We start from the raw sequence: 57,671 nt of genomic DNA on the forward strand, positions 1-57,671 counted from the left end.
TTTTGAGGCTACACCTGCCCCGTAAGCTCGGTTCTCTGAACCGGGCACTCAGACAGCTCTGGACACCGGCGCAATCACGACGCTCCCCCAAAACAAAGTTTTGAAGCGACACCTGCCCGGCTGCTAGCGCTCGTTCCAACCCTTACAGGAAAACACTTTGGGCATGCACTTCTCAATCCGTGCAGCCTTTGTCTTCGACTGCTTTGCAGATGTAAAATAGAGCAGATAACCGCGCTGCCGACCTGGCGTGAGCGCGGCAAAGGCAGCCTTAAAGTCGGCATTTTGCTCAAACGCCTCAATCAGTTCTTGCGGATACGTAGGCTGCCCAAGCTTCGGATCGCTGACCGCTTTACCAGACTTTTCGATCTCAATGGCTTGCGCGACATAGCCCAGCAAAGCCTCTTCAAGCGACGCCACAGTTTCCGTATTTTTAAACCGGATACAACGTGCAAAACGTGTATTCTCTCCAGGCAAGTCCAAGATCGCTGAAGTATCCTTCATTTCCGAACCCCGAAAAAAAAGAAAGCACCACTGACTCCTTCAGCGCCCCCAGCATCAGCACATTTTTACCTGCATAGGTATAACAAGGCGCCCCCCATTTGATCACTTCCACCAACTCAGTCTGTAAAACAATTGCGCGCAACGAGCGAAGCACCTCCGCCCAAGGATGCACTTTACAGTCCGGCGTACCTCCGAGCGCACAACGTCCACAGCCGTCCTTTAGGTATTCATCAACATTGGTGGGCTTCGGGGGCATGAGTAGATGCTAACAGCTTTGCAGTGCCCGTCGAGCCTTTGAGCGCAGTGTTTGTTTGCATTTTTACACCACCCCCAAAGGCGCGAACCGCGACAATCCTCTCAGTCTAAAAGGATGTGTCGAACCTGAGCCTTGTGCCAGACTTAGAAACTAAAACCAATTTGCGCACCGACGACGATGGCATCATCAATATCACCTGTGCCACCTGGATTCTTGATAAACTGAATGTCGGGCTGGATGTAAGCATATTCTGTGAGCTGAATGCGGTGACCAAGCTCAAAGACCATTTCGTAGTCTACGCCACTCATCAAACCAGCTTCAAGCTCGTCGGAATACTCGTCACTGAAACCGCCATAGGTCATGAAAAAGACCGTCCTGTCCTCTGGACGACTGTCTAGCAGGCCTTTATAATGTGCACCGAAAGTCGACTGAATCGGCACGATCGCAACTTCGTCCTGAGCGGTATAAGCGAAGGTCATGAACAAAGTAAGCCCTTGATCCGAATCAGCCGATTCGCGATAGACCTGATAATCGGCATGCCCGTAGAAGCGAGTAAAACTGTCAGTCGTGTCTGTGCTATTAAACTCATCCATCTCAAAAGCGAAGGTCTGATTAATACCAGCAAAGAACCGAGCGGGCTTACCATTGATCTCTGGCGTCCAGTCGTATTGCACGAAGAGCGATACGCCATCATCTGCATCGATGCTGAAATCAACTCCTTGCTTTTCACGGTCCCACATTTCTTTCGTCAGTTGGAAGACACCGACCTGTAAGCTGCTGTCTTCTGAAACCTTGGCCTTCACTCGGCCACCCCACACCGGGAAAGGATACGAGGTCATCACCCCATCAAAAAGCACGGCGCGGATCTGGCCATTGACAGCATTACTCAAAGAATAGCTGTATAAAGAGGAGCCGACAAAGTCGTCAGTAGCAGTCATACGCCCCAATTTCACTGCGATATCCCCATCTGCGAAGAGCTTTTCTAGGGTCACATTGTAGAGAAAAGTATTCTGCCCGCCCACAAGTTGCATCACGCTGTATTGGCTTCCGACATTGGGCGTGACATCACTACCATGACGATCAATCCCCGTGAGAGTGAAAGTCGTGGCATCCCAACCAAGGATTTTATCGAGATCGAACTGCACTCCAGCAAAGAGGTCGCCAGCAAAATTAGTATCGCCATCAATGCCCCCCGAAACAAGCGAGGAGGTGATTGTATTATAATACGCGAAGACTTCGATCCCCGCTTCAGCGAGGTCCGTGCGTGCACCGCCCCAGTCTCCCGTCAATCGATCGGAGTATGGCTCGGATTCAGCCCAAGCGGAGCCTGTGGCAGTGATCAGAAGGGAGAGTGTTAAGGTTTTTATTTTCATAGTATGTATTGATTTGAGGTTGGAGTATGGAAAAGAGATTAAGCGGCCACGGGCACTGCTTGCTTGAGTGGACGTTTCGCAAAGTATAGAGCCCCGACCGAAACCAGAGTGCCGATCAATATGGCAGCGACATAGCCCATGCCTTGCGTGATCGCATTAGGGATTGCCAGGACGAACACACCCCCATGTGGGACCATTAATTTGCAGCCCAAGACCATCGAGATCGCTCCCGTAACAGCGGAGCCGAGTACCGTGCAAGGGATCACGCGAAACGGATCCGCAGCGGCATAAGGAATGGCTCCTTCTGTGATAAAGGAAATGCCGAGGATGGCCGTTGCCTTAGAAGCCTGACGTTCGTCAGCGGTGAATTTATTGCGAAAGAGATTGGCGGCGAGCGCACACGCCAGCGGCGGCACCATGCCAGCGGCCATAACTGCGGCCATCGGCACATAGATCTGACTGGCAAGCAAACCCACCGAGAAAGTGTAAGCCGACTTATTAACAGGGCCCCCCATATCAAAGGCCATCATGCCGCCCAACAACAAACCAAGCACCAACGCACTGCCCTCTTGCATGTTATTTAACCAGGCGGACAAGCCATCGAGTATGAATTTAACCGGGGGGCCAATCACATAGATCATCCCAAGCCCGACAATTAACGAGCTCAACAAGGGTAGGATCAAAACGGGCTTAAGACCTTGCAAAGTGTCCGGTAGATTAATCTTCCGATTGAGCCAGCGAGTCAAGTAGCCGGCAAAGAACCCCGCAGCGAGCCCCCCAAGGAAGCCAGCACCGATTTGCGAGGCCAACATACCACCAATCAAGCCTGGCGCGAGACCAGGGCGGTCAGCGATGGAGAAAGCAATGAAGCCGGCCAGCACAGGAATAAAGAGTGCGAAGGCGGATGCACCGCCAATCTGCATCAAGGCCCAACCAAATGTCCATTCATTGTCGCCGGCGTAAATACCACCGACTGCAAATGCCAGTGCGATCATTAGTCCCCCTGCTGTAACGAGCGGAAGCATATTCGAAACGCCTGTCATCAAGTGCTTATACACCCCCGTGCGAGCGGCCTTCGGCGGTGTTTTGAGTCCACCTGTTTGAGTCGAACTAGGCTCTAGTGCGAGGGCTTCTTTGATGAGCCCAGGCGCATCATTGATTGCGGCTTTGGTGCCTGTTTCGAGCAAACGCTTGCCGGCGAAACGAGCGGTCTCGACATTGGCATCCGCAGCGACGATCACGGCGTCCGCTTTGGCAATTTCTTCTTCAGTCAGCTCATTCTTTGCGCCGACAGAACCACGGGTTTCAACTTTCATGGTATAGCCCATCGCTTTAGCTCCGCGCAATAAAGACTCCGCCGCCATAAATGTGTGAGCGATACCAGTGGGGCAAGAAGTGACGCCAACTAGAAATTTGCTGGCGGCAGCTTCGGTGCTCACAACAGGCGAAGATGCCGAAGCGGGCCGAGCAGGTGCATTGGCTGGAAAAAGTTGATCCAACACATGCCCCGTTTCGCGGCTGACACGGGCGAGATCGGTCGCGATGACTGGCACCTCGGCAGAGACGGGCTGCGCGGGTGCTTTAGTGCCCGCAAGTAAGACAGCATTGACGGATTCGCCAGAGGATTTCCATACTGCGACCGGGTCCGCGCTGGCATCGACCTTGATGATTAAACTTAAGCCGCGACGCGTAGCCTCGGCTTCGAGTGCGCCCTTGGCTAAGCGCAAGATGGGCGCCTCAGCGGGGGCTTGTAAAATAACGAGTAGAGTAGACATGGGATATTATGCTTTAGGGTTATAAGGAGCGATCGGCTGCACGGTGACGCGTGCCAATCGTTGGGTCAGGACATCGTTTGCGGGAAGCGCAGAGACGAGGGATTCGAGTCGACTCCATGCGTAAACAGTAGCCATGCGGGCGCAGTCCGGCGGCGTGTCGCCTCGGAGAATGCCTTGTAAATATCCCGCAAGTAATGAATCGCCCGCGCCCACAGTGCTAATCACTTTTACGGGAGGCGCACTCGCCATGAGTTCGGCCTCATCAGCGAGAAAGAGCGCGCCTTCATCGCCCAGCGAGACAATTAGGTTCGGGATGCGCTCGCGGCAAAGCTCGCGCGCCGCATCCAGCGTGGCTTGAAAATTGTCGAATTTAGTGTCGAGCAATTCTTCCAGCTCATGAACGTTGGGTTTAGCCAAATCCACGCCAACCTCGACTGCTGCTTTGAGCGCGGCGCCACTGGAATCGATCGCAATTTTGGCATCGGCATCTCGCAAGCGGCGAATGAGTTCGACCAAAAAAGAAGGTTCGACGCCAGCAGGCAAACTGCCAGCGATGACTACCCACGTGCCCGCTTGCACCCGCTGGAGCAGTTTGGTAATCAAGCGCTCGCATTGTGCCTCTGTCGGGGCAGGACCTGGCAAATTGAGATCCGTCGTATCATTTGCCTTTGTATCAACAATCTTGATACCAGTGCGAGTTTCCCCAGGCACTCGGATGAAGGCATCCTGCAGAGCATGCTGCTTAAAGTGTGTTTCAAAGATCGATGGATTCGCTTCGCCTAAAAAACCGGCAACTGCGACTGAAGCACCACCGAGTGAAAGCATCGTAGCCACATTCACGCCCTTGCCGCCTGCTTGACGATGGGAGCCCGTAGCGCGATGCACCGTGCCGGGAAGCAGCTGGTCGACAAAAACCGTATGGTCGATGGCTGGATTCAAAGTCACTGTGATAATTGAAGATTTTGTATTCATGGTAATAATCTTTGCTGGGGTTAAACAACAGGTGGGATCAAGCGCACGGCGACTGCGTCGTCCTGCGCCATGGCGCGTGTGGCCAGTGCCTGCAAATCTGTTAGGCTGGCTTTACGGATTTTTTCCTTCACCGCAGGAATCAATGCCGGCGGCATGCTCAACTCATCCACACCGAGCCCAGCCAAAATTTGAGCGCCGAGTGGATCGGCTGCGAGGCCACCGCAGACCCCGACCCATTTACCCTCGGCGTGCGCCGCTTTCGTGGCGGTGCTGATCAGCCGTAGCACGACGGGATGCAAGCTGTCGGCACGCTTCGCAAGCAAAGGGTGCGTGCGATCGACAGCTAAGGCATATTGCGTAAGGTCGTTTGTGCCGACAGAAAAGAAGTCGGCAACTTTAGCAATTTCTGGTGCCATCACTACCGCTGCGGGCACTTCGATCATGACCCCGAGATCAAGCTGCGGGCCATCGACCTCTTGACGCACGGATTCGGCGATTTGGCGAATCCTACGAAAGTCATTTGGCGTGGCGATCATCGGAAAAAGTAACTTGATCGGCCCAAATGCCGCTGCACGATAGACCGCTCGCAACTGAGTGCGAATGATGTCAGGTCGCGCAAGGCCGAGGCGAATACCACGTAAACCCAAAAAGGAGAGATCATGCTCACTAAGGCCGAGGTAATCGACGGGCTTATCGCCTCCGATATCAATTGTTCTCAAGACCATCGGCAAACCTTCGAGCGCTTGAACCATAGCCTTATAGCATTCAAATTGCTCCTCTTCGGAGGGAGCATGCTCGCGATCAAGAAAAAGGAATTCAGTGCGAACGAGGCCGACTCCTTCTGCTCCTGCCTTGAGGGCGGAAGTCGCCTCTTCAACCTTAGCAATATTGGCGACGACTTCAAAACGATGCCCATCCGTCGTCAGCGCGGGACTATAACGTTGCGACCAGGCTCGTTCACGCTGTGCATTCATTGACTTAAGAGCTTTACAGGCCGACTCCAAATCCTCATCCGAAGGTTGAACAAAAAGGCGCGCTCCTGAAGCATCGAGCAGAACCGTTTCGCCCTCTACCACGGGCGCAAGTGCCTCTCCCATGGCGACAACCATTGGAATACCAAGCGAACGCGCGACAATGGCAGAGTGGGCATTCGGGCTACCAGCGCGCAGGCAAATGCCGCAGACTTTATCAGAGCTTAGCTGGGCGGCTTCGGAGGGCTCAAGGTCGTGCGCCACTAAAACCACGGGGGCGGTAAATGTAGCCAAAGGGTCTTGCACCTCACCGAGCAGAATACGACTAACGCGATTGCCTGCATCCTTTAGGTCGATCGCACGTTGCGCAAGATGTTGATCCGAAAGAGCTTCAAGTCGAGCGACTTTGTCCGAGATGACCGCGTTCCATGCAGTCAATGCATCAACCCCCGCTTTGACTTGTCGCAACGCATCCTGTTTAATTTCTACATCATCAACCAAGGCCACATGAGCATTAAACAAATTGCGCTGCACTTTATTCATCCCATCGCTGTCGGCAAGTTCACGCAATGTGGACACCGCCTCCTCGATCGCGACTTCGAGGGCAGCACATTCTGAGGCCTCGTCTCCGCGCTTTCGCTCCGACGAAGCTACACGATTGTGATCCCAGCGAAATGCGGGACCAACCGCGATCCCAGGAGCGGCCATTGTTCCAGAGATCGAGTTTTCCGAGTCACCAGATGCGGGCGTCCAATCGATCCCACTATTGGAGTCCTCGGCGACTTCCTGTGGCTCATCATTGATCAATGCCATCAGAGCACTCAAGCGATGTAAATGGTCGCTCGCATAAGGTGAATCAGCACGAATCTCCACGCGACTGCCGGCGGTGATACCGAGGCTGACGATCTTCAGCGCACTGCGGGCATCGGCCTCACGGCCGTTGACAACTAAAGTAATCTTGCCGTCCATCTGCTCAGTGGCATCAGCCAATTGACTTGCTGGACGCAGATGAAATCCACGCGGATTCGTAAACTGAACAAAGACACGTTCGCCCTCGTAGCCATCATCACTGTCAACTGCGTCGACACCGTCTTCCGCTTGAAGTGCGGCGACGATTTCTGTGGGATCATCCGTGATCGCCAAACGCTTCGCCAGATCCTCGTCGGCAGTGATCGAAGTCAACCGAGCCAGCAGCCCGATATGCTCATCACTACGCGCTGCAATTCCAAAAATCAGATGAGCGCGCGCATCACCTTTCCAAGCCACCCCATCGGGGACCTGAATTAGCACCACCCGCGTTTCTCGTATCAAGTTCGCGTGTTGCGGTTGCCCATGAGGAATCGCGACACCATTGCCAAGGTAAGTATTTGCGGTGCGCTCGCGCCCCAACATACTATCAACATAGGCGGACTCAACAGCACCACTATCAGCAAGCAGTGCGGCGATCGCGCGGATGGCTTCTTCACGGTCAGCAAAGCTACCACCGAGGCGGACATCTGAGAGGGTAAGATTCAACATAAGGGGCCTTCATTTTCGGGGTTCAAACGGAGTAATGCCTCAATGTGTAATCGATTACATAAATTGGTCAAGTAATTTCTAATTGAAATCATCTAAAGACTAAGAAAAAATCACAAAACACCGACAACATAGCCACTTAAATGGTTTATAGTAAATCCAGAATCTACTGATATCGTTTACACACAAAACATTCAAAACCTCACAAATACGCCCTCAATGAGCTTACACGTCCCCCTCCAAATTACAAATTCCCGCCATGGCCAGTATTAAAGATGTCGCCCGCGAAGCCGGAGTATCCACAGCAACCGTCTCCCGCATGATGGCCAACAAGGGCTACATCAGCGAGGAAGCCCGCGCCAAAGTAGAAGCCGCAGTCAAAAAATTGGGCTACCGCCCCAACCGCGCCGCACAGCAACTGAGAAACCCTGGCTCTCACATTATAGCGCTAATTGTATCAGACATTCAAAATCCTTTTTTCGGCGAATTATGCCGCGCCGTAGAGACCTTTGCACAAAAGCGTGGATTCTGCGTCTTCGTCTGCAACACCGATGAAAACCCAGAAAAAGAGCGTCGCTACTTAGAGCTCGTAGGACAAGAACAAGTCGCGGGTGTCATAATCTCGCCCTCTAGTCAGGGGCTCGCTCCTATCCAAAAGCTACAACAACAGGGAATCCCCTCGGTAATGGTCGATCGCCAAGTCAGCTCAGGTTTCGACGCAGTATTAGGCGACAACATACGCGGCGCTCACATACTCACTCGCCGCGTTTTAAAAAGCGGCTACCGACGCATCGCAGGGATCTTCGGCAAGAACAGCTTTACCGCCGACGAACGCCTCGCAGGCTTCGAAGCCGCACTAGAAGAAAACGACCAACAAGCGCTCTCCATACAGCGCGTCCCTGCCTTTGAAGCCGAAGGTCGCAAGGCCATGGAACGCCTGCTGATCACCAACGAAAAGCCCGATGCAATTATTTGCAGCAGCGCCCTAATCGCAACGGGTGCCTATCGCGCCATCCACGCCGCCAAGCTCTCAATTCCAGAGGCTATCGGCTTCGCCTGCTTCGACGATCCAACGTGGGCGACATTTGTGAAGCCCGAACTTACAGTCATCCAGCAACCCGCGAGCATGATAGGCGAGACGGCCGCCGAACTGTTGATGAAACGAATCGCGGACAAGACACGCCCCCCAAGCCTCATACGCCTCGAAGGCAGCCTCATCGAGCGCGGGTCTTTGCGTTAGTGGATGAGTTTTTTACAGTGACTTGAATGAGTGTAAATTAGCAGTTCTACATGCGCTCCATAAAATAACATTAGAGCTATATAGCGAACAGGCCCCGCCACTATTTTTTCTTTCTAGGTAGGCCACTCTTATTATAAACAGCCTTAGATTTACGTTTTTTGTAGGGCTTACTCTTGGCGGCACCACTCTCGCCACCGCCATGTTTACCGCTCTGCAGGGTCTCGATTTGATCGCGGATCATGGCCGCTTTCTCGAATTCCAACTTACGCGCAGCCTCCAGCATTTCCTCCTCCATCTCGGCGATGACTTCCGCGACATCGCGATCGTCGGACTCCGCGAGCAGGCCGATGACATCGTCTTCACGTTCATCGTAGCGCTTGCCGGGTGCCTGCAAGCCATCATCGATCTCGCGCTTCACCCCAACCGGGATGATGCCGTGCTGCTTATTATGTGCGAGCTGCTTCTCTCGGCGGTAATCGGTGGTTTCGAGTGTGAGTTGAATCGACTTAGTAATCACATCCGCATAGAGAATAACGCGCCCCTTTTCATGGCGCGCCGCACGGCCGGCGGTTTGAATCAAGCTGGTGGCGCTACGCAAAAAGCCCTCCTTGTCGGCATCGAGAATCGCCACCAAGGCCACTTCGGGCAAATCCAGTCCCTCCCGCAGCAGATTGACCCCGACCAAGACATCAAATTCCCCCTTGCGCAGACGGCGCAGAATCTCGACGCGTTCGATGGCGTCGATGTCGGAGTGCAAGTATTCCACCTTCAGCCCTGCCTCGCGCAGGTAATCGCTCAAGTCCTCCGACATGCGCTTGGTCAAAGTCGTGGCGAGGGTGCGCTCGCCCATGTCGGCCGCCTGACGCACTTCGCCAATAAAGTCTTCCACCTGCCCCTGAATCGGGCGAATTTCCATCACCGGATCCACCAAGCCGGTCGGGCGAATCACTTGCTCGGCAATCACCTTGGATACGTCGTACTCATGCTGCGCGGGGGTCGCGGACACGTAGATGGTCTGCCCGGTAATTTGATTAAACTCCTCTTCCTTTTGCGGACGATTGTCCATGGCCGAAGGCAGACGAAAGCCAAAGTCGACTAGACGCTCTTTGCGCGCGCGGTCGCCATTATACATAGCGCGCACCTGGGGCAAGGTCACGTGGCTCTCATCGACAAAGAGCAGCGCGTCCTCGGGAAAGAAATCGATCAGGCAGAAGGGACGCTCACCGGGCTTACGACCGGAAAGGTAGCGTGAGTAATTTTCAATGCCGGTGCAAAAGCCCATCTCTTGCAGCAACTCGATATCGTATTCCGTGCGCATGCGGATGCGCTGCGCCTCGATCAACATGTTTTTTGATTCAAAATAGGCGACGCGTTCTTCCAACTCTTGGCGGATGCCCGCGATCGCGGCATCAACTTTATCCTTGGGAGTCACGTATTGAGTGGCCGGATACAGGTTAAACATTTCCAGCTGCTCGCTGGTCTCTCCAGTCACAGGATCCAGCTCGCGAATGCTCTCGATTTCGTCGCCCCAGAACTCAATACGAATGCCCGACTCCATATAGGCGGGGTAAATATCCACTACATCGCCGCGCACTCGAAAGCTGCCCCGCTTGAAATCGACATCATTGCGCTCATAGAGAATCCCGACCAGCTGCTCCAGAAAGTCGTCGCGCGAAAGCTCCAGCCCCGCACGTAGCGGCAGCATCATCGCCTTGAAGTCCTCCGGCGAACCGAGACCGTAGATGCAGGACACACTGGCGATCACAATCACGTCCTTGCGGCTGATCAGCGACGACGAGGCAGAGATGCGCAGGCGCTCGATATCGTCGTTGATCGAGGAATCCTTCTCGATGTAGGTATCCGTCTGCGGAATGTAGGCCTCCGGCTGGTAGTAGTCGTAATAGCTGACGAAATACTCGACCGCATTTTCCGGAAAGAAGGCCTTGAACTCGGAGTAGAGCTGGGCGGCCAAAGTCTTATTGTGCGAAATAATCAGTGCCGGACGCTGCAACTGCTGGATAACATTGGCCATGGAGAAGGTTTTTCCCGAGCCCGTCACCCCCAACAAGGTCTGATAACGATTGCCTGCACGGATAGACTCGACCAGTTGTCGAATCGCTTCTGGTTGATCCCCCTGCGGGGAGTAGTCGCTGCTCAGTTTAAAATCCACAGAAATACAGATTGCAGAGTTCCCAAGAGACGCAAGCGCAAGGCGGGCCTTTCGTAGTCGCAAATATGCAACCACTTGGTGACAAAAAACTCAAAAAAATGCTACAGAGACAGGCGACCTCCTCAATTACATGATTGAAAATACCTTGAAAAAGCGATTTAACTTGCGATTCACCCAAGCATAACATTAGAACTGCTTACTTAACTCGCAAAATAGATAAACCAAACTAATCGAAAGATGCCAGTAGCAACACCAAAACAATACGAAGCGATGCTCGACGCCGCCCAAAAGGGCAACTACGCCTACCCGGCCGTCAACGTGACTTCGATCACCACAATCAATGCCGCACTCAAAGCATTCTCCGATGCGAAAACTGACGGAATCATCCAGGTTTCCACAGGTGGCGGTCAATTTGCATCCGGTCTGAATGTTGGCGATGCCGCGTTCGGTGCCATCGTATTGGCCGAAGCGACTCATATTCTTGCTGAAAAGCATGATGTGTTGGTTGCCCTGCACACCGACCACTGCCACCCAGAAAAGGTGGACGGCTTCCTGAAGCCCCTCCTCGAAGCTTCTCGCAAGCGCATTGCAGAAGGTAAGGGTCCCCTCTTCCAGTCACACATGTTTGACGGTTCTGTCGTCGACCTTAAGGAAAACCTCGAGATCTCCAAGGCACTGCTTAAGGAGTGTGCTGAGCTCGACATCATCCTTGAAGTTGAAGCTGGTTGCGTCGGCGGCGAAGAAGACGGCCACGACACCTCAGGCCTGCCCGCTGAAAAGCTCTACACCACTCCAGAAGACATGGTTGAAGTTTACGAAGCCCTCCAGCCAATCGGCCGCTTCCTCTTCGCTGCAACTTTCGGTAACGTGCACGGCGCTTACAAGCCCGGCTCCGTAAAGCTGAAGCCAACCATCCTACGTGACGGTCAAAAAGCAGTGACTGATAAGCATGGTGAGGACGCGCTCATGGACCTCGTCTTCCACGGCGGCTCTGGCTCCGAGCTTAGCGACATCCGCGAAACACTTGAGTATGGTGTGGTCAAGATGAACATCGACACCGACACACAGTACGCATTCACACGCCCAATCGTCACACACATCTGCGAAAACATCGAAGGTGTGCTCAAGATCGACGGCGAAGTTGGCAACAAGAAGGTCTACGACCCACGCGGCTACCTCAAGAAGGCAGAGAAGAACATGGCGGATCGCTTGATGCAGGCTGCCGACGACCTCTGCTCCACAGGCAAAACAATCTTCGGCACAGTCTAAAGCAGCCGACTGATTTTATTTTTTCAAAGCCGGATTCCGCTCAGCGGGTCCGGCTTTTTTGCTTCACCGATTTCACACTTGATACGCGAGTATGAAAGCAAGCAAAGCCACAGAATCACGAGAGCTGGACAAGTCGCGGATGCATGCTTTAAGTGCGCTGGGGGGCAAGTATCTACAGAACGACTTGTAATCACCTCCGCGCTCTATAATTAAAACACGTATGCAAACAAACGACTCCGGATATAATCCACTCGATGATATTGACAGAGTCCTCGTCGATGAGGACACGATTAAGAACCGATTAAAAGAATTGGGCCAAGAAATCACCGAAACGTATGCAGGACGTGATGTCGCAGTCATCGCCATAATAAATGGAGCCATTATTTTCGTTGCCGACCTGATCCGCGAGCTCAACATCCCGCTCCAACTCGACTGTGTCCGCATCTCCAGCTACAGCGACGATATGAAGCCCGTACAAACCCCAGAGGTGATCGACAAAGTCCGGCTGGATCTGAAAGACATGGATGTGCTGGTAATTGACGACATTCTTGACTCTGGCAACACACTGGCCCGCGTGACCGAAATGTTCCGAGCAATGGGCCCCGCCAGCCTAAAAACCTGCGTTTTATTAGATAAAAAGACTACGCGCACGGTCGATTTCGAGGCCGATTTTGTCGGATTCAAGATACCTGACGAATTTGTAGTCGGCTATGGCCTCGATTTTGCAGAGCGCTACCGCCAACTCCCCTGTATCGGCGTCTTGCGACCAGAACTGCAGAACCCACCCGAGTGGGGCTAAGCGATCAAGCGGGCCAGCGAGCAAGCAAGTTAGCAAGCCAACACGAAACGAAGCCCTCAGCATGGTAAACGCTATGCCACGTTTGAGCGATTATCCAAGTAAAACTAAGCATCGTTCCTACTAAACTATTGAACTAAAAGCTTTATTACTAGTCCCAAAGCAGCATAGTAATCTCCAATTTCTGTCTACCATGAAAACTGTTGCCATAATCGAAGACCAAACAGCCATCCGCGAGATGGTCAGCCAGGCTGTAATTGACCCCAGCGAATACAACGTAATCATCGAAAGTGGCGATGGGCAAATAGGTTGTGACAGTTGCCTAGAGCAGAAGCCTGAATTCGTGATACTCGATGTGATGCTGCCCAACCTAAATGGCACGGAAATACTACGCATCTTCCGGGAAAAGATACCAGAGACCCAGGTATTGATCTTTTCAGGCTATCAAAGCCCAAGCCTAGTACGTGAACTGCTACAAGCGGGCGCTCATGGATTCGTTGAAAAATCAGCGCCCCTCTCCGAACTACGCAAAGGGATCGAAATCGTCTCGAATGGCGGCAGTTACTTCGGCCCCGAAGTCGCGCTATTGTTGCGCGAGGCGATGGCAGACCCTCGGTCAAGCGACTCTGGCATAAACATTTTGACCAAGCGCGAACGTGAGATCTTACAACTCATCGCTGAAAGTCACAGCACTCGCGACATTGCCGCCAAATTAAGCATTAGCGTGAAAACTGCGGAAAACCACCGCACCAATCTGATGCGCAAGCTCGACCTACACGACGTCGCCAGCCTCACTCGCTACGCGATTAACAACGGCCTCATCTCGATCGGCAACTAAGGTCGACTCCGGCCCAAAATCAGCCACAGACTCCGGCCCAAAATCAGCCACAGACTCCGGCCAGACGATCGGCCAAAAGATCTAGCAACAAAGGATGCTCTGCCAGCAGCGGAGTGGTCCGAATGAGCTCAAAGGCCCCGGCCTCCTGCAGGCCTGCACAGATTTCAGCCACATCGCCTCCCTCGCCTGCGTGGCGTCCAGGCAGCAAGAAAAACATGGCAAGGATCAGTGGTCCGCCCGCGAAAGACTCCAACTGACCGAGTTTTTCTAGTAAGGGTTCGTTAAAAGCATAGGCCTCGCCCTCGCGTCGCTCCATCGAGCAAGGCTGTACCGCTCCGTCAGGCAAGTCCAACAACTGACTGAGCTGGCGCGCCACCGCGTTTCGCACACGGTTGACCTCAAGAATCGGCGAACCATGATCCACTAGCGCAACTTTGGCCTGTTGCCAATTGGGAAGCGCTCGCAACTGATCCGCCAAAATCTGTGCTAAGCGCAAATCGGGCGAATCCATATTCGCCCCTGCCAGCACAGGCGCGATCCGAACAGAAAGCTCCGGACAGTCCAATTGCAACTCCGCCACGACTCGGGGCAAATAGTCCAATATCGCCAAACTCGGCCCGAGGAAGAGCGGCAGGCACACAAAGTTTCGCTGCCCCTGTGCAATGTGCTCTCGCAAGCGCCGCTTTACGATCGTCGCCGGTTGCCCGCCCAACAATTCCGCGGGCACTTTGTGCGCATGCAAGAGACTCACCGCCTCAATCGACAGCTGCAAGCGCGCGGAAAGTGCATCCGCTAGGCCTCGCAAAGCGAGCGTCGCCTGCGGACGAAGAGAGCCATTATCAACTAAAAATACAATGGGGGCGGTCATAAAATGGAAAAGTAAACGATAATTTCTCCAGACTTTTAGGAAAATGTTTGCGAGTTACAAATCATACCACCACATTCTGAAAACATGAATAAGATCGGCCGCACATTTCTTACTCTGCTATTAGCAGTTTGCCTCCTCCCCGCCTGCACACGCAAGCAAGCACCTTCACAATATGGCAACGAAATGGGAAGCGGCAAGAGCAGTCAAGGCAGCAGCTTAAGCGACACAGGCGACTTTGGCGGGAACTACGTCCCAGAAGGCTCTTTCGACATGAGCCTCGACGGCAGCATTGATGGAGATGGCAACGGAGAACTGACACAGCGCGGTTCGCAGGGCATCGAAAATGGCATGTATGAAGGCTTCACTATGGTCGAAGGCGTATTGCCCTCGATTTACTTTGATTTCGACTCCTCTTCGGTGGCCGCTTCGGAACGCTCAAAACTACAACAAGCCGCAGACTACTTAGAGCAAAATTCTGGTTATCACATTTTAGTCGAAGGTCACTGCGACTGGTATGGCACCAGCGAGTATAACTTGGCGCTCGGCGATCGCCGCGCCAATAGCATCAGCGACTACCTCGGCACACTAGGCATCACTCCCCTCCGTGTCGAAAAGCTTTCCAAGGGCAGCCTCGAAGCCACCAGCGGGTTGTCCAAATCACAGTCTTCGCAAGATCGTCGCGCAGACCTGATCCTACTCAAGAAATAGTCTCCGCAAAGGGGCGAACGACGCCTCTTTACCTGTAGCAAGTAGCCAGCTTGCCAGCAGATTCACTTTAGAGCGAGTGCGCCTCCAAAAGCCAATAGCCCCATGGGCTTAAGGTGATATTCTCACGGGCAGACAGATGATGAGACTGGTCCGTCAAGACATCACGATAGCGGCCAGCCAGCGCGGGATCATCGATTGTAACACGGGCAGATTCGGGCGAGAGATTCAGAATCGCGATAATTTTGTCTCCATTTTTCTGCCGGTAAAAGGCCCAAACTTGCGCATCCACTCCTGTCTGAAAATTCACGAATGCTCCGCCATGCGCGCCATTCCACAAAGCTTGATTGCGTTTCTTCCACTGGAATAGGCGCGTCAACAATGCACGTTGCGAATGTGGGCGCCACTCAATGAGGTCCTTGTCAAAGAAGCGCAACATTTTGTCCAAGCCCGCTTCCTCTCCATTATAAATCATTGGCATGCCAGGCGCCGCAAAGGTGTAAGCCCGCAAAACAGCAGCGGCTGGTCCATAGTCTTCCTGCACGGTGGAGTGCCAACTGTTTTCGTCATGATTACTGAGGAAGCGCATGCGAATCGCCTGCCTTGGATATTTCTCGTCCTGCTCATAGCTTTCGTAATCAGCCAAATCTTTGGCATCAATTTCCCCCGCCTTGAGCTTGCGCATCTCCCCCATCTGGTGCCAGGCGTAGCTCATTTCAAACGCTTGCTGGTGAAATTCCGGCAACTGCCCTTCCGCCAACATAAAGACGGGAGCCACCTGATTCAACGCCTGACGCGCTTGATTCCAGAACGCAGTCGGCACCTCCTCGGCCACATCGCAGCGGTAGCCGTCGACCCCATATTCACGCACCCAATATTCCATCGCATCGATCATGGCGAGCCGCAGACCATCGTTCGCATAGTTTAAGGCGATCACGTCGGTCCAATCCTCGACAGGGGGAATAAAGTCCCCGGCTTCGTTGGTCTCATAAAATTCTGGATTAGTGAGCGTCCATGGATGGTCCCATGCAGTATGATTCGCGACCCAGTCTATGATCACGTACATGCCCAGCTCATGCGCGCGATCCACCAGCGCCTTGAAATCCGCCCCACTGCCGAACTCAGGGTTGACCGACTTATAATCGCGGACCGAGTAGTAACTACCCAAGCTGCCCTTACGATTTGCCTCACCGATCTCGTGAATCGGCATAATCCAGATCAAGTCGATCCCCATCGCCTTGATTTGCGGCAAATAAGCAGTCACTTGCTCGAAGCGCCCCTGTGGCGAGAACTGGCGCACGTTCACTTCATAAATACCCACATTCTTAGACCAATCCGGATACATTCCAAAGGGAGCCTGCGTCGCTGGGCACACCAGTGTGCCCAGCAAACTAAAAGCGAAAATGGTAGCGAATAGGAATCGGGAAAGTCGTTGCAGCATATGATTAAACATGCGGCTATACATGCGACACACAATTACAGGCCCAGTTTGACGGTTGACTTCCACGACAATGAAGCCCTTAGGCCATTCGCTGCTGGATTGAAATTCTTTCAATGTTCATTAACATAGCGCTTAACTTCGCTTTACAGAGCTGCAAGCATCTGCACTCTCTCTGCATCACCAAAACTGAAAATGGCCACTGCAACACTCAATTACGAACCCATGGTCTTCAATCCCAAGCTCGGGAATGAAGCGCCTCTCACTGCGATCCAAGAAGAGATCCTTGCACTCAAAAAAGAGCGTAACGCCCTAATTCTGGCGCATAATTATCAGATCGACGCGATTCAGCGCGTGGCTGATTACGTGGGCGACTCCCTAGGGCTGGCTTACAAAGCCGAAGAGGCCGACACTGACTGCATCGTGTTCTGTGGTGTGCACTTCATGGCGGAGACGGCTAAGATCGTCAACCCGAACAAGCCTGTGCTGCTGCCTGAGATGGACGCTGGCTGCTCCCTATCCGACTCCTGCCCAGCCGAAAAACTAGCTGCCTATAAGGAGGCAAATCCCAATGTCTACGTCGTCGCCTACATTAATTGCTCGGCCGGCGTCAAAGCCCTCTCCGATGTGATCTGCACCAGTGGCAATGCTATGAAGATCGTCGAAAAGGTCCCCGCGGACCGCGACATTCTGTTCGTGCCGGACCAAAACCTGGGGCAATGGGTCAGCAAGCAGACCGGCCGCGAAATGCAGCTGTGGCCAGGCTCCTGCTATGCGCACGTGCTATTCACACAGCAGGCGATCGAACGCCTGAAGTTAAAATTCCCCGACGCATTGGTGGTCGCACACCCGGAATGTGTTGAAACTGTGCGCGACAATGCGGACGAGGTTTGCAGTACCGAAAAGATGATCGGCTTCTGCCGCGATTGCGATGCGGAGCAAATCATCGTCGTTACTGAAACTGGCATGATCCACCGCTTGCAGCGTGAGATCCCGGAAAAAACTTTCATCGCGGGCCCGACCGACACCTGCGCTTGCAACGACTGCCGCTTTATGAAGATGAACACCATCGAAAAGCTGCGTGATTGCCTGCGCGATATGTCACCACAAATCGAGATGCCCGAAGACATTCGCTTGAAAGCCTACGCACCGATCAAGCGCATGCTTGAATGGAGCAAGTGAAGCGTATCGAACGTTCCAAAAAGGACGTTCAATTGTGAATAACACTCAACATTCCATTTCAGAGCTTCAACGCTCGAAATTCGCTCGCGCGACCTACCGCAACGACCTGTTGCGCGCCCCTTGCTTGGGCATACTCGAAGCGGGCTGGCAGACCTTTGCGCTCGTAATTGCCATTCGCTACTTTGACGCGAGCGAAACGCACAAGTCGTTCATCGCCGGCGCGGGGCCGATCGGATTCCTACTCACCCCACTGACCTTATATCTGGCAGCCAGCCTACGCGCCACACCCGCACAGGCTTGCGCAGTGGTCTTTGGCGCGGCTGCCGTACTCCTGACTGGGGCCAGCCTGGCGCAGTCGCTCTTCTTCTTCACAGTCTTTGTCGTCACGAGTCAGGTGGCCGCGGTGCAACAGGGCCCCCTGATGCTACAGGTCTACACGGAAAACTACAGCCGCTCCGAGCGCGGACGTCGCATGACCTGGCCCTTTATTTTAACAGCATTTTGCTCCATCGGATTTGCATTTTGCGGGGGCCGCCTACTGGACCAAAAGATCGAGGCCTACCATTGGATTTTTGTGGGCATGTTACTCGCTGCAGCGATCTGCGCGCTGGTAGGCCTTCGCATCCCAAGCAGTCCACTCTCACGCGACAACATCGGCAACCCATGGCAAAGCTTTAGCCTCATTTGGAAGGATCGCTTCTTCGGCTACATCCTCGGCACTTGGATGCTACTGGGCTTAGGGAACTTGCTCACATTACCGGTGCGGATCGATTACCTCGCCAATCCCAACTACGGCGTCAACGCTAGCAACACCACCATTGCGCTATTGATGCTCGTGGTGCCTGCGGTGGTGCGTATCTTAAGCACCAAGATGTGGGGACATCTCTTCGATCGCATGCACTTTGTGACGACACGAAACCTACTGAATCTATCATTCTTGCTCAGTATCGTGCTCTTCTTTTTCACCACCAACCTTTACGTGCTCACACTGGCGATGGCCTTCCAAGGGCTCTCACTCGGCGGCGGCAAAATTTTCTGGAGCCTATGGGTCACTAAGATCGCGCCCGAATCGAAGGCCTCCTCCTATATGAGCATCCACATGGCACTCACCGGGCTGCGCGGGACCCTCGCTCCTTTCCTCGGCTACTATATCCTCAGTCGCTCCACGCCTGCCAGCGTAGCCACCATTGGCATGACGCTCATTATTATAGCCTGCGTACTCTTCGAGTTCGTGCGCGGGCATAAGCGCCTGCGGGAATAAAATGCCCCCCAAGGCAATCCCCAAAAGCCACAGCCACTGCCCGCTCCTTAGAGCTCGCTTCAAAAACCTAGTCAAGATGACTTGCAGTGTGCCTGCACTTTGACATTCATGGCAGAAATGACAGACAAAACCCTTACCGTTTCCATTGGCACCGACCACGCGGGCTTCCCGCTCAAAGCGCCCATCGTCGCATTTTTAAAAGCACGCGGCTACGAAGTTATCGACTGCGGCTGCGACTCCGACACTTCTTGCGACTATCCCGACTTCATCCGTCCCGCGGCAGAGGCCGTGGCCTCTGGCAAGGCCGACTGCGGCATCGTGCTCGGAGGCTCTGGTAATGGTGAGGCAATCGTCGCCAATAAAGTCAAGGGCGTGCGTTGCGGACTCTGCTGGGACGAATGGTCGGCTCAAATGACCAAAGAGCACAACAACGCCAACTGCATCGCTATCGGGGCGCGCCCCGTGCCCGAGGAACTAGCACTTAAGATAGTCGGCATCTGGCTAGACGCCACATTCGAAGGCGGACGCCACGAGCGTCGTGTCGCCAAGATTGAAGGATAGCCTGCGCTCGACTATGTTTTTCCATTCGCAGCTTGAAAGAACGACTAGCTGTGCTCTCTCTATTTAATCACAACTGCATCAAACTATAGCGGTCTTCACCAGTGAAGCCCCCTACGAAATAATATTTACCATGGCCGACAAGAAATCCAAAGACAAAGAAGAAAAATCAATCAAGATCCAGGAAAGCTTCCTCAAAGAGCGCAAGGTCTTCCTCTGGGGCGAAGTCTCCGACAAGTCCGCACGTGATGTGACCGAGAAGCTGCTCTATCTTGAGATGGAAGCGCCGGGTGAAGAGATCACTTTTTACATCAACACACCCGGTGGCTCAATCACCGCTGGCATGGCGGTTTACGACACCATGAAGTTGATCAGTTCTCCGATCAAAGTGGTCGTCACAGGCATGGCCGCCAGCATGGGCTCGATCCTGCTGTGTGGTGCCGACAAGGGCAACCGCTACCTGTATCCGCACTCACGCGTGCTCATTCACCAACCTCTCATTTCAGGCCAAATGGTCGCCGTGGCGGTGGACATCCACATTCAAGCTCAAGAAATGGAGCGCTTGCGCGATGAGTTGAACGCTATCCTTGCAGAGTCTTCCGGACAAGCGCTGGAGAAGATTGAAAAGGACACCGACCGCGACTTTTACATGACTGCCGACGAAGCCATTGCATACGGCCTCGCTGACAAGATTGTTGATAAAATCTAAAGGCCTTGATCGAGGAAGAGAAACGCACAAAGGCCTGGATCGGGGATGCCGTCTTGGCCCTCTTTGCGCGCGAGTGGATACTGAAGCAAAGCGACATTTCAGTGAAGCAACGCGCAGAGGTCTTTATTCAAATGACTTCCAACCAATTTCTCTCCTCGCTCGGTGAGCCCACCGCGATGGAGGCCGAGATCGGAGTCGTCTACGAAGATCAGGGCCTGCAAGCTGCCTTCGAGTTCATCGAAGGCAAGTTCTTGCCCCTCTTCATCAAGCGACGCACTAAAAGTAAGCAGCCCGGCAGCTATCGCACCAGAAAATAGGTCCAAACGCGCGAATAAGGCGTAAAAACTGCTGCTAGAGAGGCAAGAAGCGATCTCAATACTTGCTCCCGAAGGAACAGGCAGCCATATTGGCGGTCTTTTCTTAATTCCGGACGACCACGCGCCGGCAATTTTGATTTTCTAAGACATGCTCTACGACCGTCCGTATATGAGACAGTCTCCTTCGGAGACTGCTCCCCCCAAGACTTCGATGACGACCACGCTGATCGTCATCACAGTGGCCGTGTTCGTATTACAACAAGTGCTGAACGTCTTCTTTCCCAGCGCATTTGGGCGTGAGAATACTTTCATGGGCGACTGGCTGAGTCTGAGCGGCCAAAACTTCCAGCAGCTCAAAGTGTGGACCCTGCTGACCTATGGTTTCATGCATAGCACGGCTGGCTTCTTCCATATTTTTGGTAACATGCTGGGGCTCTTTTTCATTGGACGCATCGTCGAACCAATTCTGGGTAGGGAGCGCTTCCTCGGCCTATACCTAGCCGGCACCTTACTAGGTGGCAGTGTGTATCTACTGCTGCATTTTAACGAGTATGGTGCCGTGGTGGGCGCATCCGCATCCGTCATGGCGATTTTGACGCTCTTCTGCCTACTCTACCCCGAGCGCCCGATCACACTACTGATTTTCTTCATCATTCCCGTCACCGTAAAGCCAAAGTGGGTATTCTGGGGCAGTCTAGCCATCTCGCTCGGCGGCATCTTATTTTACGAACTCCCCGGTCACTCACACGTGGCACACTCGGCCCACCTAGGCGGCATGCTGGCCGGCATTCTCTACTTCCGCTACGTGCACAACCAGAGCCACAGCTTCTTTGGTTCCAATAGCATAAATGCCCGCACCACTGTGGAACAGCCGGCCTGGTTCAAGCGTCGCAAAAAGACCGAGGCCCACATCAGCTACAAGGTCAACCGCAGCAACCGCGACGAACTACAAAAAGAAGTGGACCGCATTCTCGATAAAATCAACGCCTCCGGCTTTGGCTCCCTTACAGACGGTGAAAAACAGACCCTCGACCGTGCCAAAGATCTCTTAAGCCGCTAAGCCCAGCGCATGTCAGACGATACTACCCAATCACGTATGAATAAACGAATTCTTCGAATCGCACTCGTCGCCGGCGCGGCGCTCGCAGTCGTACTCTCGACCAATGCCAAGCTCGACCCGAGCCAAGAAATGGCCTCCCAGACACGCTGGGTCGTCAACACCATTAACGCCCGCCACTATTTGCGCGGAACAATGGAGCAGCTCAATGGCGCGGAAATGGTCGAAGCCTACATCGAATCTTTCGATTATGGACGCATGTATTTTCTTCGCTCTGAAGTGGATGAATTTATCTTTCGCTTCGGCGACGCGATGGAGGCATCCCTCAAAAAAGGCAACCTCTACTCCGCCTTCGAAATCTACGAGAGCTTCAAACAAAAAGCGGAACAACGCACCGAATGGGCCTTCGAACGCCTGCAAAAAGATTTTGATTTCACTGTCGACGAAAGCTTCACCCCCGATCGTCGCGAAGCAGAATGGCCCGCCTCCTCCGAAGAAGCAGAAGCCCTCTGGCTGCGCCGCTTGAAGTACGAATTACTCAATGAAATGCTCTCCCTCGCGTCCGAAGACAAAGAGGACGATAACGGCAGCTCGTTAACACCGCAAAATCCCGACATTGCCGCTCCAGACGAAGAGGAAGAAGAGTTCGACCCGACCAAACTACGACGCTTACTGGAAGATCCCGACTTCTACGCCGAAACACTCGACGCAGCTCGCGAGAAAATCCACCGCCGCTACGAGCGCAACCTCAGCCACACCGTGGCCCGTGAAGCCGCAGAAGTGCAGGAATCCTTCATCAATGCGATGACGCAGCTCTTCGATCCACACTCCACATTCCTGTCCTCCGATACGCTTGAGAGCTTCAACTCTGCCGTGCAAAACTCCTTCGTAGGCATCGGCGCACTGCTCGAAGACGACGACGGCATTTGCACCATTAAAGAAATCCTTCCTGGCGGTCCCGCCGAGCGCTCGCGCCTACTCAACCCCGAAGACCAGATTTTGGGGGTCGCCCAAGGCGACGATGAGTTTGAAGATGTCGTCGACATGCAATTGCGCTATATCGTGCGCAAGATCAAAGGCGAAAAAGGCACCACCGTGCGCCTACTCATCCACCCCGGTGACGCCTCCGACCCGTCCGTGCGTAAGATCGTTCCGATCGTCCGTGGAGAGGTCAAACTGACCGCCAACCTGGCCACTGCCAAACTAATCAGCGTGCCAGTCGACGAATCACAAACGATCGCCGTCGGTGTCATCGAGCTGCCCTCCTTTTATGGTAACATAGGCGCTGGAGGCACACTCACCACCACCACGGACGACGTCTCCGAATTGATTAACAAACTACGCGATGCAGGCGCCGAAGGCATTATCCTCGACCTGCGCATGAATGGAGGCGGCCTACTCAGCGAAGCGGTACGCTTGACTGGACTCTTCATCCCCGTCGGCCCCGTGGTGCAAGTGCGTGACAGCAACGGCCGCACAGATGTACTCTCCGACCGCGACCCCGAGATGCTCTGGGACGGCCCACTCATCGTGCTCACCTCCCGCTTCAGTGCATCCGCGTCCGAGATCGTAGCAGGCGCACTGCAAGACAATGACCGCGCGCTGATCGTAGGCAACAGCTCCACCCATGGCAAAGGCACCGTACAAGAGGTGTACCACATGAACACCCGCATGCCTTTCTCCTTCCTAAAGAGCAGCCAACCGCAAGCACGCCCCGTAGCGACTAAAATTACCATTAAGCAGTTCTTCCTGCCCGACGGCAGCTCCACCCAAGTCAAAGGTGTGCCTTCCGACATCGTATTGCCCTCCGTCAACGAGTTCCTCCCCATCGGTGAGGATGACCTGCCCCACGCACTACCATGGGACGAAGTCGCCGCAGTTGACTGGGTTAACAACTGGGCAAAACTCAATGTCGACAGCCCCGAAGACCCCTCACTGGTGCAAGAACTCGCCGCTGCTAGCCAAGCACGTCAAGAATCGCTCGAAGAGTTCCAATTCTTAAAAAAGCAAATCGAGTGGCGCCGCCAGCGCTACGACGAAAAGGCGATCTCAGTCAATATGAAGCAGCGCATCGAGCGCAAGATTCGCGAAAAAGACTATATCGATGAGCTAGACGACACCTACGACGCCCTCAGCGAGCAAGACTACCCCATGCAGGAGTTCCTACTCAAAGTCACTGAAGAGCAAGAAGCGCTCTCAAAGAAGACCCTCGCCGAACCCATAAAAGCCATCGCAGAGAACCTCAGCGAAGCCGTCATCGGCGAAGACAACAGCGGCACTGTCGCCGAAGCCGTAGACGATGCCATCGCTTCCGAGGAAGCGCAAACCGAGGAGGAAGAAGAAGAGCCCAGCTACGACATCTACCTGCGAGAAAGCGCCCGCATCATGGCCGACTGGATCGAAAGCCTCCAGCAACCGGCCCAGACCGCAAGCAAGAGCTCCATGTAGCCTGAGGCCGTTCGCCAAGCACACGCAGCCGACGGCTCTCGCCGTCGTGCTACATTGCTTTCAGCTGCGTCCTACGCGTGGTGCTTCGCGACCATGTTGTAGAAATCTACAAAGAGTGCATCGGCGTCGTTGGGACCAGGAGCGGCTTCGGGGTGGTATTGCACCGAAAAGACGGGCTTGTCCTTGAGACGTAGACCTTCGACTGTTTCGTCGTTGAGGTTGATCTCGGTGACCACGGCACCTGCCTTTTCCAACTCTTCGCGGGTGGATGCGAAACCGTGGTTTTGCGCAGTGATCGAAACCTTGCCAGTTTCTAAGTTCTTGACGGGCTGGTTGCCGCCACGGTGACCAAACTTAAGCTTAAAGGTCTTCGCCCCCAAGGCGTGTGTAATAATCTGATGCCCCAAGCAAATACCAAAGGTGGGATACTCCTCGATCAATTCTTTGACGGTGGCGTGTGCATACTCCACTGCACCGGGATCACCAGGGCCGTTGGAAAGAAAGACACAGTCGGGCTCGATCGCTTGAATCTCCGCAACCGAAGCGGTCGCAGGAAAGACATGCACATCGAAACCATGATGCTGCAATTTGCGGTAAATCGAGAATTTTCCGCCGAAATCCATTGCCGCGACCTTGAAACGAGGCTTCTCAGTTTTGTCCGCGTTTAAATTCAAATCGGTGCCGACCACGGTGAATGGGGTCGATTGCTTCATCTCGGGGTCCCATTGGTAGGCTTCTTTCGCTGTGACCTCTTTAACAAAGTCCACTCCGATCAGGCCGCCAAAGTCCTTTGCACGCTGAATGGCATCTTCCTCGGAAATATCCTCGGTAGTGATGCAAGCCTTGAGCGCACCAGAGACGCGCAGCTTTTTGGTGATGGCGCGTGTATCCACCCCCTCGATGCCTGGAATGCCCGCTTCGGCCAAATAATCTTGGATCGAAATATTACTGCGCCAGTTACTGGCGACGGGGCTGATCTCACGTACAATGAAGCCCTTGACCTTGGGACCGTCGGACTCGACGTCATCCGGGCAAATGCCGTAATTGCCGATTTGCACCGCCGTCATAGTGACGATCTGCGAAAAATAAGACGGATCGGTCAATATCTCTTGATAGCCCGTCATGCTGGTATTGAAGCAGGCTTCGCCTACGTTGGTAGCTACAGCGCCAAAAGCGCGGCCACGGAATACGGTTCCGTCTTCAAATGCAATGAGTCCTGTGCGAGTCGTTTTAGCCATGTTAGCGCAGGAGCCAAACGAGAATCCCGCGCCATGCAATTCAAAAGCTTCAAGTAAAATACAGCAAGCTAACTCAAGACCTCTTTTAATTGCAGGCTCACCTGCTCTGCGGCCTCTAAATCGATCCAATAAATCATGTCCCGACATTTTTTCTCATTGGTAATGATTCCAGCCTGCCGCAAGATGCGTAAATGGTGCGAGGTCGCAGGCTGTGAGAGCCCGATGCGCTCTGCAATGGTGGAAACGTTGCATGCGTTATGGCAGGTAGGCTCTGTGGGCAAAATACGCAAAATCTGTAGGCGCAGCGGGTCGCCCAGCGCCCATAGCTGCTTCGCTAGCGCATCGATCTCTATATTTGTTTTCACTGCTGCCATTGACATATTTAAGTATATAGATACATCAACTCGTCAACTACCGAAGATTTTCTTTCGACTACTTTAGCTCCGACCACTACTGACAATGTATCCAAACGACTCACTCGACAACTGGCAACAAGGCCAAGGCCTCTGGGCCGACGTGCCCGCCGAAGACTGGAATAGCTGGAAATGGCAGCTCAAGAACCGTCTCACCAAGTTGGAGCACTTGGAGCAGCATATGACGCTCACAGCCGACGAGCGTGCGGGCTGCCTGTTCGCGAAGGACAAGCTCGCACTGGCAATCACCCCGTATTTTTTCAACCTAATTGATCGCGAAGACCCGAACTGCCCCATTCGCCGCCAGATCATTCCACGCGCGGGCGAAATGCGCACCGCTCCCGAAGAGATGCTGGACCCGGTGGGCGAGGAAAACACGAAACCAGTTGACGGCATCGTGCACCGCTACCCCGACCGCGTGCTGTTCTTGGTGACAGATCGCTGCGCCTCCTATTGCCGCTACTGCACACGCAGCCGACTGGTTTCCAACGCGCAGGACTACAACTTCCACCCGGAATTTGAGAGCGGACTAGAATACATCCGCACACACCCGGAAGTTCGTGATGTGCTACTGAGTGGTGGCGACCCCCTACTTCTCTCGGACCGCAAACTGGACCACTTACTGGGCGAACTGCGTAAAATCCCACACGTGGAATTCATCCGTATCGGCTCACGTATCCCAGTATTTTTACCTCAGCGCATCACACCAGAATTGTGCGAAATTTTCAAAAAGCATGGTCCCATTTGGATGAGTATCCATGTCAATCACCCCAACGAGTGCACCCACACCCTGCGAAATGCCTGTGAACAATTGGTGTATGCAGGCGTGCCAATCGGGAACCAGTCGGTGCTGCTGCGGGATGTAAATGACGATGCAGATGTCATGAAATCGCTGATTCACCGCCTGCTCATGATGCGTGTGCGCCCCTACTACATTTATCAGTGTGACTTAATCACCGGCAGCGCTCACTTACGCGCCGACCCGCGCAAGGGCATCGAGATCATCCGCAGCTTGCGCGGCCATACCACCGGATATGCAATCCCACAATTCGTGATCGATGCGCCGGGTGGTGGCGGCAAGATCCCAATTAACCCTGACTACATTAAGGAGATTACCGACGAGGCAATCGTCATGCGCAACTTCAGTGGCGAAGAGTATCGCTACCCGCTGACCGCAGGTGCCGCAGTGGAACAGGACCCGAACGCGCCTGCACTAGAAACAATTCTCGCTTAGAAATAGACGACCAAGGCGTTACGCCATTGCACATCGTCCTGCGCATTTCCGTCGCCGACATCGTTATCGAAGCTCTTATTGTATGAGAACTCGAAACCTAGCAGGTCTGTCAGTCTCAGCCGCAGCGCAGCGGAGAAGATATAATTGTACTGCTGCGAATCCTCGGGGTTGATATAATAGTTAAACTTCTGAACGAGTGTGGTGCGCTTGATCGGGCTCCATGTAGCTTCCTGAAAGACATTGAGCAGAGGGTTGAAGCCAGAGCGCGTGTCTTCATAGTCCGCATCCAACTCTTCGACACCACCACCGGCTCCAAATAGCACATTAATCTTGCTCGATGGCTTATAGCGATAGCCGATCCCCACTGATTCCTGCGCCTCACGATCAATGCCTTTAATATGATCCGCGCGATAGCCGAGTGCATTTTGCACAAACCAATCGTCCCAGAAAGTGCGACGATAGGTAAATTCTGCATCCATTTTATCGGTTGATTTGTATTCATTACCGTTCGCAGCCTCTGTTTGGCGATACGTGTAAGAGCCACTCAAGCGGTAATAATTGAGGCTTTGCTTAGGCTTAATCTCTAAATTCCCCTTCGCATAACTTTGCGCCCAACGACTGTCACCTTGGCTCAAATTAATGCCGAGCTTCAAGCTACCCGACCATGAATCTGGAGTCTTGTAGTTCTTCACGGTATTAAAAGTTTCCGCCAACTTCAGCTCTCTGAGCTCAGCAAGCTTCGCCTCCATGATCGACAATGCTTCGTTGGCTTTCGCCAGTTCTACCTCGGCAGGCTGCTGCACTGGCTCGGCAGACACCTCCCGAGCTGGCTTTGCCTCTGTAGCAGGCTGCTGCTTGTCAGTTTTTGCCTGCGCTCGCTGCCCTTGCCCCTGTGCTCGCTTTGGCTTGGCCGCGACTTCAGGCTTAGCCTGAGTTTCCGCACTCTGCCTTGTAACCGACACCACATGCGCGCGCGCCAGTCTCAGTTCGCCCAAAACAGCCGACTTTAAAACAAGCGTCGTTTCGGTAGACTCGGGCGCAAGCTCCCCGATTAAGCGCTCGCCACTATCTAAGACCACCACCGAAGGGGCCGCCCATGCCGTCGACAGACTAAGCAGCCACAATAGAGCACTTTTATGAAATCGTGGAAAAATCATACCGCAGTTTCCGAATATCTTTGTTCTCGAATCACAGTGATTTCGACCGTGCCCGGGTAATTAAGTTGCTCTTCAATTTTCTGACGGATCGTGCGGGCCAATTGACGCGCTTCCTCATCGCTGACCATCTCTGGCTCCACAATGACTCGCACCTCGCGCCCCGCCTGCACGGCATAGGCTTCGCTCACCCCCATCTGAGCAGCGGCAATCTCCTCGATACTGCGCACACGCTGAATAAAGCCATCGATGGACGACGCGCGTGCTCCTGGACGCACCGCTGAAAGTGAATCCGCGACCATAACCAGCCCCGCGTAAGCACTTTCCGCAGGCACTTCTTGGTGGTGAGCTGCAGCAGCGTTGACTACACGTGCATCTTCACCGTGCTGCTTAATGATCTCTGCCCCAACAGTCGCGTGACTGCCCTCATAATCTTCATCGACTGCCTTGCCAATGTCGTGGAAAAGTCCCGCCCGTTTCGCAATCAGCGGGTCCAGACCTATTTCTGAAGCGATCAAAGCGCAGAGATTGGCCACCTCCACAGAGTGCGCGAGGGTATTTTGATTATTGGAAAGTCGGTAATGCAACTTTCCCAAGAGGGCCACGACTTCCGGATGCACATCGTGCAAACGTAATTTGCGCAAAGCCCCCTCCCCCAGATCGATCACATTGGCATGCATTTCCTCTTCAGCTTTGACCACCTCATCTTCAATACTGGAAGGATGTATGCGGCCATCGCGCAAGAGCGCTTCCAGTGCGATACGAGCCACTTCGCGGCGCACCGGATCAAAGCATGAGATCAAGACGGAATCGGGTGTCTCATCGATCATCAGCGTCGTGCCGGTGGCATGCTCGAAAGTTCGAATATTACGCCCCTCACGTCCAATAATGCGCCCCTTCATTTCCTCGCTGGGCAAAGTAACCACCGTTGCAGTGGCGTCGTTCATCGGCTGGCTCGTGATCCGTTGCATCGCAGCCAACAAAATACGTTTCGCTTCACCAGCAACCTCGGCCTCGCCGCGCCCGAGTAGCGTCTGGCGCAAGTCACGAATCTCCTGCGCACATTCGCGCTCGGTGGATTTCATCAACAATTGTCGCGCATCGTCGCGCTCCATTTGCGTAATCTGGTGCAACTTCAGACGATAAAGGCGACGAATCTTCTCAGCCTCATGCTCCGCGTCGCTCAGTAAACGCTGCTCCCGAGCTAGCTCCTTAAACTTTAAGTCGACTTGCGCCTGCTGCTCCTCCTGCCGTTCCGCTTCACGCTCTAGTTCCCGCGAGCGAATCTGCAACTCCTCTTCACGCGCCACCACTGAGTGGCTCAGTTCAAGTTCCTTATTTTTAAATTTTAATTCCAACTCCGACTGCGCCTCTTTTTGAGCCAATCGCGCCTCGCGTTTTTCAACATCAAGTTGACCACGTAAGCCCTCCTCTAGCCGCTTAAAACGGCGTTTTGTCGCTATCCATGTCAGTAAAATGCCGAGAAAGACACCTAACAGGCCCCCGAGTATAGAGTCAAAATTCATACGTAAATGTGTGCTATAGACAGATCGACAAAACGGGGTGTTTTCTGTGAATCAGCCTGAAGGATCCAAACGCTGCGGGGTGGTCAGCAATTAGTAAATTTAGCTGAAATATGAGTATCCTGCTCGCGAGATCAAGTGAAACCTGAAACCAAAAAGCTAGACACAAAAAGACGGGCGACTCCATTGGAGTCGCCCGTCCCGTAAACAAGACTCACACAAAAATCATTGTATTCTAAAATTCGTAGACTGCGGAAAGCGTCCAGCGATCTCCGAACAAGCTCTCGTTGTCGTTCAACTCTGTTTCATAAGCAACACGCAAGCCCAGCCCCTCGAGGACACGCAACTCGGCGCCTAGCGCTACAGTATAGGTATCTTCGCCATCCCCACCGGGCAGACTCCCCGCATCGACCCCTGAAAATGGAACAGCCGAATCATCCTGAGCAAAATAAGCGTTCACCTCGACCACGGGGCTCAGCCACTCAGTCAAATAATAATCCGCATGCACATGCGCCGTAATCATATCCGAGTTCCCCAAAAGACTATCGGAATCATCCTCGGAAAGGATCGCATTCACAGTGGCGCCTAGGTGCAGCTGATCAAAGCCCTTATTCGCGGAAAGCCATAAGCGCAGCTCATCACTGTCCTGCAGCACTTCTTCGTCTCCCCAGCTGAACTCGTAACCGATCCCTGCGGCCATGTGAAATTGATTTTCCCAGTCTTGAATGAAAGCCCACTTGATACCTGCGCCGATATCGTTCCAACCGGAATTATCATCCAATACCGGGCCCGCATCATCAAACTCAGTATAGCCATCCTTATAAGCGACCAACTGTAAGCTCTCGGTAAGCGCCACACGCAGCTGCAAGGCCATGACTGACGCGGAGCCATTGTTCAGAATACCCTTCGTATCCGAATCAAAGTCGTGCTGGACATACCATGCGCGCAGATCAGTCGTCACAAAAGAATCTTCATGAAAATACGGCGCCGAAATCGGACGCACCGCCTTTTGCTCAGGGGCAGGCTTCGCAGCCGAGTCGCCAAACAAAACGAAGCCGCCTTGCGCGTTAAGAGTAGATCCCAAAGCAAGTAAGCTGAGAGATGCGAGGGTATGTATTTTGCTTTTCATTGGTAATATTGAACGAACTTAAGATAAGAACACCTAATCTAAGCAGTCAACCAGAAAAGCTATGCTAATTCAATAATTGCCGTAAATCACTGACTTCAGTGACGACCTCACCCGTTGGACGATTGGCCTCTGATGGAAAATAGACAAAATGTGCGCCTACATGCTCAGCCGCCGCACGATCCGCTTCCGCGTCGCCCACAAAGACACAGCGATGCGCGGGCGTGCCCGTCTCCGCTAAGATGCGAGTCAGACTCTCAGGTTTCGCTGGCGGTGAACCGATGATTACATCAAACAAGCCCGCGGCCCCAGTGGATTCCATCATCGCCTCCAGTGCTTGCTGCGGCGTGCCCGAAAGCACGTAACGCGGGATCCCAGCCTCCCGACAGGCCAGCACAAACTCGCGCGAGCCGACGCGCCAATCCGCTTGAGCACAAAGCGGCTCGCAGATCTCTGCAAAACGAGCCACTTCGTCTACAAGAAACTGCTCTGAGACTGACTGCCCCAACAGATCCTGATAAAAACTGCGGATATGCTGCGTTCGAGCCGTTCCAAAGCCCGCCATCACGATCTCCATAAAAGCCGCCCGCTGCGCGGCATGCGCCTCCGGCACCCACTGCCGAAAGGCCTCAATCTTGGCAGCCATCGACTCCAGCAACACCCCATCACAGTCAAAAACAAGCAAGTCGATCGGCTTCAATGAGTTCTCTAAAAGTAAATCCATAGCTGCAACATGACAGCCACGCCCGCACAGACAAACCTCGACTGCTTTTTTCCTTCCACCACAGCCAATCTCCATTAGCTATATCTGATCGTTCGCACTCAAAGAGTTCAGCGAGCGTCTTATTTCACACCGCATTCATACAATGACACTTTTCCAAGCCACTCTCTTTACCAGCATCTTTCTGATCGCCTTCGGTGCTCACTTTCTGTGGCACGGCATGCGCTCGGCAGCGAGCGTGCAAGCATTTCCCCGCTCGCGAGTCGCAGCCTACATCCTACTCGGCACTGCCGCCGCATGGTTCCTGTATAAGATCACACAACTCGGCCCAGCCGACTTTGGGCAATATAAGAACCTGCTATTTGGTGTCTTTCTTGTCGTGGCAGTCGGCTCCTTCATCTACGTGCCGGACTTCCTCGCAGTGCGCGGACTCGCCGCCCTGATCTTATTGACAGCAGGCACCCTGCTGAATGCCGCCTACATGGAGCTGCCAGCCACTCGACTCTTCCTAGTCACATTTGTATATGTCGCGATCGTAGCGGCTCTCATTTTAGGCTCCAACCCCTACAAATTGCGCGATTTCTTTGAGTGGCTCTACAACAAGGAAGCACGCCCACGCATCTTTGGTGGCGTATTCGCAGCGTACGGCCTGCTCCTGCTCGGAGTCGCCCTCACTTACTAACACCCAATAATACCGAACGATCAAAACCATGGCTGTGAATACAGGTCACCTCATCATCGTATCAGGCCCCGCTGGCAGCGGCAAAACCACCGTGTGCGACCGCATGCTCGCCGAAGTGCCAGGCGTGCAACGCGTCGTCACTTCCACCACCCGCGCGCCGCGTGCGGGCGAAGTGGATACCATCGACTACTACTTCTTCGACCACCAAAGCTTTCAGGCCAAAATCGATGCGGGCGCCTTTTACGAGCACGCCCACGTTCATAGCAATTTATACGGCACCTTAAAAAGCGAAGTGCAAAACAAGCTGGCAGCCGGAGTGGACCTGTTACTCAATATCGATGTGCAAGGCGCGGCTCAAATGCGTGATACCGCACAAAACGACCCGCTACTCAAAGGCAAGGTCACCACTGTCTTCATCATGCCCCCCACCATCGCTGAGCTCGAAGTTCGCTTACGGGGACGCGGTACCGACGCCGAGGACGAAGTGCAACGCCGCATGCAAGTCGCCGTCGAAGAGATGCAACAAAGCGAGCTCTACGACCATACCATCCTCAGCGGATCTCGCGACCAAGACTTCGCCGCACTCAAGGAAATTTACCAGTCTCTCAAAGCATCCTGAGCCCCAAACGATGCCTCTGCGTAGTCGCTGACTGCGCGCCTACAATCATATTAAGAATCTTGTAAAAATGAGGTTTATACACTATACGATTGTATGTTAGTGGTATTCATGCTAGTACTAGCGACATTTGACATCGCCTAGCTAGCGATAAAAAATGCCTTAGAACATGCAGATCGACACGCCACATTCACCTCCCCAGACTCCGACGGCACGAAAACTTGCATGCCGGCAGACTCGCGGATTCACACTGGTAGAAATCATGGTGGCGATTATGGTTATAGGGCTTGGCCTGGCCTCATCCGCAATATGCTTGCGAATAGGTATGCTGCAAAATGATACAGCGCGCGCGACCTCTTATGTCACCCAGGTCTTACAAGATGAAGCGGAACAAATCAGATTACTCAACTGGTCGGCCCTTCAAAATCTGGCGAGATCTGCGACTTTTACCGCATCGGAGACCATACAGTTTCCTGAGGTTCAGCCCGACAAGTTCGTGTTCAAACGAGAAATCACAGTTCCGAATGGTGAATCAGGACTGCTACAAATTCGTTTATCGGCAGAATGGACAGGCATAAAGGACGATACGCATCAACTCGCCATGGTTTTTAACTACGCCGAAAACGGGATGCACGACTACTACTATGGTCTACGGCCTTAATTACCAGCCTTACAATTTTAGATTACGATTTCATGTGTAACACCGCGATAAATACAGCCAAGAAGAGAGCCTCGACCTCCGGGATGACACTTGCGGAGCTATTGGTTGCAGTGAGCCTTTCCATGATTCTGTCAGCAGTCGTCATCACCTTCTACCTCAGTTTTGCGAGAGCCACATTAGTGGCGTCTGATTACTCCGATTTCGATATAGAAACGGGAAAACTAATCCAAAATTTTTCGCGCGACGTCAGAGAAGCGGAGTCAATCACGTGGTCTAATAGCAACAGCTTCAAACTTCTCAAAAAGGGGGTCAATTATACTTACACCTACGACCCCGACAGCCAAGAGGTGACACGGCAAGAAACAGGTAGCAGACGTGTCGTATTAGCCTCCAATGTCAGCGAGCTTGACTTTCTTGCTTACGATATTACTGGCAGTCCCATAATTCAGGGCATCAGCCTAACTCCTCTCAACGAAAACACAAAGATGCTACAAATCGTAGGTGAATTTAGCAAACATACCAATGCAGGCACCCCAACCACGGCAAAGATCGCATCGGCCCGCTACATTCTTAGAAACAAAGACACTCCAACCCCGTAAGGACTATGCATACACATATTAAACCATTCAGGGGCGCCACATCTAAACAAGGGAGCGCTTTAATCATCTCCATGATTTTCACGACACTACTCGCAGTGATCGCGATACCTGGCTATCTGAACTTGAGCAACCAAACACTCAAACAATCCAACCGCGTCTTTTACAACACGGCCGCCATCAATCTTGCTGAGTCAGGAATCGAATATGCCGTGCAAGCAATTATGCTGCAGTCGGAGAATAACTACGATTGGACCAATTGGACCATCACTGGCCAAAGTGCCCTGAAAACACTCGATGAAATCACCTTTACCGGCAACATAAAATCGACCACTAAGATTTCCGTCTACAATTATTCGAGCGACTCGCCAGAGGTCGTCGTCAAATCATCAATCAGTCAGCCAACCGGCCCTCCTATCGAGAAATACATGTATGCCAGCATTTCAGCGTCGAGCGCACAAGGGCTCTTTGCCTATGGCATGCTGACCAAAGATTTCATCAAAGCCAGCGGAGGTGTCAAATTTGACAGCTGGGTCTCTGACCCAGACAATGACCCCAGCACTCCTTACATTCCCTACAGCAGCGGCGTAGCGACCGACAAGGTGGCCATCGCCACCGCGAGTACCGCTGCCGGTGCCATCACAATCGGCAGCTCCGATGTATATGGCACGGCAGCCGTCGGCTCAGCTGACTACAGCGGCCTCGACGTGGGCTGGGGCGGCCAAGTCGGGCCTAAAGATATGAGCGAATGGGATTCGTCCGACACCGACGAACTTTGGAAGAAAAACGGCTGGTTAGTCTCCACTCAAACAGGCGCCCTATCGACCGGCTTCACTGCAGATTTCGAGGAAATCGAAGTACCCACCCTCACTCCGACCGACCTTAGGCTCGATTATAAGCTCCCCTACACTGATCGGCGCCAAGTCAGCAATAAATGGTCCACATGGTATCAAAACGTTTACGTAGATGAAGAAACTCTGGGCGCCCCCAACACTCTCACCATTCTCAATTTAGATGAACTGGAAGTCAAAGCGGGCGCGACTCTCCGCATCGAAGGCGACTTGGTCATCAACTTACCCAATGAAAATCAAACCACACTCAAAGTAATCGAGGGCGGCACCATCGAAATGGCTGACGACGCCACCGTCACGATCTACCTCGCTGGCGACATGGCGATCACAGGTGCGGGACTCTTTAGCGAAGTTTCTCCCCAACAACTACAGATTTGGGGCACCGCTACAGGCACACAAAATTTCGATTTCCTCAACAACGGACAATTCAGTGGCATCATTTATGCGCCCAATGCCGAAGTGAAGGTCACCGGCAACTCCGACATCTACGGCTCCGTTATCAGCAAGAACATAGAACTCACAGGTAGTGGTTCCTTCCGCTATGACCAGTCGCTAGCCAACTACACCGGCGGTACCACCAGCGCAGGTCCCACGACTGTAGACTATGTTGAAGAATTGGTCGGCGAGGAGCGAGCTCCATACATCGACGACCTCGCCTTCTAAAAAAACGCTGTTTGAGCCACAGTTTTGCTTTCCCTATAGAACATCTGTACTAGGGTCGTCCGCTTTCCCACGATACCCAAATCGGGAGCGCCTTTTTACCACCCATGCAGAACCCATTTATTGATCAAATCGCCGAAGAACTGAGCCTCAAGGCTCATCAAGTCGCTGCCACCGCAGCACTGATCGCTGAAGGCGGCACCGTTCCCTTTATCGCTCGCTACCGTAAAGAACAGACTGGCGAGCTCGACGAAGTCCTCATTACTTCGATTCGAGATCGCTTGCAACAACTCGCCGACCTAGCGAGTCGTCGTGAATCCATCAAGAAATCACTCGATGAACGCGGCCTGCTAAGCGACGAACTGAAAAGCAAAATTGCCGAAGCCAAGACTCTCGCCAAACTGGAAGACATCTACCTCCCCTTCCGCCCCAAACGCAGGACCAAGGCCATGATCGCCCGCGAACGTGGCCTCGAGCCGCTGGCCACACATATTTTTGAGAACCAAAATGCCAACGACACCGCGCAACAAGCGCGCAGCTATGTCGATGCCGAAAAGGAAGTGCCCGACGCCGACGCCGCACTGCTTGGCGCACGCCACATCATAGCTGAATGGATTAGCGACGACGCCGACATCCGCGAAAAACTACGCAAACTCTTCTGGGAACATGGGGTTCTAAGCTCCGAGGCCTTCCCCGGCAAAGAAGCCGATGGCGCCAAATACAGCGACTATTTCGACTGGCAGGAACCGATCAAAAATGCCCCCTCCCACCGAGTGCTGGCGATCCGCCGCGGCGAAAAAGAAGGCTTCCTGTTCCATCGCATCCTGCCTGAAGAAGAGAGCGCGATCGCGATGATTGAAAAACAATTTCTCAAGGGACGCGGCCCCGCCGCCGACGAAGTCAAAAAGGCCATCGCCGACGCCTACAAGCGCCTACTCAGCCCTTCGATGGAAACTGAAGTGCGCCTGCAGGCCAAAAAGAAGGCCGACGCAGCCGCCATTCAGGTATTTGCGGATAACGCGCGCGAACTTTTGCTCGCCTCCCCACTGGGACAAAAGCGCACCATGGCCGTCGACCCCGGCTTCCGCACCGGTTGTAAAACCGTGATTCTCGACGCTCAAGGGCAACTACTCTTCAACCACGTGCTTTTCTGCACAGGCAGCGCTGGTCAAGTCGAGCGCGCCGGTATTGAAGCCAAGGCGCTGATTGAAAAATATAAGATCGAAGCCATCGCCATCGGCAACGGCACAGCCGGCCGCGAAACCGAGGCCTTCTTCCGCGGCTTGGGACTCTCGGCAAATATCGTGATTGTAAGCGTCAACGAATCGGGCGCCTCGATCTACTCCGCCTCTGAAGCGGCTCGCGAGGAATTCCCCGATCAAGACCTGACGGTGCGTGGCGCCGTTTCCATCGGCCGCCGGCTGATGGATCCGCTGGCGGAACTGGTCAAACTCGACCCAAAATCCATCGGTGTGGGCCAATACCAACACGACGTGGATCAGCTTGCACTCAAGCGCACACTCGACGACACCGTGATCTCCTCCGTCAACAAAGTCGGCGTCGAGATCAACACCGCCAGCAAGCAACTGCTCTCCTACGTATCCGGCCTCAACGAATCCATCGCGGGCAACATCGTCGCACACCGACAAGAGAACGGCCCCTTCAAATCCCGCAAGGAGTTTAGCAAAGTCAGCCGACTCGGCCCCAAGGCCTTTGAACAGTGCGCCGGCTTCCTACGCATTCGCGACGCCGCGCACCCCCTCGACCAGAGCGGCGTGCACCCAGAGCGCTATGCGCTCGTCGAGCAAATGGCCGCCAACATAGGCTGTAAAGTTCATGACCTAACTCAAGACAGCAGCGCACGCGCAAAAATTAAGCTCGAAGATTACGTCTCCGACGAAGTCGGCCTGCCCACACTGCGAGACATCATGGAAGAACTCGCCAAGCCCGGGCGCGACCCACGCAAGCAGTTTGAGGCCTTTGCTTTTGCCGAGGGGGTCGAGAAAGCAGCCGACCTCACACTCGGCATGAAGCTTCCCGGCATCGTGACCAATGTAACCGCCTTCGGGGCCTTCGTCGATGTCGGTGTGCACCAGGACGGACTGGTCCACATCAGCCAGCTCTCTGACAACTTCGTCGACGATCCCAACAAAGTCGTGAAAGTCGGCGACAAGGTGCGGGTCACCGTCACCGAAATCGACCTCCAGCGCAAGCGCATCGCACTCTCCATGAAGAAGCAGCCCGAAATCGGCGGCAAAAAAGAGCGCACGGGCGCCCCCAAAAGCCGCGGCGCCCAGCCTGGTAAGGGACAACAGCGTGGCCAACGAGGCGATCGCCGCTCCAGCAACAACGACTTCGGCAGTAACTGGTTTGACGCCGCCCTCAAAAAGTGATCCGGGCGTCTGCCGCACGACAGAAACTACGATTACAAAAGCAGCTCAGGAACTACCACAAACGTTTCTGAGCAAAAGCAACACCCGAGCCCGACTTCAAATACTTCTCAAAAGCTCGCGCTTTCGCTTCACAGTCGAAGGCAGAGTACCAGACCACCTTCCAAGGCTTAAAAGGACGCGTGTAATCACAACAACCTTCATTGTGCTCTCTCTCAAACGCTGTCTCAAATCAGAGGTATACCCAGTATATTCCCGATCAGGATAAGTCATACTGCGAATCCGATAAACGTAATACAACAGCCTCACGTTATGAGCGGGGCCTGCCATCCGAAGCTTTTTGGAACAAAAAGCGAAGGATGGGGTGGCTAACGGGATTCGAACCCGCGACCCTCGGCATCACAAGCCGATGCTCTAACCAACTGAGCTATAGCCACCATACAGAGAAATATCTCTTGATCCTTTCTGCGAAAGAACGGACATGCTCTTTCTCACAGCCTTCTTGTCAAGAGCGCGTTCGGCCTTTTTTGCAGTTTTTTATTTCTTCATGATTTCCATTGGCGAACGCTGCTGTCGATAGAGCTCCGCCATCTGCTTCATCGCAGGCCCGGAATGCTTGAAAAATTGCTTGAGCCCTGCACAGAGGTAACTGATTCCGTATTCCCCGTCCTTGGTCCGCGCAAAGCGATGTTTCGGGCAATCGCCATTACAACAGAAGCGCACCTCACACTCACGGCACTGCTTGGGCAGGCGACTGCGCTTGGCTTCGCCGAATTCACGCATTTGGTCACTATCCACCATCGAGGCGATACTTTGGTTCATCACATTGCCGAGTCGGTAGCGCGGATACACGTAGTGATCACAAGCGTAAAGATCGCCATTGTGCTCCATCGCGAGCGCGCGACCACAGGTTTCCGCATACATGCACACACCGCCGGGCGCTCCCACCCACTTGCCGAGCGTCACATCAAAGAGCTGCACGTAGACTCGGCCGACATCGCGCCGCACCCAGCGATCAAAGATCTTATTGTAAAAGTCGCCCAAGGCACGCGAGGGCACCGACCACTCGGTCACTTGCGGCTCAAACTGCAGCGCGCTGGCAGCTGATAGATCGGGCGGATGCGACAGGCCTAGCCCGAGTTGACTGGAGTCGCTGTCGGCACGGCGCTCAACCAGCGGGATGAACTGTATAAATTGCGAACCGATCTCGCGCAGGAAGCGATAGACCTCTAAGGGGTATTGCACGTTCTTGGCATTCACCACCGTCAACGTGTTAAACTCGACGCCGTGCTTCTTGCAGAGCTCGATCCCACGCACGACTTCACGGTAGGTGCCACGCCCCTTGCGATCGACACGATAGGCATCATGCAAGTGCTCCGGACCGTCGATGCTGATCCCAACTAGGAAGTTATGCGCCTTGAGAAAAGCACACCACGCGTCAGTCAAGCGCGTGCCATTGGTCTGAAAGGCATTCTCAATCTTTTTGCCGAGCCCATAACGTGCCTGCAGGGCCACAACTTTCTCGAAAAATGCTAAACCTGCTAAAGTCGGCTCCCCGCCCTGCCAGGCAAAACTGACTTCAGGCCCGGGTTGCGCTTCAATGTAGCCCTTAATATAAGCTTCTAATAAATCATCGCTCATCTTGAACGGATGGTTTTTCGGAAAAAGCTTCACCTTTTCTAGATAAAAACAGTAGGTGCAGTCTAAATTGCATAACGGCCCCGCGGGCTTCGTCATTACATGGAATGGCTGTTTGGCTTTCATCGTTACGGGAATCTCAAAGAAAAGGCTTGATCAACACAAGTTCATTATTAAAGTTTATCTAATAATCTCACATTATGAAATCAGTTCAGCTTAACAACAACGTCCTGCGCGACGGCCACCAAAGCCTCGCCGCCACCCGCATGCGCACCGAGCAAATGCTCCCAGTTTGTGAGCAACTCGACAACTGGGGCTTCGGCGCTCTGGAAACCTGGGGCGGCGCCACAATCGACTCCGGCCTGCGCTTCCTGGATGAGTTCCCATTCGACCGTTTGGATGCACTTAAAAAGGCCTGCCCCAAGACGCCGCACATGATGCTGTTACGCGGCCAGAATATAGTGCAATACGCCCACTTCCCCGACGATGTGGTGACGGCCTTCATTAAGACCAGCGCCGATCACGGGATGAACATTTTCCGTATTTTCGACGCGCTCAACGACACGCGCAACATGAAGTGCGCGATCGACGCCTGCCGCGCGGCCGGGGCTCAGGCCCACGGCACGATTTGCTACACCAGCAGCCCCGTGCACACAGTCGCCAAATTCATCGAGATGGGGGTCGAGCTCGAAAAGATGGGAGCCCATGCGATCGTATTGAAAGACATGGCCGGCCTAATCCCGCCAATGGAAGCCTTTGCCATCATCGACGGTCTCAAGAAGAAGGTTAAAATCCCCGTCTGGATCCACACCCACGACACTGCCGGCCTCGGCACCAACACTTACATGTCGGCCATCGACGCTGGTGTAGACGCCATCGACCTCTCCGTTTCGCCCTTCGCCAACGGCACTGGCCAGCCCGACACCACGCGCATGCTCGCGATCTTGCAAGGCCACGAGCGCTGCCCACAAATTTCCGACGAACAACGCAAGTCGCTGCGGGAAGTGCGCACCCACCTGGAAAAAGTCTACGCCGAGATGGGCGAGTTCACCAGTCACAAGAATGAGGTGATCGACGTCGATACGCTTGAATATCAAGTGCCCGGCGGCATGCTCTCTAACTTCCGCACACAACTGAAAGAGCAGAAGATGGAAGATAAGTTCGAAGACGTCTTCCGTGAGATCCCTGTCGTGCGTAAAGCGCTCGGCTGGATTCCACTCGTCACACCGACCTCTCAAATCGTTGGCATGCAAGCCTTCCTCAACGTCAAGTTTGGTCGCTGGAAGCAAATGTCGCCGCAAGCTGCCGACATCGCGCTGGGCTACTATGGTCAATGCCCTGCCGAGGTGGACCCCGAAGTGCAAAAGATCGCTGCCAAGCAAGCGGGCAAAGAGCCCATCAGCTGCCGCCCCGTGGAGGCCCCAGGCGCCCAGCACAAGCACATGGACGACCTACGCAAGGAGCTCAAAGCTAAGAACTTCCCTAGCGACGACGAGCACTGCGTCATCCACGCCATGTTCCCACCACAGCTGGAGAAACACCTAAAAGGCGAAGGCCCCAAGCCCAAGCCAGTCGCCATGCCCACGGAAGCTCCCAAAGCAGCCGCGGCAACCGCCGCACCGGCAGCCAGCAGCAATGGCCCGCAAAAGCGCTACGGCCTGACGATTAACGGCAAGCAAATTGAAGTCGGCGTCGAAGAGATCGTCTAATCACAACAATTCAGCATAACCTTCACGAAAGCTCGGAAACTTTGGACACCAGTCCAAAGCCTTCCGGGCTTTTTTGTTGCTGATAAATCGGTGCGGCATCCGCCCGCCACGGCGTCGCAAACGCTCAGAAACATTCTCGGGATTAAAAACAGGCGCCGGCAAACCGAGCTGCTCTGCCAAATAGTGCAGCACCTCGGCCTTCAGCGTGGGCGTATCGTCGGCGATGTTATAAATGCCAGCTGGCGCGCTGCCAGTGATGACCGCAACAATCGCGGCTACAATGTCCTCACGATGAATCATATTGAGCGCGTAATCGCCGCGGCCCGGGATCTCGCCACGGGCCGTGCGGACTTGATCCAACAAATAGTGGCGCCCTGGCCCATAGATGCCAGCCAGGCGTAGCACATACCAATTCGGCAAATCAGCCGCAGCGGCCAACAAAGCCTCAGACTCCAACAACACCTGCCCCGTTGCCGGTGCTCCACTGGTATCGACCGCTTCATCCACCGTCACTCCGCCATCCTGCGTGTACACCGATGTACTGCTGGTATAAACATAACTGTCGATCGACTGCGATCGGGCCCAGTCCAAAATCGACTGCTGCCCCGCAAGGTACGATTTACGATAGCCTGCCAGCCCCCCTCCGCCCGAGCTGACACAATTCACCACCGCTTGATAGCGCCCGACCACTCGTGTGTGCCACTCGTGGGCATCCAATTCGGCAACGACCACTTCATCTAGACCCAGTTCACGCAGCGCGGCCGCCTGCTCCGGGTTACGCGTCAACGCGCCAACCCGCACACCGCGCGCGCGCAGGTAGCGAGCCAAGGCCGTGCCCACATAGCCACAGCCAAAGATAATCACCGAATCAGGGAGTTTATGAGAGTTTGCCATTTTATTGTTCCAGAGCTTGTCGGATGCCTTCGACTCAGCCAACATTCGCCCGCAATGCAAACCGCACAACCAGAAAAAGTCCGCGCCTACCTACTCGATCTACAAGATCGCATCTGTGCCGCACTAGCAGCCGAAGATGGCCAAGCTAGCTTTCTAGAAGATAGCTGGACGCGCGAAGAGGGCGGCGGTGGACGCTCACGCGTGATGGCCGAGGGCAAGGTTTTTGAAAAAGCAGGCATCAATTTTTCTGATGTCCGGGGCAGTCAACTGCCCGCCTCCGCCACCGCCAAGCGGCCACAACTCGCGGGTGCCAGCTTTCGTGCGATGGGCGTATCACTGGTGGTGCACCCACGCAATCCACAGGTGCCGACGACGCACATGAACGTGCGCTACTTCTACGCGGAACCAAAGGATGGCGAGCCAATCTGGTGGTTCGGCGGAGGCTTCGATCTGACGCCTTACTACGGCGTGCGCGAAGATGCCATCCACTGGCACCAGACTGCGCGAGCAGCCTGCGCTCCCTTCGGCGAAACACTCTACCCGAAATTTAAGCAGATCTGCGACGAATATTTCTACCTCCCTCACCGCGAGGAGCCGCGTGGCATCGGCGGCATCTTTTTTGACGACTACTCCGAAGGCGGCTTCGAGCAGGCCTTCGCTTTCATGCAATCCGTGGGGGATCATTTCGTGCCGGCCTACCAGCCCATTGTGGCGCGCCGCAAAGACAGCCCATTTAGTGATGCTCAGCGCCAATTCCAGCTCTACCGCCGTGGGCGCTACGTCGAGTTCAACCTAGTCTATGACCGCGGCACCCACTTCGGACTACAGTCCAAGGGCCGCACCGAATCGATCCTGATGTCACTGCCCCCACTCGTGCGCTGGGACTACGACTGGCAGCCCGAGCCCGGCACCCCCGAGGCGGAGCTCTACGATGTCTATTTAAAGCCTCAAGACTGGGCCGACATGAAAGCCTGAAAGCCGGAAAGCCTGAAAGCCGGAAAAACATACGTTGTCCAAGTCGAGCGATCCGCTTTCACTTATATTCAAAACCAATCTCAGCTTCACCACGTCCCAGTATCCCAATTCTTAATTCTTAATTCTTAATTCTAGTTTCCTCATTCTAAATTTAAATTGCACATGACACCACGCCAACGCTTTCTCGCCGCTGCCAATCAACAACCTGTCGACCGTCCACCGATCTGGCTGATGCGCCAGGCGGGCCGTTACCTGCCCGAATACCGGGAGCTGAAAGCGCAGCACGACTTTGTCACCATGGTGCGCACGCCCGAGCTGGCCGCCGAAGTCACTCTGCAGCCACTGCGCCGCTTCCCACTGGATGCGGCCATTATTTTCTCCGACATCCTCGTCATTCCCGAAGCGCTGGGACAAGGCTACCACTTCCGCGATCAAGGCGGCATCGGCATGGACTACCTGCTCGACACCAAGGCCAAGATCGAAGCGTTGGATGCGACTAAGATCGCCGAAAAGCTGAAATATGTCGCCGAGGCGCTCACACTCACACGCTCGAAGCTCGGCGAAGACACCGCGCTGCTCGGCTTTTGCGGTTCCCCATGGACGCTCGCCTGCTACATGGTGGAAGGCGGCTCTGCCAAGGACTTCATCAAAATTAAGCAACTGGCCTGGGATCAGCCTGAGCTCTTTGAACAATTGATGCAGAAATTGACCGACGGCATCGTCGAATATTTGCACATGCAAATCGACGCCGGAGCGGATGCCCTGCAAATCTTCGACTCCTGGGGTGCCATCTGCCCCGCCACTCATTACGAGGCGTGGTCGCTGCGCTGGATCCATCACATCATTAACGAGCTCAAAGGCCGGGTGCCCGTAATCCTGTATGCCAAGGGCATGGGCCACAAAGCCCCCGACCTCATGCATACGGGAGCTAAAATCATCAGCCTCGATTGGACGATGAACCTCCGCCGCATGCGCCAAAGCATTGGTCATGGCGCTGCCGTGCAGGGAAACCTCGACCCCGTCACACTCACCACCACGCCCGAAATCACTCAGCGCGAAGCGCAACGCGTGCTCGACGAAGCGGGCAAGCAGCCAGGCTTCATCTTCAACCTAGGTCACGGGATGATTCCCAGTGCCAAAATCGAATGCGTGGAAGCTTTGATGGAAGTGGTGACCGGTCGCAAGAACGCGTAGCGGAAACACGTAGCGGAAACTACTTCTTTGCTAGCGCATTGCCCTCGAGCAGCAGGCCCATCTTAGCGCGCAGCGCCGCAGAGATGGCCTTTCGGTCGCTCGGGTCTTGCGCGATACAGTTGACGATGGCGCTCCCCACCACCACGCCATCCGCGGCTTGAGCCACGGTGCTGACATGGTCGGCATTCGAGATTCCGAAGCCCACCACCACCGGTAAGTCGGTGTGCTGCTTGATCTGAGCCACATTCGCTTGAATGCTCTCCGACATCGAGGCCTGCTCCCCTGTCACGCCCTCGCGAGAAACATAATAGACGAAACCAGTAGTTGCCTTGCAGATGATCTCTAAGCGCGAGTCCGGCGTAGTGGGCGCGACGATAAAGACGGTCTTCACATCGTGCTTCGCACATGCTTCCAGATGCTCGCCCGCTTCTTCCGGCGGCAAATCCAGCGTCAGGATGCCATCCACGCCAGCCGCTTTGGCACGCTCCGCGTAAGTCTCACTGCCTTGAGCAAATACCAAGTTATAGTAGGTGTAAAAAATGATAGGGACTTCGCTAAACTCGCGAATCGCGCGGACTAAATCCAGCACACGCTCGCTATTGGAGCCACTTTCAAGCGCACGCTGTGCGGCCAACTGATTCGTTAAGCCGTCCGCGAGCGGGTCCGAAAACGGCACTCCGAGTTCAAGCACGTCCACCCCAGTCTCAATCACGGCTCGGCAGGCTTCGATCGAGCCCTCGAAATCTGGATCCCCCGCACAGAGGTAACCGACGAAGGCGGCACGGTTTTCTTCGCGAGCTTGAGCAAAGGCTTTTTCTATTCGGTTCATAGAAAACTATGAAGCTATGAAAGTGAGAAAGTTGAAAGGTAAAACTTAAGTCAGGAGGCAAAGACTTTCATCTAAACTCCCCCACGAGTCTAACACGAGCTCCCCCCGCAGCGAACCTTTCGCGCTGTGAAACGGTAAGCTAACTATTACGAATCAGTGCTTTCTCAATCAATGGTAACATCTTACCACGCCGGAAGAGCGTCACCTGGCCGGAACTGCCCGAGACGACTATGCAGAGGCAATCGATCGCTTGCGTAATCGAAGCCGCCGCGGCGTGCCGACTCCCAAGGCCACTATGCAGCTCGTGTGTGTAGTCCGGCGTATGGATCAATGAGCCCGCCGAGATCAGCACACCGTCCCCCCGAATAATGAAGGCACCGTCGATGGAAGAAAGCTCTTTGACCGTCTCATCCATGAAGGGATTGAGAATATTACGATCCTCGTCCTTATAGCCGTAAAATGGATTTAAGATCAAAGGCTTAGTGTATTGAGAGATCTGCTCCGCATTCCCCAAAGCAAACAAGCAACCAACTGGGTGGCCTTCGCGCCCTTCGACCGCCAATTCCGTCGCGATCGCAAGCACCCGTTCGATCACCTCTGGCTTTACAGTAGCTGGCAGCATATCGGACTTACTGGCGAGCATCGTGTCGAACTCTCGCTCGATATCCACCACCGTAATACTATCAAACTGATTACTCTGCGGAAGGCCGCCGATGCAACACAAGCGGTCCTGACTCGAAAAGATCCCCCGCGTCAGGCCGATCAGCACCGCACTGCGCAATTGCGAAAAACGGTGATTACTATAGGAGCGGATCGGAATCACCGCATCGATCTCCTCACGCTCGGTCGCGGCCTCCGAGGTCCCATGCGCAATCAGCACCGTCTTAAAACCTTTAAACACCTTGCCCACTTCAACCCCACCGCCGAAAGTATCCGCAAATACCAATACCGAGGTGCACTGCGCTCCCTTGGCGATCTTGGCCGCTTCACGCAGGATTAGATTATTAAAACGATTATGCCGGCGACGTGGCTGGCTCTCCTCTCCAGCAAAGACTTGCTTCAGCTCTTTGCGAAAGTCGGATAATTTCTCCGCCGCATGTAAACGCTCCATGTGCCCCTTGTCCTGAAAGACCCGGGCCAGCGAAGCGAGACTGTAGAGGTAGCTACGCGCGTTTTGCGAAGCCAGCAGCAGAAAGATATATCGTATATCCTGATACTCAGAATGCCCATCGTAGGCCAAGCCATTGGGGCAACGCCCCACCGCGACCATGTAGGGACGCTTCATGTTGACACGCGCATGCGGCAAGCAGACGCCATGGCCCAGATAAGTCGTCATCTGACGCTCGCGGTCCAACAGGTCCGCCACCAGGCCCTTCTTTGTCAGCCCACGCTCCTTGCTCACGTCGCAAACTTCGATTAATTCAGATACAGCGCTTTCGAAATCCGTGCTCTTAAGGTCGATCACACGGGACTGGGCGATGTATCGGTCGATGCGCATGTAGGCGTGGCGAAGTTTCTAATGTTAAAGGTTCAGGTCGTTTAAATCGTTAAGCCACTACTTATGCGCGAGATAGAGAATCTAGCAACGATCAAATGCAACAAATACAGCAAAAGCGAATCTGCGCATCCTGAGTGGATTACTGCTCCCACTCGATGGCACCCTTTTTCAGTTCGTAGAAAAGCCCGAGCACCAACACGAAAAGGAAAAAGAAGACCGGCAAAATGATCGGCAGGTTCGCAGCCAGAAACTCGCGAAAAGTTAAAACCCATGGGAACAGGAAGACCACCTCGATATCAAACAAGATAAAGAGCATCGCAGTCACATAAAACTTAACAGCAAACGGTGCATGCCCAGAGCCCTCAGCTAGCATACCACACTCGTAGGGCGTATTCTTGATCGCAGTGTCAGTGCCACGCTGCCCGAAAATATGCGACGCGATAATAACAAACGCGCCAATACCGGCAGCGATTAAAATTTGAACAAGGATCGGATAATAGTCCGCGATTTGCATAATACAAAGAAAGAACTCTGCTTTAGCGGAGAATTCAAGGTGTTTCTATCCAGATAAGATAGAAAGTCTTAACGACTGGCACAGCTACCAGGGCGCCACCCGCCGTAACCACGATTTTTCTTCAGGCAACTCCACCGGCTCAGGCGCAGGCGCCACTGGTGGGGGCCGCACACGCACACCGCTTTCAGGCAACGGCACTGGCTGCACTCGTATCCGATCAGGGTCCAATTCGCCCAGTCCTAAACTGGCGGCGAAGGGTAACTGCCGCGGCAAGGGCTCGATCTCAGAAAAGCCCTCCAAGACGCGCCTCACGTTGATACGGTCATATAGCATACGGTCCAGCGCAACCGGATCACGACTCATCCATAAGCGCGGCTCTGAGCGACTGTAGATCGAATTAAAATACGGGCCCGCGATAAACTGATAACGCTCCAGCGACACAAAATTCAAAAGGAGTCGCTCTTCAAGCTCGGGAATCGCCGCAATCTCGGCCACCGCGGCGGATGCGGTGGCTTGATTGACTAAAAAGCGCCGGCTATTACTCACGTTCCAGAGGGTCGCATTGGCCAGCACACCATCGATTCCAAGCGCAGGGTCATCCACGCCCACTGCTAGATTGATCCAGAAATCGACCTCAAACAAGAGGGGCTTTGGCAAAAAACTTTTACGCCCCTGCGCGCCCTCGGCGAGCTCTGTCGCACCGCGCGCCTCCGAAATCAGCTGCGGCTCCTGCTGCAAGGCTGGTGGCAGGGGACTATCGTAAAACCAATCAGGATCATAGTATTGCTCGCTGTCCAAAGCGAGTACGGGACAGCCCTCAAACTGTGCAGCGGACTCGCTCAACGGCGGCATCACTCCAGCCTCGCGCAAATCATAGGCGGAATAATCGACGATGAATATCGAGTCGCGCTCATAGCCACGCAGCTCCAAGGCCTCGATCAGGGCTCGAATCAATTGCAGCGGCGTGCCCAGCCCCGCACGCCCACGAGTGTTGATTTTGAGAGCGACCTTCCCCCGCTCCCCAGGCTGCAGCGCTTGACCGACTTGTTGCTCATAAGCCTGCAGCAAGCCCTCGACTTCAGTGTAATACAGACTTCCGCTCGCAAGGGGAGACTCCCAAACCAAACCGAGCGGCGCACGTGGCGCCAATGCCCCCGCAATCGTCCCAAGCCCGAGGAGGCTACATATAAGTATAAAACAAGCGAGGAACCAATTCGGCGACCACTTGACTAATTCGCACGGGGAACGCGCCCCTACTCCTGCAATAGTACAATTGTACACCTGCCGCCTATCCACTTGACAGCTATAAAGCGGAAACGAGAGTAGACGCTTCGTCGTTTTGTTGCTAAATGCACTCACAAACCGAACACAATTCCCGCACATGTTAAAAGCAAACTTCAAAAGCGTATTCTTCATCACACTGGTCACGACCTTCACTTTGTTGATTGGTTGCAGTAGTCCTGAAGAAAAAAAGGCCGCGCAAATTAAAGAGGCCCTCTCCCTCTCCGCGAATGGCGCCAACGCAGAAGCTTTGGAAATACTCGAAAATCTAGCCACGCTCTACCCCAACGACCTGGAAATCCTGAATTCCATCGGCCAAATCTACACCGCTCAGGGCGACCCTACGATGGCCGCGTTCTTCCTGGAGCAGGCCTATCTACAGGCGCCCGAAGACACCGAACTACTCTTCAAAACCTACCAGAGCTTAGAAGCCGCCAAGCAACCATCTGCTCATCTGTTGGAAAAACTGGCCGTGCAAGCACCGGGTGCCATGACGCCAGAGCTCTGGGTGCGACTCGGCCAATCCCGCCAAGCGGAAAATAAAGTGCAGCCCGCTCTCGATGCCTACCTAAAGGGCGTCAACCCCGAGCAGCAAAAGCCCGCTCCCGAAACTGCGGCTGCCATCGGTCAGCTCTTCGTCAAAGCTGGCAACCTCCCGCAGGCCGAATCATGGCTCAAAATCGCAGCCGACAACGATGATCCGAATGCCTTAACCGCCCTGTTCGCACTACTCGAAATCAATCTACGCCAAAAAGACTGGGTCGAGGCCGAAGCCACCATCGCCCAACTCAACAAACAATTCCCCGGCGCCGTCGAAGCCAGCCAATGGAAACAAGCCCAGAAAGAACTCATTCGCTGGCGCAAGGCACAAGACGAGATGAAGGCTAAACTCGCCCAAGCCGAAGCGGAGAAAAAGGCAGCCCAAGCCGCCGCAGCCGCACGAGCTAAAGCACAAGCAGAACAAATCGCCGCTCAAAAAGCAGCCGCCGAGAAAGCAGCCGCCGAAAAAGCCGCCACCGCAGAGCCCGCCCCAACTGCAGACCCCGCCATTGCCACTGCAGCCCCTGCCATTGCCACTGCAGACGCGGACCCAAGCACTGCTCAGCAAGAAAACGAGCCTGGCCTCACAGGCGGTAAAGCACAAATCATCGCCGACCTCGAAGCTGCCGAAGCCATGGCCGACGCCCCGGCCATCGAAGGCGAAATGCCCGATGCAATCGACCCAGCCATTTCTACGACCGAAGCGATCGCCTTCAACCCAGCCATCGCAATCGAGCCAGCCGATCCGGAAATTTCTTTCGAAGTCAATTACGACCAAGCCTCCAACGCCGCTGGCACGAACTATAGCATCGCTGCAGACACCCCAGCAGAGCCAGCGCCCTCTCAAAGCATCCAAGAATATACACCTCAGTTCCCAGAGCCTGACACAGAAGCTTCCAGCCAAGCGATTCGCCCCAGCACCCAAGCACGTAGCATCGAGGAGCTCATGGCTGACGCAGAAACAGCCACGCTGGATCGCGACTTCAAATCAGCCATCCGTAAATACTGGGCCGCCATCAGTATCGCGAACAACCGCGCCGACGTCTGGAACCTGCTTTCCCGCGCCTACCTAGTCGACGGGCAACTAAAAAATGCCGAAACCACCGCCCTTGAAGCGGTCCGCCTAGAGCCTCGCGAAGTCGCCTACACACTCGATTACTTGCGTGTTGCACAACGCTCCAAAGAGCCTCAGGAGTTCCTGACCGAGCTCGAAACCGCCTTCGACCGCTTTCCCACCAGCCCCGAAATCACGCTCTCACTCGCGCGCGGCCACGAACGTATCTCCAAGGACTATCCCACCGCCCGCAATCTTTACCTACGATTCATCGACACCGCACCGAGGCACCCACTCATCCCCGAGGCACGTGCCGCAGTCGATCGACTCCGCTAGGCCACCTTCCATCTCAATCTAAATCTCTAAGCTCAACCCGCGCAGCGCGCGATTATTTCACTTATCTCCCTTGGCACGCGTTAAACAAAGCTCCATCGAAGCCATCAAACACCAAGTCAACTTGGTCGATGTCGTCTCCCCCTATGCCCAACTCAAAAAAGCTGGGCGCTCATGGAAAGGACTCAGCCCTTTCACACAGGAAAAAACAGCATCCTTCTACGTCCACCCCGATCGCGGCTTTTATAAATGCTTCAGCACCGGCGAAGGTGGCGACTGTTTCACCTTTATCATGAAACAGGAAAACCTCGAATTCATCGAGGCTGTCGAGTTTCTCGCCAAGAAATTTAATATCACCCTCGAATACGAGGCCGGTGGCCCCTCGCGCGAAGAGATGTCGCTGCGCAAGCAAATCTTCGAGCTCCACGAGCTCGCCACCACTTGGTTCCACCAACAGTTTCTTGAATCGAAAGAAGCGGGCCCCGTGCGCGATTACTGGAAGAACCAACGCGGCTTCACGCCCGAAACCGCCAAAGAAGTTAAAATCGGCTATGCCCCTGCCGCCCGCGAAGCTTTCGCACTCTACTGCAAAGAGCGCAAGGTCTCCACCGCGGCTATGCTGCAGTCGGGGCTCTTTTTCGCCCGCGAAGGGGAACGTAACCACGAATATTTCAAATCCCGCTTCCGTGGACGGCTCATGATCCCCATCCGGGACGTGCAAGGACGCGTGGTGGCCTTCACCGCACGCCAGCTGCCTCAGACGCCAGAGGACGATCCCGCCCGCGAGGCCAAATACGTCAACTCCCCCGAGACTCCGATCTTTCATAAAGGCCGCATCCTCTTCGGCATGGATCACGCCCGCACTCACCTCAAAGACGGCGAGAGCTTTCTCTTAGTCGAAGGCCAGCTCGACGCGATCCGCTGCTGGTCCGTCGGCCTCCACACCGCCGTCGCTCCGCAGGGCACCGCCATCACCGACGACCAAATGCACCTACTGCGCCGCTACGAGCCGAAAAGTATCGAGTGCTTGCTCGATGGCGACGCCGCAGGCCGTAAAGCCGCACTGCGCGCAATGCCACTCGCCTTTAAGGCGGGCCTGGAATTTCGCTTTTTATTGCTGCCAGAGAAGGCCGACCCCGACGACCTCTTGCGCGAGCAAGGCGCCGCAGCCTTGGAGCCACTACGCCAAAGCTCCAAAAGCGGCATCGAGTTACTGGTGGCCGAGAGCCTGCCCGCAGGGCGCAGCCCCACCACCAACGAAAAGACCACCGCCCTGCGCGCGGTCTTCGACCTACTGCACCACGTGCCTTCCGAAGTCGCACGCGAAGATTACATCCGGATCGCGGCCCGCCTCGTCAATGTCGACCCCATGGCCGCACTGCGTGACTTCCAAAAAGTGCCCCCGCCGCGCCCGGCATTTCAGCGTGAAGAAGCCGCACCCGCGCCCAAGGCAACCCGAGACCCGCTATTGACACAAGCCACTTGGGAGCTACTTTGGCTCGTTTTACATCATCCGGAACACGCTCAGAAGCTGTCAGAAATTATTGATTACGAATGGATTAATACAGACTCCACCACAGGCAGGCTGCTCTCACGCCTACTCGCTGAGCTACGCGAAGGGATGATTGAAAGTGTCGATCAGATAGAAAATATCATTGATACCATTGAAGAACGTCAACTTTTAGCCGATATTCACTCCCGCGAACTCAGCATCGAAGCGCCCGCCAAACAAATCGTATCCTGCCTCGAACGCCTCCGCCGCAATCATGTAGACGCCCAGATTAAACAATTGAAACAACAGATCATTAACGCAGCTCCCGAATCACAGATAGACCTGATGCGTGAGCAAAAAGCACTCATTCGCAATATCGCGCAGCCCCTCCAACTCACACTTTAAGACCGCACCACCTTACGAAACTAATTATGCCAGCCGCGAAAAAGAAAACCGTCACCAAAGCTCCCGCCAAGAAAACCGTCGCCTCCAAGAAGGTCGCCGCTAAAGCGATCAAGAAAAAAGTTGTGATCGACGATGAGACAGACGACGCCAAGCTCGCCGCCGCCACCGAGAAGGCTGCCAAGAAGCGCAAACTATCTCCCAAAGCGCAGGAGAAACTCAACGAGCGTATCCGCAACCTGATCCGCCTCTCGAAAGAGCAGAGCTTCCTGACCTACAAGGATATCAACCAAGCACTGCCCGATTCCGTCAACAACCCCGACGAAATCGAAAACGTAATCTCCATCCTCCAGAATCTGGAAGTTGAAATCTTGGACGACAACGAAGTCGATGCCTTCAAGGCACGCCAGGAAGAGACCGAGGAAAAGGAAGTCCGCACCTCGCAAAACGACATTCTCGACGATCCCGTCCGAATGTATCTCAAGCAAATGGGCCAAGTGCCCCTCCTCACACGTGAAGAAGAGGTCGCCATCTCCAAGCGTATCGAAAAGGCCGAGCTGAAAGCACAAGACGCCCTGTTCTCCACTGCGCTCACACTCGAATTTCAAAACAACGTCGTACAAAAGCTCCTCAACCGTGAGGAACGCTTCGACCGCGTGGTACTCGATAAAAAGATCGAGAGCCGCGAAGCCTACTTTAACAGCTTACCCAAGCTACTCGAAGAAGCACACCGCCTAGGCGAGCGCATTTACGCCGCATGGGACAGCCACGTCAATGCCAGCAACGAGTCCAACGCCAAGCGCGCACGCACTCGCATGGTCAAATACGAAGAAGAGCTGCGCAAGGTGCTACGTAAATACTGCCTCAAGCTCAAATGCTTCGAAGATTTCCTCAATAATCTAACACCGGTCTACCGCGAAGTATCCAATCTCTACGACGACCTCGCCGATGCCGACATGGTCTCTGCCCGCCGTAAGACCAAGGTCGACGTCCAAGCCACCGAGCAGCGCCTCGAAGAAATCAAGGCTGAGTTCAAAATGGATGCCCGCGAATTCATGGAGATCATCCGTGAAGTGCGCCTCGGCATGCGGGAAGCACACAAGGCCAAGACTGAGATGGTGGAAGCCAACTTGCGCCTCGTAATCTCGATCGCCAAGAAATATACCAACCGCGGCCTGTCTTTCCTCGACCTCATTCAAGAAGGCAACATGGGCCTGATGAAAGCAGTTGAGAAGTTCGAATACCGCCGCGGCTATAAGTTCTCGACCTACGCGACTTGGTGGATCCGCCAAGCGATCACCCGCTCCATCGCCGATCAAGCACGCACCATCCGGATTCCCGTGCACATGATCGAGACCCTGAACAAGGTCATGCAAGTGCAGAAACAACTGCTGCAAGAACTCGGCCACGAACCGACTGCGGAGGAAGTTGCCGACGAAATGAACCTTCCGATCGAGCGCGTCCAGTCCATCATGAAGATGGCCCAGCAACCGATTTCCTTACAAAGCCCCGTGGGCGACTCCGATGACACCAACTTCGGCGATTTCATCGAAGACAAAGGCGCGGAAAATCCTTACGACATGACCGCCTACAGCCTGCTGCGCGAAAAGATCACCGACGTGCTCGACTCGCTCACAGAGCGCGAACGCCGCGTGCTCTCGCTCCGCTTCGGCCTCGCCGACGGCTACTCCCGCACATTGGAAGAAGTGGGCCGCCAATTCAAAGTCACCCGTGAGCGCATTCGCCAAATCGAGGCCAAGGCCCTGCGCAAGATGCGTCACCCGACACGCATCCGCCAACTACACGGCTTCTTCGAGGGCGACATCAACCTCGAAAAACCTGGCATGGACAGCATCAAAAGAGAAAACGCCAAACATAAATAAGATCGTAAAGGCCCTCATTTTCCATGAGCCTCACTAAGACAGTCATCTATCTGTAACAAAAATATGCGTCATACATCTCTACTTCTCCTTGCACTCGCTGCCGGCTCTCTCCCAATTCTCAGTGGTTGTGGTGGGCATAACGGCGTCCGCATAACCGAAGGCGATCAGCAGATCGGCGCCGCGCAAACGGGCACTGTGATTCCTGTAAGCTCCGCCACAGTTGTGCATGTCAATGTGTTCGAACGCCTCGCCACGCTGCGTAACGCACGTGGATTCACTGAAGGCGCCTTCCTCATCACACGCGACAACACAGGCAAGCAGACTGCGACGCTCAAAGCCCGCGCGCAACGCGAAGGCCTACGCACTGCCGACATTCTCGAAGGCCTACCTGACATTAACGATCGCGCAGAAACAGTCAGCGCCAGCGAAAGCGCCCGCCTCAGCAAAATCTACCGCGACCCGATCCAAGAATAATTCTATCACCACAGCGGCCTACCGCAACTAGCCGCAACAGGGCGACCAACTGCCCGCTTTAAGTCCACATCTCAATCAGCACGCTCCAATGAGTTCACTCGCCTTTATCCAAAATATAAATGGTCCGGAAATCCTCCTGATCTTCCTGATCGTCTTACTGCTCTTTGGAGCCAAACGCTTACCAGAGCTGTTCAAGTCCTTCGGCAAATCAATTCGTGAATTCAAAAAAGCCACCTCTGAGATCGAAGAGGATGTGCGCAACGCGATGGAAGAAGAGCCGCGCAAGCCTGAGCCAACCGCACCCGCTGCAGCACCCAAGCAAGTCGAGTCTGCCAACAGCGACGAGACAAAGGCGGATAAGGCTTAAGCTGATTTAAACTGATCCAAGGCCGCCAAAGCACGTGCGCGGCCCGCTTGGTGATCGATAATCGGCTCTGGGTAGTCCTTGCCGAGCTCCACACCAGCGTAATCCAAAACTCCGTCGGGTGCCTCCCATGGGGTATGGATGTACTTCGCCGGCAGCTTCTTGAGCTCAGGCACGAAGCGCTTCACGTAACTGCCGTCGGGGTCAAATTTCTGCCCCTGGATGATTGGGTTAAACACTCGAAAATACGGAGCGGCATCGGCCCCGCAGCCACCACTCCATTGCCAGCCCAAGGTGTTACTGGCAAGGTCGGCATCCACCAAAGTATCCCAGAACCACTTCGCCCCCTCCTGCCAGTTGTGCAGCAAGTGTTTCACCAGCAGCGAAGAAACAATCATGCGCACCCGATTGTGCATCCAACCGGTTTGCCAAAGCTGGCGCATGCCTGCATCCACGATTGGGTAGCCGGTGTGGCCCGTTTGCCAAGCTTTCAGCGTAGCTGCATCGTGCTCCCAGGGAAAATCCGTATACTCCTCGCGCAGCGGTGTATCCGGCGTATGCGGGAAGTGGTAGAGCACGTTGTAAGCAAATTCGCGCCAATAGATTTCTTTCAGATAGACCTGTGGCCCCTTCGCACGTAAATCACATTGCTGCTTGAGCCGGTGCGCAATTTGTCGCGGTCCGATTTGCCCCCACTGCAAATAAGGCGAAAGACAAGAGGTGCCGTCGTCATCGGGGCGGTCTCGCGCACAATCGTAGTTTTCCACCGCAGCGGCGAGAAAGGTATCCAAGCGTTTCATCGCGCCCGCCTCACTAGGGTCCCAGTGCGCATAAAAGCTGCGATACCACTGCACTTTCGGTAGTAAATTGAGCGCCTCCAATGGCGTCGACTGCGGGTAGCGCTCTGGGAACTGCACAGCCGGCCAATCCGGCTCAGCCAAAACCGGTAGCTCGCGGTCTTTGACCTTTTTCCAATAGGGCGTATACACCTTGTATGGCTGCCCGCTTCCAGTGGCCGCAGTATGCGGCTCATTGAGTAAGCTACTATTGAAACTCTCCACCTCGACTCCATCTTCACGTAGCGACCGCTTGATCTCCGCATCCAACTCACGCAAGGGGGATTCATAGCGACGATTCCAATAAATGCGGCGAGCCCCCGTCTTTGCGATAATGTCACGCAAGTGCTGCAAGCTGGATCCCTCACGCAGAATCAACTTTCCCCCACGCTCTTGCAAAGACTCGCCCAAGCCAGCAAGCGCCTGGTGCAACCACCACTTTGAGGCCGCACCGGGCGCCCAATCGCCCGCCTCCTCAGGCGCCCAGATAAAAACAGGCACGATCGGCGCCCCCCGCTCAATGGCGGCTTCGAGCGCGGAATTATCAGCAAGTCGCAAATCCTTGCGAAACCAAAGTATTGTAGCAGGTGTGGGCATTACGACTAAGCGGACTTTGGCCGTAAACATTACAGCTCTAACAACGCTATTACAAAAATAATGTCTTCGTGCTAAACCAGCACGAGTGCGCAGCGACTGCCAATGCAGAACTAGGCAGCCTTAGTTTACGTATACCAAGCACGCACTATGAAACGGCTGCAAAAGGGATTATAACTGTATTTTTAGTCAAATACTCATCGCCCCAATCACACCCCACTTATGTATTTTAACAAAATCCCCCCCGCGGTTAACTTCATCCGACAGGCCAGCAACGATCAAGCAGCACAACGATCAAGTGAACTAACGCAACTAGGTGAGGATGTTTTTCGTTATCGCATTGAATCTTCACAATGGGAGCAAAAGAGCCAGGCACAGCTAAACCTCGACTGTTTTAAAGACGAACAGGTGCGTGCACAGCTCTCAGAACATCCACACTGCGGCCTGACGCTACAGTTCAAAGGGCACACACTTTTACGTTCATTTCCACAGCGTGAATTTGGAACCTTAGGTCAAAAATGGGCGATGTCTTTTGAATATAATACCAATATGCGCTTTTATGGATTGGGCGAAAAAAATGACCGTCTCGAGAAAACTGGTGGCATATACAAATTCTGGAATACCGATACCATTGGCGATTTTGGCACTACGCGTGTTCGCACTGAACCGACGGACCCCATGTATGTTTCAATTCCATACCTATTAATCACTCAAGATGTAGGCTGCGTAGGCATTCTAATTAATAATCCGCACGCAACTTTCATGAACCTCGCAGCCAAAGAGAATATCGCGAACCTACTAGACGCCAAAGATAACGAACAGCAGACGATCCACCTTGGCGCATACGATGGCACACCGGAAATTTATTTCATCGTCGGCGAGTCGCCTCGTGCGGTCACGCGTAAGCTACAACGCCTATGCGGCACCACTCCACTGCCCCCGCTATGGAGCCTAGGCTATCAACAATGCCGTTGGGGCTATCGAGACCTCGATGATCTCGAAGCTTTGGACAAAAAATTCGATGAACTAGAGATCCCCTGCGACGGCCTATGGTTAGACATAGACTATATGGACGCTTACAAA

General features: G+C 54.2%; 51 protein-coding genes, 1 tRNA gene and 1 pseudogene (1 of these 53 running past the window's edge). 29 read left to right on the forward strand and 24 right to left on the reverse strand.

All coding sequences use genetic code 11. The features are described from left to right. Window positions 1–123 precede the first annotated feature (123 nt). The 6 genes from QEH52_RS10780 to ptsP form a co-directional block, all read right to left on the reverse strand. The gene (locus tag QEH52_RS10780) at window positions 124–417 is read right to left on the reverse strand and encodes a YdeI/OmpD-associated family protein (RefSeq protein WP_308950382.1); all 294 of its coding nucleotides are present in this window, start codon (window positions 415–417) and stop codon (window positions 124–126) included. A gap of 13 nt (window positions 418–430) precedes the next feature. Continuing rightward, a complete protein-coding gene (locus QEH52_RS10785) occupies window positions 431–757 on the reverse strand; it encodes a DUF1801 domain-containing protein (RefSeq protein ID WP_308950383.1) in 327 nt (108 codons plus the stop codon). 143 nt (window positions 758–900) lie between these two features. Further along, complete coding sequence (locus QEH52_RS10790; RefSeq protein WP_308950385.1) at window positions 901–2,130, reverse strand: carbohydrate porin; 1,230 nt, start codon at window positions 2,128–2,130, stop codon at window positions 901–903. 38 nt (window positions 2,131–2,168) lie between these two features. Then, window positions 2,169–3,905 carry a fructose-specific PTS transporter subunit EIIC gene (locus QEH52_RS10795; RefSeq protein WP_308950386.1) on the reverse strand — a complete coding sequence of 579 codons (1,737 nt, stop codon included), beginning with the start codon at window positions 3,903–3,905 and terminating at the stop codon, window positions 2,169–2,171. A 6-nt stretch (window positions 3,906–3,911) separates the two neighbouring features. Further along, window positions 3,912–4,877, reverse strand: a complete 966-nt coding sequence (gene pfkB, locus QEH52_RS10800) for a 1-phosphofructokinase (RefSeq protein ID WP_308950387.1) — start codon at window positions 4,875–4,877, stop codon at window positions 3,912–3,914. A 20-nt stretch (window positions 4,878–4,897) separates the two neighbouring features. After that, window positions 4,898–7,366 carry a phosphoenolpyruvate--protein phosphotransferase gene (ptsP, locus tag QEH52_RS10805; protein WP_308950388.1) on the reverse strand — a complete coding sequence of 823 codons (2,469 nt, stop codon included), beginning with the start codon at window positions 7,364–7,366 and terminating at the stop codon, window positions 4,898–4,900. Window positions 7,367–7,622: 256 nt separating this feature from the next. Here ptsP and QEH52_RS10810 point away from each other — a divergent pair, with 256 nt between their 5' ends. Further along, entirely contained in the window at window positions 7,623–8,603 is a 981-nt protein-coding gene (locus tag QEH52_RS10810) for a LacI family DNA-binding transcriptional regulator (protein WP_308950389.1), read from the forward strand. Between the two features lie 100 nt (window positions 8,604–8,703). Here the strand turns inward: QEH52_RS10810 and uvrB are convergent, their stop codons facing one another. Beyond that, on the reverse strand, window positions 8,704–10,773 hold the full coding sequence (gene uvrB / locus QEH52_RS10815) for an excinuclease ABC subunit UvrB (protein ID WP_308950390.1): 2,070 nt from the start codon (window positions 10,771–10,773) through the stop codon (window positions 8,704–8,706). A gap of 237 nt (window positions 10,774–11,010) precedes the next feature. Between uvrB and fbaA the strand changes: the two genes are divergently transcribed. From fbaA to QEH52_RS10830, 3 genes are all read left to right on the forward strand, one after another. Further along, window positions 11,011–12,042 carry a class II fructose-bisphosphate aldolase gene (fbaA, locus tag QEH52_RS10820; RefSeq protein ID WP_308950391.1) on the forward strand — a complete coding sequence of 344 codons (1,032 nt, stop codon included), beginning with the start codon at window positions 11,011–11,013 and terminating at the stop codon, window positions 12,040–12,042. A 220-nt stretch (window positions 12,043–12,262) separates the two neighbouring features. Beyond that, the gene (gene hpt, locus QEH52_RS10825; protein WP_308950392.1) at window positions 12,263–12,841 is read left to right on the forward strand and encodes a hypoxanthine phosphoribosyltransferase; all 579 of its coding nucleotides are present in this window, start codon (window positions 12,263–12,265) and stop codon (window positions 12,839–12,841) included. Between the two features lie 190 nt (window positions 12,842–13,031). Then, entirely contained in the window at window positions 13,032–13,676 is a 645-nt protein-coding gene (locus QEH52_RS10830; RefSeq protein WP_308950393.1) for a response regulator, read from the forward strand. A 43-nt stretch (window positions 13,677–13,719) separates the two neighbouring features. Here the strand turns inward: QEH52_RS10830 and QEH52_RS10835 are convergent, their stop codons facing one another. Next, entirely contained in the window at window positions 13,720–14,544 is an 825-nt protein-coding gene (locus QEH52_RS10835) for a sirohydrochlorin chelatase (RefSeq protein ID WP_308950394.1), read from the reverse strand. Between the two features lie 84 nt (window positions 14,545–14,628). Between QEH52_RS10835 and QEH52_RS10840 the strand changes: the two genes are divergently transcribed. After that, entirely contained in the window at window positions 14,629–15,252 is a 624-nt protein-coding gene (locus tag QEH52_RS10840) for an OmpA family protein (RefSeq protein ID WP_308950396.1), read from the forward strand. A 67-nt stretch (window positions 15,253–15,319) separates the two neighbouring features. Here the strand turns inward: QEH52_RS10840 and QEH52_RS10845 are convergent, their stop codons facing one another. Next, complete coding sequence (locus QEH52_RS10845) at window positions 15,320–16,804, reverse strand: alpha-amylase family glycosyl hydrolase (protein WP_308950397.1); 1,485 nt, start codon at window positions 16,802–16,804, stop codon at window positions 15,320–15,322. Between the two features lie 78 nt (window positions 16,805–16,882). Between QEH52_RS10845 and nadA the strand changes: the two genes are divergently transcribed. The 7 genes from nadA (at window position 16,883) to QEH52_RS10880 (ending at window position 24,219) form a co-directional block, all read left to right on the forward strand. Beyond that, window positions 16,883–17,869 (forward strand): quinolinate synthase NadA, encoded by a 987-nt coding sequence (nadA, locus tag QEH52_RS10850; protein WP_308950399.1) that lies wholly within the window; start codon window positions 16,883–16,885, stop codon window positions 17,867–17,869. Window positions 17,870–17,903: 34 nt separating this feature from the next. Then, window positions 17,904–19,130 (forward strand): MFS transporter, encoded by a 1,227-nt coding sequence (locus tag QEH52_RS10855; RefSeq protein ID WP_308950400.1) that lies wholly within the window; start codon window positions 17,904–17,906, stop codon window positions 19,128–19,130. A gap of 117 nt (window positions 19,131–19,247) precedes the next feature. Continuing rightward, the gene (gene rpiB / locus QEH52_RS10860; protein WP_308950402.1) at window positions 19,248–19,691 is read left to right on the forward strand and encodes a ribose 5-phosphate isomerase B; all 444 of its coding nucleotides are present in this window, start codon (window positions 19,248–19,250) and stop codon (window positions 19,689–19,691) included. A gap of 130 nt (window positions 19,692–19,821) precedes the next feature. Next, window positions 19,822–20,397 (forward strand): ClpP family protease, encoded by a 576-nt coding sequence (locus tag QEH52_RS10865; RefSeq protein ID WP_308950404.1) that lies wholly within the window; start codon window positions 19,822–19,824, stop codon window positions 20,395–20,397. 5 nt (window positions 20,398–20,402) lie between these two features. Continuing rightward, a complete protein-coding gene (locus QEH52_RS10870; protein WP_308950406.1) occupies window positions 20,403–20,714 on the forward strand; it encodes a ribonuclease III domain-containing protein in 312 nt (103 codons plus the stop codon). Window positions 20,715–20,883: 169 nt separating this feature from the next. Beyond that, the gene (locus tag QEH52_RS10875) at window positions 20,884–21,774 is read left to right on the forward strand and encodes a rhomboid family intramembrane serine protease (RefSeq protein ID WP_308950407.1); all 891 of its coding nucleotides are present in this window, start codon (window positions 20,884–20,886) and stop codon (window positions 21,772–21,774) included. Between the two features lie 36 nt (window positions 21,775–21,810). After that, window positions 21,811–24,219 (forward strand): carboxy terminal-processing peptidase, encoded by a 2,409-nt coding sequence (locus QEH52_RS10880; RefSeq protein WP_308950408.1) that lies wholly within the window; start codon window positions 21,811–21,813, stop codon window positions 24,217–24,219. A gap of 71 nt (window positions 24,220–24,290) precedes the next feature. On the opposite strand, the gene carA is transcribed toward QEH52_RS10880, so the two are convergent. Together carA and QEH52_RS10890 are read right to left on the reverse strand one after the other, a co-directional pair. Beyond that, on the reverse strand, window positions 24,291–25,457 hold the full coding sequence (carA, locus tag QEH52_RS10885; RefSeq protein WP_308950409.1) for a glutamine-hydrolyzing carbamoyl-phosphate synthase small subunit: 1,167 nt from the start codon (window positions 25,455–25,457) through the stop codon (window positions 24,291–24,293). Between the two features lie 68 nt (window positions 25,458–25,525). Beyond that, window positions 25,526–25,822 (reverse strand): ArsR/SmtB family transcription factor, encoded by a 297-nt coding sequence (locus QEH52_RS10890; RefSeq protein ID WP_308950411.1) that lies wholly within the window; start codon window positions 25,820–25,822, stop codon window positions 25,526–25,528. A 94-nt stretch (window positions 25,823–25,916) separates the two neighbouring features. Here QEH52_RS10890 and QEH52_RS10895 point away from each other — a divergent pair, with 94 nt between their 5' ends. Further along, the gene (locus QEH52_RS10895; protein WP_308950413.1) at window positions 25,917–27,104 is read left to right on the forward strand and encodes a KamA family radical SAM protein; all 1,188 of its coding nucleotides are present in this window, start codon (window positions 25,917–25,919) and stop codon (window positions 27,102–27,104) included. On the opposite strand, the gene QEH52_RS10900 is transcribed toward QEH52_RS10895, so the two are convergent. From QEH52_RS10900 to QEH52_RS10915, 4 genes are all read right to left on the reverse strand, one after another. Next, complete coding sequence (locus tag QEH52_RS10900) at window positions 27,101–28,261, reverse strand: DUF481 domain-containing protein (RefSeq protein WP_308950414.1); 1,161 nt, start codon at window positions 28,259–28,261, stop codon at window positions 27,101–27,103. The genes QEH52_RS10895 and QEH52_RS10900 overlap by 4 nt on opposite strands. Continuing rightward, entirely contained in the window at window positions 28,258–29,784 is a 1,527-nt protein-coding gene (gene rny, locus QEH52_RS10905; protein ID WP_308950415.1) for a ribonuclease Y, read from the reverse strand. The genes QEH52_RS10900 and rny overlap by 4 nt, the downstream gene beginning before the upstream one ends. Before the next feature lie 232 nt (window positions 29,785–30,016). Further along, a complete protein-coding gene (locus QEH52_RS10910) occupies window positions 30,017–30,910 on the reverse strand; it encodes a hypothetical protein (RefSeq protein WP_308950416.1) in 894 nt (297 codons plus the stop codon). Between the two features lie 64 nt (window positions 30,911–30,974). Next, window positions 30,975–31,631: an HAD family hydrolase gene (locus tag QEH52_RS10915; protein WP_308950417.1), complete on the reverse strand. Its 657-nt coding sequence runs from the start codon at window positions 31,629–31,631 to the stop codon at window positions 30,975–30,977. Between the two features lie 142 nt (window positions 31,632–31,773). Here QEH52_RS10915 and QEH52_RS10920 point away from each other — a divergent pair, with 142 nt between their 5' ends. From QEH52_RS10920 to QEH52_RS10945, 7 genes and pseudogenes are all read left to right on the forward strand, one after another. Continuing rightward, window positions 31,774–32,310, forward strand: coding sequence for a hypothetical protein (locus QEH52_RS10920; protein ID WP_308950418.1), 537 nt, complete (start codon window positions 31,774–31,776; stop codon window positions 32,308–32,310). Between the two features lie 28 nt (window positions 32,311–32,338). After that, window positions 32,339–32,929 (forward strand): guanylate kinase, encoded by a 591-nt coding sequence (gmk, locus tag QEH52_RS10925; protein ID WP_308950419.1) that lies wholly within the window; start codon window positions 32,339–32,341, stop codon window positions 32,927–32,929. 166 nt (window positions 32,930–33,095) lie between these two features. Continuing rightward, window positions 33,096–33,221: pseudogene (locus QEH52_RS20725) on the forward strand (prepilin-type N-terminal cleavage/methylation domain-containing protein); the annotation flags it as partial. Between the two features lie 30 nt (window positions 33,222–33,251). Next, window positions 33,252–33,587 carry a hypothetical protein gene (locus tag QEH52_RS10930; protein ID WP_308950421.1) on the forward strand — a complete coding sequence of 112 codons (336 nt, stop codon included), beginning with the start codon at window positions 33,252–33,254 and terminating at the stop codon, window positions 33,585–33,587. Between the two features lie 122 nt (window positions 33,588–33,709). Beyond that, complete coding sequence (locus QEH52_RS10935) at window positions 33,710–34,186, forward strand: hypothetical protein (RefSeq protein WP_308950422.1); 477 nt, start codon at window positions 33,710–33,712, stop codon at window positions 34,184–34,186. A gap of 71 nt (window positions 34,187–34,257) precedes the next feature. Continuing rightward, window positions 34,258–35,697, forward strand: coding sequence for a DUF7305 domain-containing protein (locus QEH52_RS10940; protein WP_308950424.1), 1,440 nt, complete (start codon window positions 34,258–34,260; stop codon window positions 35,695–35,697). A 104-nt stretch (window positions 35,698–35,801) separates the two neighbouring features. Beyond that, window positions 35,802–38,087 carry a Tex family protein gene (locus QEH52_RS10945; RefSeq protein ID WP_308950425.1) on the forward strand — a complete coding sequence of 762 codons (2,286 nt, stop codon included), beginning with the start codon at window positions 35,802–35,804 and terminating at the stop codon, window positions 38,085–38,087. Window positions 38,088–38,139: 52 nt separating this feature from the next. Here QEH52_RS10945 and QEH52_RS20730 read toward each other — a convergent pair whose 3' ends face one another. From QEH52_RS20730 to QEH52_RS10955, 3 genes are all read right to left on the reverse strand, one after another. Then, window positions 38,140–38,244, reverse strand: coding sequence for a GIY-YIG nuclease family protein (locus QEH52_RS20730; RefSeq protein ID WP_425609285.1), 105 nt, complete (start codon window positions 38,242–38,244; stop codon window positions 38,140–38,142). A 200-nt stretch (window positions 38,245–38,444) separates the two neighbouring features. Then, window positions 38,445–38,521: transfer RNA gene (locus tag QEH52_RS10950), tRNA-His, on the reverse strand. 100 nt (window positions 38,522–38,621) lie between these two features. Then, window positions 38,622–39,848 (reverse strand): anaerobic sulfatase maturase, encoded by a 1,227-nt coding sequence (locus tag QEH52_RS10955; protein ID WP_308950427.1) that lies wholly within the window; start codon window positions 39,846–39,848, stop codon window positions 38,622–38,624. A gap of 74 nt (window positions 39,849–39,922) precedes the next feature. On the opposite strand from QEH52_RS10955, the gene QEH52_RS10960 reads away from it, so the two are divergent. After that, window positions 39,923–41,431, forward strand: a complete 1,509-nt coding sequence (locus QEH52_RS10960) for a pyruvate carboxylase subunit B (RefSeq protein WP_308950428.1) — start codon at window positions 39,923–39,925, stop codon at window positions 41,429–41,431. Here the strand turns inward: QEH52_RS10960 and QEH52_RS10965 are convergent, their stop codons facing one another. Beyond that, entirely contained in the window at window positions 41,432–42,325 is an 894-nt protein-coding gene (locus tag QEH52_RS10965; RefSeq protein ID WP_308950429.1) for an NAD-dependent epimerase/dehydratase family protein, read from the reverse strand. A gap of 54 nt (window positions 42,326–42,379) precedes the next feature. Here QEH52_RS10965 and hemF point away from each other — a divergent pair, with 54 nt between their 5' ends. Beyond that, window positions 42,380–43,300: an oxygen-dependent coproporphyrinogen oxidase gene (gene hemF / locus QEH52_RS10970; RefSeq protein ID WP_308950430.1), complete on the forward strand. Its 921-nt coding sequence runs from the start codon at window positions 42,380–42,382 to the stop codon at window positions 43,298–43,300. A gap of 162 nt (window positions 43,301–43,462) precedes the next feature. Continuing rightward, on the forward strand, window positions 43,463–44,494 hold the full coding sequence (hemE, locus tag QEH52_RS10975; protein ID WP_308950431.1) for a uroporphyrinogen decarboxylase: 1,032 nt from the start codon (window positions 43,463–43,465) through the stop codon (window positions 44,492–44,494). A 19-nt stretch (window positions 44,495–44,513) separates the two neighbouring features. On the opposite strand, the gene trpA is transcribed toward hemE, so the two are convergent. The 4 genes from trpA to QEH52_RS10995 all read right to left on the reverse strand — a co-directional run bounded on the left by trpA (window position 44,514) and on the right by QEH52_RS10995 (window position 48,484). Then, window positions 44,514–45,323: a tryptophan synthase subunit alpha gene (trpA, locus tag QEH52_RS10980; protein WP_308950432.1), complete on the reverse strand. Its 810-nt coding sequence runs from the start codon at window positions 45,321–45,323 to the stop codon at window positions 44,514–44,516. A gap of 139 nt (window positions 45,324–45,462) precedes the next feature. Then, a complete protein-coding gene (locus tag QEH52_RS10985) occupies window positions 45,463–46,821 on the reverse strand; it encodes a PTS sugar transporter subunit IIA (RefSeq protein WP_308950434.1) in 1,359 nt (452 codons plus the stop codon). Window positions 46,822–46,960: 139 nt separating this feature from the next. Next, window positions 46,961–47,335 (reverse strand): NADH-quinone oxidoreductase subunit A, encoded by a 375-nt coding sequence (locus QEH52_RS10990; protein ID WP_308950436.1) that lies wholly within the window; start codon window positions 47,333–47,335, stop codon window positions 46,961–46,963. A gap of 84 nt (window positions 47,336–47,419) precedes the next feature. Next, window positions 47,420–48,484 (reverse strand): hypothetical protein, encoded by a 1,065-nt coding sequence (locus QEH52_RS10995; RefSeq protein WP_308950438.1) that lies wholly within the window; start codon window positions 48,482–48,484, stop codon window positions 47,420–47,422. Between the two features lie 232 nt (window positions 48,485–48,716). Here QEH52_RS10995 and QEH52_RS11000 point away from each other — a divergent pair, with 232 nt between their 5' ends. The 5 genes from QEH52_RS11000 to QEH52_RS11020 all read left to right on the forward strand — a co-directional run bounded on the left by QEH52_RS11000 (window position 48,717) and on the right by QEH52_RS11020 (window position 55,161). Beyond that, entirely contained in the window at window positions 48,717–50,546 is a 1,830-nt protein-coding gene (locus tag QEH52_RS11000) for a tetratricopeptide repeat protein (protein ID WP_308950440.1), read from the forward strand. 70 nt (window positions 50,547–50,616) lie between these two features. Then, entirely contained in the window at window positions 50,617–52,440 is a 1,824-nt protein-coding gene (dnaG, locus tag QEH52_RS11005) for a DNA primase (protein ID WP_308950442.1), read from the forward strand. Window positions 52,441–52,466: 26 nt separating this feature from the next. Next, entirely contained in the window at window positions 52,467–54,320 is a 1,854-nt protein-coding gene (gene rpoD, locus QEH52_RS11010) for an RNA polymerase sigma factor RpoD (protein WP_308950443.1), read from the forward strand. Window positions 54,321–54,383: 63 nt separating this feature from the next. Next, entirely contained in the window at window positions 54,384–54,794 is a 411-nt protein-coding gene (locus QEH52_RS11015) for a hypothetical protein (protein ID WP_308950445.1), read from the forward strand. 88 nt (window positions 54,795–54,882) lie between these two features. Next, window positions 54,883–55,161 (forward strand): Sec-independent protein translocase subunit TatA/TatB, encoded by a 279-nt coding sequence (locus QEH52_RS11020; RefSeq protein WP_308950447.1) that lies wholly within the window; start codon window positions 54,883–54,885, stop codon window positions 55,159–55,161. Here QEH52_RS11020 and QEH52_RS11025 read toward each other — a convergent pair. Continuing rightward, a complete protein-coding gene (locus tag QEH52_RS11025) occupies window positions 55,158–56,591 on the reverse strand; it encodes a cryptochrome/photolyase family protein (protein ID WP_345785466.1) in 1,434 nt (477 codons plus the stop codon). The genes QEH52_RS11020 and QEH52_RS11025 overlap by 4 nt on opposite strands. Before the next feature lie 219 nt (window positions 56,592–56,810). Here QEH52_RS11025 and QEH52_RS11030 point away from each other — a divergent pair, with 219 nt between their 5' ends. Continuing rightward, window positions 56,811–57,671: the 5' portion of a glycoside hydrolase family 31 protein gene (locus QEH52_RS11030; protein WP_308950452.1), read on the forward strand. 1,482 nt of this gene lie beyond the right edge of the window; the window shows 861 of its 2,343 coding nt (coding positions 1–861); it begins with the start codon at window positions 56,811–56,813; its stop codon lies beyond the right edge, outside the window.

The organism is Thalassobacterium maritimum (assembly GCF_031127805.1).
Classification (GTDB): Bacteria; Verrucomicrobiota; Verrucomicrobiia; order Opitutales; family Coraliomargaritaceae; genus Thalassobacterium; species Thalassobacterium maritimum.

Excerpts from the sequence above, each read along its gene's own strand:
- QEH52_RS10920 (WP_308950418.1), top strand. The coding sequence starts at position 31,774 with ATGACACTTTTCCAAGCCACTCTCTTTACCAGCATCTTTCTGATCGCC.
- nadA (WP_308950399.1), top strand. The coding sequence starts at position 16,883 with ATGGCCACTGCAACACTCAATTACGAACCCATGGTCTTCAATCCCAAG.
- QEH52_RS10900 (WP_308950414.1), bottom strand. The coding sequence starts at position 28,261 with ATGATTTTTCCACGATTTCATAAAAGTGCTCTATTGTGGCTGCTTAGT.
- QEH52_RS10935 (WP_308950422.1), top strand. The coding sequence starts at position 33,710 with ATGATTCTGTCAGCAGTCGTCATCACCTTCTACCTCAGTTTTGCGAGA.
- QEH52_RS10840 (WP_308950396.1), top strand. The coding sequence starts at position 14,629 with ATGAATAAGATCGGCCGCACATTTCTTACTCTGCTATTAGCAGTTTGC.
- QEH52_RS10955 (WP_308950427.1), bottom strand. The coding sequence starts at position 39,848 with ATGAAAGCCAAACAGCCATTCCATGTAATGACGAAGCCCGCGGGGCCG.
- QEH52_RS10930 (WP_308950421.1), top strand. The coding sequence starts at position 33,252 with ATGCTGCAAAATGATACAGCGCGCGCGACCTCTTATGTCACCCAGGTC.
- rny (WP_308950415.1), bottom strand. The coding sequence starts at position 29,784 with ATGAATTTTGACTCTATACTCGGGGGCCTGTTAGGTGTCTTTCTCGGC.
- QEH52_RS10830 (WP_308950393.1), top strand. The coding sequence starts at position 13,032 with ATGAAAACTGTTGCCATAATCGAAGACCAAACAGCCATCCGCGAGATG.
- hemE (WP_308950431.1), top strand. The coding sequence starts at position 43,463 with ATGACACCACGCCAACGCTTTCTCGCCGCTGCCAATCAACAACCTGTC.
- rpiB (WP_308950402.1), top strand. The coding sequence starts at position 19,248 with ATGACAGACAAAACCCTTACCGTTTCCATTGGCACCGACCACGCGGGC.
- QEH52_RS10875 (WP_308950407.1), top strand. The coding sequence starts at position 20,884 with ATGAGACAGTCTCCTTCGGAGACTGCTCCCCCCAAGACTTCGATGACG.
- QEH52_RS10785 (WP_308950383.1), bottom strand. The coding sequence starts at position 757 with ATGCCCCCGAAGCCCACCAATGTTGATGAATACCTAAAGGACGGCTGT.
- QEH52_RS10790 (WP_308950385.1), bottom strand. The coding sequence starts at position 2,130 with ATGAAAATAAAAACCTTAACACTCTCCCTTCTGATCACTGCCACAGGC.
- QEH52_RS11025 (WP_345785466.1), bottom strand. The coding sequence starts at position 56,591 with ATGCCCACACCTGCTACAATACTTTGGTTTCGCAAGGATTTGCGACTT.
- QEH52_RS10895 (WP_308950413.1), top strand. The coding sequence starts at position 25,917 with ATGTATCCAAACGACTCACTCGACAACTGGCAACAAGGCCAAGGCCTC.
- QEH52_RS11015 (WP_308950445.1), top strand. The coding sequence starts at position 54,384 with ATGCGTCATACATCTCTACTTCTCCTTGCACTCGCTGCCGGCTCTCTC.
- ptsP (WP_308950388.1), bottom strand. The coding sequence starts at position 7,366 with ATGTTGAATCTTACCCTCTCAGATGTCCGCCTCGGTGGTAGCTTTGCT.
- QEH52_RS10810 (WP_308950389.1), top strand. The coding sequence starts at position 7,623 with ATGGCCAGTATTAAAGATGTCGCCCGCGAAGCCGGAGTATCCACAGCA.
- QEH52_RS10940 (WP_308950424.1), top strand. The coding sequence starts at position 34,258 with ATGATTTTCACGACACTACTCGCAGTGATCGCGATACCTGGCTATCTG.
- QEH52_RS10880 (WP_308950408.1), top strand. The coding sequence starts at position 21,811 with ATGAATAAACGAATTCTTCGAATCGCACTCGTCGCCGGCGCGGCGCTC.
- QEH52_RS11020 (WP_308950447.1), top strand. The coding sequence starts at position 54,883 with ATGAGTTCACTCGCCTTTATCCAAAATATAAATGGTCCGGAAATCCTC.
- trpA (WP_308950432.1), bottom strand. The coding sequence starts at position 45,323 with ATGAACCGAATAGAAAAAGCCTTTGCTCAAGCTCGCGAAGAAAACCGT.
- rpoD (WP_308950443.1), top strand. The coding sequence starts at position 52,467 with ATGCCAGCCGCGAAAAAGAAAACCGTCACCAAAGCTCCCGCCAAGAAA.
- QEH52_RS10960 (WP_308950428.1), top strand. The coding sequence starts at position 39,923 with ATGAAATCAGTTCAGCTTAACAACAACGTCCTGCGCGACGGCCACCAA.
- QEH52_RS10865 (WP_308950404.1), top strand. The coding sequence starts at position 19,822 with ATGGCCGACAAGAAATCCAAAGACAAAGAAGAAAAATCAATCAAGATC.
- hemF (WP_308950430.1), top strand. The coding sequence starts at position 42,380 with ATGCAAACCGCACAACCAGAAAAAGTCCGCGCCTACCTACTCGATCTA.
- QEH52_RS10910 (WP_308950416.1), bottom strand. The coding sequence starts at position 30,910 with ATGAAAAGCAAAATACATACCCTCGCATCTCTCAGCTTACTTGCTTTG.
- QEH52_RS10795 (WP_308950386.1), bottom strand. The coding sequence starts at position 3,905 with ATGTCTACTCTACTCGTTATTTTACAAGCCCCCGCTGAGGCGCCCATC.
- QEH52_RS10835 (WP_308950394.1), bottom strand. The coding sequence starts at position 14,544 with ATGACCGCCCCCATTGTATTTTTAGTTGATAATGGCTCTCTTCGTCCG.
- QEH52_RS10915 (WP_308950417.1), bottom strand. The coding sequence starts at position 31,631 with ATGGATTTACTTTTAGAGAACTCATTGAAGCCGATCGACTTGCTTGTT.
- hpt (WP_308950392.1), top strand. The coding sequence starts at position 12,263 with ATGCAAACAAACGACTCCGGATATAATCCACTCGATGATATTGACAGA.
- QEH52_RS10965 (WP_308950429.1), bottom strand. The coding sequence starts at position 42,325 with ATGGCAAACTCTCATAAACTCCCTGATTCGGTGATTATCTTTGGCTGT.
- QEH52_RS10985 (WP_308950434.1), bottom strand. The coding sequence starts at position 46,821 with ATGCGCATCGACCGATACATCGCCCAGTCCCGTGTGATCGACCTTAAG.
- QEH52_RS10945 (WP_308950425.1), top strand. The coding sequence starts at position 35,802 with ATGCAGAACCCATTTATTGATCAAATCGCCGAAGAACTGAGCCTCAAG.
- QEH52_RS10990 (WP_308950436.1), bottom strand. The coding sequence starts at position 47,335 with ATGCAAATCGCGGACTATTATCCGATCCTTGTTCAAATTTTAATCGCT.
- carA (WP_308950409.1), bottom strand. The coding sequence starts at position 25,457 with ATGGCTAAAACGACTCGCACAGGACTCATTGCATTTGAAGACGGAACC.
- gmk (WP_308950419.1), top strand. The coding sequence starts at position 32,339 with ATGGCTGTGAATACAGGTCACCTCATCATCGTATCAGGCCCCGCTGGC.
- pfkB (WP_308950387.1), bottom strand. The coding sequence starts at position 4,877 with ATGAATACAAAATCTTCAATTATCACAGTGACTTTGAATCCAGCCATC.
- QEH52_RS11000 (WP_308950440.1), top strand. The coding sequence starts at position 48,717 with ATGTTAAAAGCAAACTTCAAAAGCGTATTCTTCATCACACTGGTCACG.
- fbaA (WP_308950391.1), top strand. The coding sequence starts at position 11,011 with ATGCCAGTAGCAACACCAAAACAATACGAAGCGATGCTCGACGCCGCC.